At 63.1% G+C, this 57671-nt stretch carries 53 protein-coding genes (1 of these 53 running past the window's edge); 32 read left to right on the forward strand and 21 right to left on the reverse strand.

Translation table 11 applies throughout. The features are described 5' to 3' along the window. Window positions 1-428 precede the first annotated feature (428 nt). From NKH28_RS09035 to NKH28_RS09070, 8 genes are all read right to left on the reverse strand, one after another. Window positions 429-782, reverse strand: coding sequence for an ArsC family reductase (locus tag NKH28_RS09035; RefSeq protein ID WP_352821810.1), 354 nt, complete (start codon window positions 780-782; stop codon window positions 429-431). 297 nt (window positions 783-1079) lie between these two features. Then, window positions 1080-2507 (reverse strand): aldehyde dehydrogenase family protein, encoded by a 1428-nt coding sequence (locus NKH28_RS09040; RefSeq protein ID WP_352830770.1) that lies wholly within the window; start codon window positions 2505-2507, stop codon window positions 1080-1082. 34 nt (window positions 2508-2541) lie between these two features. Next, window positions 2542-3627, reverse strand: a complete 1086-nt coding sequence (locus NKH28_RS09045; RefSeq protein WP_352540135.1) for an ABC transporter ATP-binding protein — start codon at window positions 3625-3627, stop codon at window positions 2542-2544. Further along, a complete protein-coding gene (locus NKH28_RS09050; RefSeq protein WP_352978508.1) occupies window positions 3617-4225 on the reverse strand; it encodes a cupin domain-containing protein in 609 nt (202 codons plus the stop codon). The genes NKH28_RS09045 and NKH28_RS09050 overlap by 11 nt, the downstream gene beginning before the upstream one ends. An 81-nt stretch (window positions 4226-4306) precedes the next feature. After that, on the reverse strand, window positions 4307-5377 hold the full coding sequence (locus NKH28_RS09055; protein ID WP_352899302.1) for an ABC transporter substrate-binding protein: 1071 nt from the start codon (window positions 5375-5377) through the stop codon (window positions 4307-4309). Next, a complete protein-coding gene (locus tag NKH28_RS09060; protein WP_352978510.1) occupies window positions 5362-6240 on the reverse strand; it encodes an ABC transporter permease in 879 nt (292 codons plus the stop codon). The genes NKH28_RS09055 and NKH28_RS09060 overlap by 16 nt, the downstream gene beginning before the upstream one ends. Further along, window positions 6237-7124 carry an ABC transporter permease gene (locus NKH28_RS09065; RefSeq protein ID WP_352473383.1) on the reverse strand — a complete coding sequence of 296 codons (888 nt, stop codon included), beginning with the start codon at window positions 7122-7124 and terminating at the stop codon, window positions 6237-6239. Before NKH28_RS09065 ends, NKH28_RS09060 begins: the two co-directional genes overlap by 4 nt. Before the next feature lie 84 nt (window positions 7125-7208). Next, on the reverse strand, window positions 7209-8492 hold the full coding sequence (locus tag NKH28_RS09070) for an NAD(P)/FAD-dependent oxidoreductase (protein ID WP_502898878.1): 1284 nt from the start codon (window positions 8490-8492) through the stop codon (window positions 7209-7211). A gap of 225 nt (window positions 8493-8717) precedes the next feature. Here NKH28_RS09070 and NKH28_RS09075 point away from each other — a divergent pair, with 225 nt between their 5' ends. From NKH28_RS09075 to NKH28_RS09100, 6 genes are all read left to right on the forward strand, one after another. Then, entirely contained in the window at window positions 8718-9875 is a 1158-nt protein-coding gene (locus NKH28_RS09075; RefSeq protein WP_352821822.1) for a fumarylacetoacetate hydrolase family protein, read from the forward strand. Window positions 9876-9953: 78 nt separating this feature from the next. Next, window positions 9954-10748, forward strand: a complete 795-nt coding sequence (locus NKH28_RS09080; RefSeq protein ID WP_352821824.1) for an SDR family oxidoreductase — start codon at window positions 9954-9956, stop codon at window positions 10746-10748. A 250-nt stretch (window positions 10749-10998) separates the two neighbouring features. Continuing rightward, window positions 10999-11931, forward strand: a complete 933-nt coding sequence (locus NKH28_RS09085) for a substrate-binding domain-containing protein (protein WP_352473388.1) — start codon at window positions 10999-11001, stop codon at window positions 11929-11931. Between the two features lie 107 nt (window positions 11932-12038). After that, window positions 12039-13025 carry an ABC transporter permease gene (locus NKH28_RS09090; protein ID WP_352821826.1) on the forward strand — a complete coding sequence of 329 codons (987 nt, stop codon included), beginning with the start codon at window positions 12039-12041 and terminating at the stop codon, window positions 13023-13025. A gap of 3 nt (window positions 13026-13028) precedes the next feature. Beyond that, the gene (locus NKH28_RS09095) at window positions 13029-13823 is read left to right on the forward strand and encodes an ATP-binding cassette domain-containing protein (protein ID WP_023674040.1); all 795 of its coding nucleotides are present in this window, start codon (window positions 13029-13031) and stop codon (window positions 13821-13823) included. A gap of 60 nt (window positions 13824-13883) precedes the next feature. Further along, window positions 13884-14906 (forward strand): LacI family DNA-binding transcriptional regulator, encoded by a 1023-nt coding sequence (locus NKH28_RS09100; protein WP_352978511.1) that lies wholly within the window; start codon window positions 13884-13886, stop codon window positions 14904-14906. A gap of 548 nt (window positions 14907-15454) precedes the next feature. On the opposite strand, the gene NKH28_RS09105 is transcribed toward NKH28_RS09100, so the two are convergent. Continuing rightward, on the reverse strand, window positions 15455-16036 hold the full coding sequence (locus NKH28_RS09105) for a TetR/AcrR family transcriptional regulator (RefSeq protein ID WP_031211029.1): 582 nt from the start codon (window positions 16034-16036) through the stop codon (window positions 15455-15457). Window positions 16037-16289: 253 nt separating this feature from the next. On the opposite strand from NKH28_RS09105, the gene NKH28_RS09110 reads away from it, so the two are divergent. From NKH28_RS09110 to NKH28_RS09140, 7 genes are all read left to right on the forward strand, one after another. After that, entirely contained in the window at window positions 16290-16565 is a 276-nt protein-coding gene (locus NKH28_RS09110) for a hypothetical protein (protein ID WP_352489531.1), read from the forward strand. Continuing rightward, window positions 16559-19738: an efflux RND transporter permease subunit gene (locus NKH28_RS09115; RefSeq protein WP_352978513.1), complete on the forward strand. Its 3180-nt coding sequence runs from the start codon at window positions 16559-16561 to the stop codon at window positions 19736-19738. The genes NKH28_RS09110 and NKH28_RS09115 overlap by 7 nt, the downstream gene beginning before the upstream one ends. Before the next feature lie 16 nt (window positions 19739-19754). After that, a complete protein-coding gene (locus tag NKH28_RS09120) occupies window positions 19755-20909 on the forward strand; it encodes an efflux RND transporter periplasmic adaptor subunit (RefSeq protein ID WP_352502017.1) in 1155 nt (384 codons plus the stop codon). A 294-nt stretch (window positions 20910-21203) separates the two neighbouring features. Further along, entirely contained in the window at window positions 21204-21935 is a 732-nt protein-coding gene (locus NKH28_RS09125) for a GntR family transcriptional regulator (RefSeq protein WP_352978515.1), read from the forward strand. Between the two features lie 56 nt (window positions 21936-21991). Next, a complete protein-coding gene (locus NKH28_RS09130; protein ID WP_352978517.1) occupies window positions 21992-23098 on the forward strand; it encodes a mandelate racemase/muconate lactonizing enzyme family protein in 1107 nt (368 codons plus the stop codon). Between the two features lie 214 nt (window positions 23099-23312). Continuing rightward, complete coding sequence (locus tag NKH28_RS09135; RefSeq protein ID WP_352473396.1) at window positions 23313-24635, forward strand: NAD(P)H-dependent oxidoreductase; 1323 nt, start codon at window positions 23313-23315, stop codon at window positions 24633-24635. 20 nt (window positions 24636-24655) lie between these two features. Continuing rightward, entirely contained in the window at window positions 24656-26149 is a 1494-nt protein-coding gene (locus NKH28_RS09140; RefSeq protein ID WP_352978519.1) for a xylulokinase, read from the forward strand. Here the strand turns inward: NKH28_RS09140 and NKH28_RS09145 are convergent. Next, complete coding sequence (locus NKH28_RS09145) at window positions 26146-27108, reverse strand: sugar-binding transcriptional regulator (protein ID WP_352473400.1); 963 nt, start codon at window positions 27106-27108, stop codon at window positions 26146-26148. The two genes, NKH28_RS09140 and NKH28_RS09145, sit on opposite strands and share 4 nt — an antisense overlap. 308 nt (window positions 27109-27416) lie before the next feature. Between NKH28_RS09145 and NKH28_RS09150 the strand changes: the two genes are divergently transcribed. The 5 genes from NKH28_RS09150 (at window position 27417) to NKH28_RS09170 (ending at window position 32715) form a co-directional block, all read left to right on the forward strand. Next, a complete protein-coding gene (locus NKH28_RS09150) occupies window positions 27417-28400 on the forward strand; it encodes an ABC transporter permease (RefSeq protein ID WP_198023514.1) in 984 nt (327 codons plus the stop codon). Between the two features lie 150 nt (window positions 28401-28550). After that, entirely contained in the window at window positions 28551-29489 is a 939-nt protein-coding gene (locus tag NKH28_RS09155) for a sugar ABC transporter substrate-binding protein (RefSeq protein WP_352978521.1), read from the forward strand. A gap of 33 nt (window positions 29490-29522) precedes the next feature. After that, window positions 29523-31031 (forward strand): sugar ABC transporter ATP-binding protein, encoded by a 1509-nt coding sequence (locus NKH28_RS09160; RefSeq protein ID WP_352978523.1) that lies wholly within the window; start codon window positions 29523-29525, stop codon window positions 31029-31031. A gap of 125 nt (window positions 31032-31156) precedes the next feature. Next, on the forward strand, window positions 31157-31921 hold the full coding sequence (locus NKH28_RS09165) for an SDR family oxidoreductase (protein ID WP_352978525.1): 765 nt from the start codon (window positions 31157-31159) through the stop codon (window positions 31919-31921). Window positions 31922-31929: 8 nt separating this feature from the next. Then, on the forward strand, window positions 31930-32715 hold the full coding sequence (locus NKH28_RS09170) for a glucose 1-dehydrogenase (protein ID WP_352918011.1): 786 nt from the start codon (window positions 31930-31932) through the stop codon (window positions 32713-32715). 52 nt (window positions 32716-32767) lie between these two features. On the opposite strand, the gene NKH28_RS09175 is transcribed toward NKH28_RS09170, so the two are convergent. Beyond that, complete coding sequence (locus NKH28_RS09175) at window positions 32768-33850, reverse strand: D-alanine--D-alanine ligase family protein (RefSeq protein WP_502906613.1); 1083 nt, start codon at window positions 33848-33850, stop codon at window positions 32768-32770. A 470-nt stretch (window positions 33851-34320) separates the two neighbouring features. Between NKH28_RS09175 and NKH28_RS09180 the strand changes: the two genes are divergently transcribed. The 4 genes from NKH28_RS09180 to NKH28_RS09195 all read left to right on the forward strand — a co-directional run bounded on the left by NKH28_RS09180 (window position 34321) and on the right by NKH28_RS09195 (window position 40131). Next, on the forward strand, window positions 34321-35292 hold the full coding sequence (locus NKH28_RS09180) for an ABC transporter substrate-binding protein (protein WP_352473408.1): 972 nt from the start codon (window positions 34321-34323) through the stop codon (window positions 35290-35292). 74 nt (window positions 35293-35366) lie between these two features. After that, on the forward strand, window positions 35367-36446 hold the full coding sequence (locus NKH28_RS09185) for a quaternary amine ABC transporter ATP-binding protein (RefSeq protein WP_352978529.1): 1080 nt from the start codon (window positions 35367-35369) through the stop codon (window positions 36444-36446). Further along, entirely contained in the window at window positions 36443-38425 is a 1983-nt protein-coding gene (locus tag NKH28_RS09190) for an ABC transporter permease (RefSeq protein WP_352978531.1), read from the forward strand. The genes NKH28_RS09185 and NKH28_RS09190 overlap by 4 nt, the downstream gene beginning before the upstream one ends. Window positions 38426-38583: 158 nt before the next feature. Further along, complete coding sequence (locus NKH28_RS09195) at window positions 38584-40131, forward strand: autotransporter outer membrane beta-barrel domain-containing protein (RefSeq protein WP_352978532.1); 1548 nt, start codon at window positions 38584-38586, stop codon at window positions 40129-40131. A 123-nt stretch (window positions 40132-40254) separates the two neighbouring features. Here NKH28_RS09195 and NKH28_RS09200 read toward each other — a convergent pair whose 3' ends face one another. From NKH28_RS09200 to NKH28_RS09220, 5 genes are all read right to left on the reverse strand, one after another. Further along, window positions 40255-41436: a M20 aminoacylase family protein gene (locus tag NKH28_RS09200; RefSeq protein WP_352978534.1), complete on the reverse strand. Its 1182-nt coding sequence runs from the start codon at window positions 41434-41436 to the stop codon at window positions 40255-40257. Window positions 41437-41481: 45 nt separating this feature from the next. Next, a complete protein-coding gene (locus tag NKH28_RS09205) occupies window positions 41482-42255 on the reverse strand; it encodes an amino acid ABC transporter ATP-binding protein (protein WP_352978536.1) in 774 nt (257 codons plus the stop codon). Further along, a complete protein-coding gene (locus NKH28_RS09210; RefSeq protein ID WP_352978538.1) occupies window positions 42242-43162 on the reverse strand; it encodes an amino acid ABC transporter permease in 921 nt (306 codons plus the stop codon). The genes NKH28_RS09205 and NKH28_RS09210 overlap by 14 nt, the downstream gene beginning before the upstream one ends. 8 nt (window positions 43163-43170) lie before the next feature. Then, complete coding sequence (locus tag NKH28_RS09215; protein WP_502898545.1) at window positions 43171-44001, reverse strand: ABC transporter substrate-binding protein; 831 nt, start codon at window positions 43999-44001, stop codon at window positions 43171-43173. 72 nt (window positions 44002-44073) lie between these two features. Beyond that, a complete protein-coding gene (locus NKH28_RS09220) occupies window positions 44074-45048 on the reverse strand; it encodes a substrate-binding domain-containing protein (RefSeq protein WP_352978539.1) in 975 nt (324 codons plus the stop codon). A gap of 109 nt (window positions 45049-45157) precedes the next feature. On the opposite strand from NKH28_RS09220, the gene NKH28_RS09225 reads away from it, so the two are divergent. After that, the gene (locus NKH28_RS09225) at window positions 45158-46495 is read left to right on the forward strand and encodes an aminotransferase-like domain-containing protein (protein WP_352978541.1); all 1338 of its coding nucleotides are present in this window, start codon (window positions 45158-45160) and stop codon (window positions 46493-46495) included. 25 nt (window positions 46496-46520) lie between these two features. Here the strand turns inward: NKH28_RS09225 and NKH28_RS09230 are convergent, their stop codons facing one another. Further along, window positions 46521-47879 carry a trimethylamine monooxygenase gene (locus NKH28_RS09230; RefSeq protein ID WP_352978543.1) on the reverse strand — a complete coding sequence of 453 codons (1359 nt, stop codon included), beginning with the start codon at window positions 47877-47879 and terminating at the stop codon, window positions 46521-46523. A 259-nt stretch (window positions 47880-48138) separates the two neighbouring features. Here NKH28_RS09230 and NKH28_RS09235 point away from each other — a divergent pair, with 259 nt between their 5' ends. After that, window positions 48139-48861, forward strand: a complete 723-nt coding sequence (locus NKH28_RS09235; protein ID WP_352502037.1) for a helix-turn-helix domain-containing protein — start codon at window positions 48139-48141, stop codon at window positions 48859-48861. Window positions 48862-49096: 235 nt separating this feature from the next. On the opposite strand, the gene NKH28_RS09240 is transcribed toward NKH28_RS09235, so the two are convergent. The 4 genes from NKH28_RS09240 to NKH28_RS09255 are packed head-to-tail and all read right to left on the reverse strand — an operon-like array spanning window position 49097 to window position 52853. After that, the gene (locus tag NKH28_RS09240; protein ID WP_352502038.1) at window positions 49097-50137 is read right to left on the reverse strand and encodes a heme-dependent oxidative N-demethylase family protein; all 1041 of its coding nucleotides are present in this window, start codon (window positions 50135-50137) and stop codon (window positions 49097-49099) included. Window positions 50138-50146: 9 nt separating this feature from the next. Beyond that, window positions 50147-51112: a PDR/VanB family oxidoreductase gene (locus tag NKH28_RS09245; protein WP_352978545.1), complete on the reverse strand. Its 966-nt coding sequence runs from the start codon at window positions 51110-51112 to the stop codon at window positions 50147-50149. Beyond that, window positions 51109-51705, reverse strand: coding sequence for a dimethylamine monooxygenase subunit DmmA family protein (locus tag NKH28_RS09250; RefSeq protein WP_352542204.1), 597 nt, complete (start codon window positions 51703-51705; stop codon window positions 51109-51111). Before NKH28_RS09250 ends, NKH28_RS09245 begins: the two co-directional genes overlap by 4 nt. A 14-nt stretch (window positions 51706-51719) precedes the next feature. Beyond that, window positions 51720-52853, reverse strand: a complete 1134-nt coding sequence (locus NKH28_RS09255; protein WP_352978547.1) for an aminomethyl transferase family protein — start codon at window positions 52851-52853, stop codon at window positions 51720-51722. 287 nt (window positions 52854-53140) lie between these two features. On the opposite strand from NKH28_RS09255, the gene NKH28_RS09260 reads away from it, so the two are divergent. The 8 genes from NKH28_RS09260 to NKH28_RS09295 all read left to right on the forward strand — a co-directional run. Beyond that, window positions 53141-53428, forward strand: a complete 288-nt coding sequence (locus NKH28_RS09260) for a hypothetical protein (protein ID WP_023673993.1) — start codon at window positions 53141-53143, stop codon at window positions 53426-53428. Window positions 53429-53440: 12 nt separating this feature from the next. Further along, on the forward strand, window positions 53441-53818 hold the full coding sequence (locus NKH28_RS09265) for a hypothetical protein (RefSeq protein WP_023673992.1): 378 nt from the start codon (window positions 53441-53443) through the stop codon (window positions 53816-53818). A gap of 15 nt (window positions 53819-53833) precedes the next feature. Beyond that, window positions 53834-53995: a hypothetical protein gene (locus NKH28_RS09270; protein ID WP_023673991.1), complete on the forward strand. Its 162-nt coding sequence runs from the start codon at window positions 53834-53836 to the stop codon at window positions 53993-53995. Window positions 53996-54010: 15 nt separating this feature from the next. Beyond that, window positions 54011-55411, forward strand: a complete 1401-nt coding sequence (locus NKH28_RS09275) for an APC family permease (protein WP_352978549.1) — start codon at window positions 54011-54013, stop codon at window positions 55409-55411. Between the two features lie 46 nt (window positions 55412-55457). Next, window positions 55458-56138 (forward strand): hypothetical protein, encoded by a 681-nt coding sequence (locus tag NKH28_RS09280; RefSeq protein ID WP_352978551.1) that lies wholly within the window; start codon window positions 55458-55460, stop codon window positions 56136-56138. Continuing rightward, window positions 56135-56467 carry a hypothetical protein gene (locus NKH28_RS09285; RefSeq protein WP_352978553.1) on the forward strand — a complete coding sequence of 111 codons (333 nt, stop codon included), beginning with the start codon at window positions 56135-56137 and terminating at the stop codon, window positions 56465-56467. Before NKH28_RS09280 ends, NKH28_RS09285 begins: the two co-directional genes overlap by 4 nt. A gap of 84 nt (window positions 56468-56551) precedes the next feature. Further along, the gene (locus NKH28_RS09290) at window positions 56552-57445 is read left to right on the forward strand and encodes a class II glutamine amidotransferase (protein ID WP_352612295.1); all 894 of its coding nucleotides are present in this window, start codon (window positions 56552-56554) and stop codon (window positions 57443-57445) included. A 4-nt stretch (window positions 57446-57449) separates the two neighbouring features. Further along, window positions 57450-57671, forward strand: the start of a protein-coding gene (locus NKH28_RS09295; protein ID WP_352453795.1) for a GltB/FmdC/FwdC-like GXGXG domain-containing protein. 513 nt of this gene lie beyond the right edge of the window; the window shows 222 of its 735 coding nt (coding positions 1-222); it begins with the start codon at window positions 57450-57452; its stop codon lies off the right edge, out of view.

Raw genomic sequence — 57671 nt, forward strand, 5'->3', positions numbered from 1 at the left:
AACGCTTTCAACTCGCCTCTGCTCAGTCTAACGTCTCGATTGGTCATGGCACTTCCCCTTCCACGGGAATCGGTGATCGCAACGTCACCACCGTGCCATGGCCGCTCGCCCCTCAGAGCAAGCGCCGTTCTCTCTCCAAAACTTTTTGCAGAACCTTCAGCACACTATCGACCGGAGACATCGCGAACAGGTGTGCGAGGACATCGCGAACAGTTTGGCGCGCTTTGCGCCGGGAGGTTCCGGATGCCATTCGAGGACACGAGCGCGATGTCTCCGGTCCAAACAGGGGGGAGATCGGATGTCGCCGGCTTTCGCCAATCTCCAAGGTCGCAGTGGCGAGCGGAGCGCCTAAGCTGCCAATCTCCACCCTTGTGGGGGAGATGTCCGGCAGGACAGAGGGGCGCGCGACGGATCATGGCGGGTCGGTTCTATTTCCCACTCACCGCCTGCTGATAAACATCAGGCTTGAAGCCAACGAGAACCCTGTCGCCAAGTTCCAGCACCGGACGCTTGATCATCGTCGGTTTGGCCAGCATAAGCGCCTTGGCCTTGTTCTCGTCCAAGCCCAGTCTGTCCTCCTCCGACAGTTCACGGAACGTTGTGCTCGCCTTGTTGAGCAGGATTTCCCAGCCGACCTTGCCTGACCAGCCGTTCAGCCGATCCGCTTCAAGCCCGTCTGCCCTGTAGTCGTGAAAGCGATAGGCAACATCATGGCTCGCCAGCCAGGAACGCGCCTTCTTGACCGTATCGCAATTGGTAATGCCGTACATGGTGATCGTCAAAACGGATCCTCGGACCGGTCGATTCTAGCGGCACCGTAAAACCGCGCCTCTGACTTTTCCAGCGGCCTCGCCGGCAGTCGGCGATTTTCACGCTTGCCACGAGGAGATGGGCTTTCACGACGGCTGAGGCACGGTGGCGGATCAGTTGGCCGGCTATCTCAAGACGATCTGAGGCGACCCTGCTTCGCACTCACATTGCGGCCACGGAGCCGTCGTGGCCGTTCAACCGAACGCCGGTGCCGAGGCACCAACGCTCGCAACAAACTTGACGGTTGGCGTAATGCCAATGTTGAACGCTCAGGCGCCGTAGCCGATGATGCCCTTGATCTCGAGGAAGTCGTGGATGGCCCAGTCGGCGTATTCGCGGCCGTTGCCGGACTGCTTGTAGCCGCCGAAGGGCGCGAACGTGTCCCATTCCGGATAGTTGATCGAGACCTGCCCGGCGCGCAGCCGGCTGGCAATCTTGCGGGCGTGGTCGATATCCCCGGACTGCACATAGGCAGCCAGGCCATAGACGGTGTCGTTGGCGATCTTCACCGCATCGTCATCGTCATCGTAGGAGATGACCGACAGGACCGGCCCGAAAATCTCCTCCTTCTCGATGGTCATGCCAGGCCTGACGTGGCCGAAAACGGTCGGTCGCACATAATAGCCACGGTTGAGGTGTTCCGGCCGGCCGGGGCCGCCGGTGACCAGCGTCGCACCCTCGGCGATACCTGCCTCGATCAACCGCTGGATCTTGTCGAACTGGACGTTGCTGACCACCGGCCCGAGCTTGGTCTCCTCCGAGCGCGGGTCGCCGACCTTGTGCCGTTCGGCGGCCTTTCTGGCGATCGTCAGCGCCTCGTCGTGACGGCCGGCCGGCACCAGCATGCGGGTCGGCGCATCGCAGGACTGGCCGCTATTGCCGAAGCAGGCGTTGACACCCTTGCGCACAGCCGTCTCGAAGTCAGCGTCGGGCAGCACGATGTTGGCCGATTTGCCGCCGAGCTCCTGCGCCACGCGCTTGACGGTCTCGGCCGCCGTCTTGGCGACGATGATGCCGGCCCGGGTCGACCCGGTGAACGAGACCATGTCGACGTCGGGATGGCCAGCCATGACCTGGCCGACATCCGGACCGGTGCCATTCACCATATTGTAGACGCCCTTCGGCGTGCCGGCGGCGTCCATCACCTCGGAAAAGATGATACCGCTGATCGGCGCGATTTCGGAAGGCTTTAAAATGACGGTGCAGCCGGCGGCGATGGCCGGCGCCACCTTGCAGACTATCTGGTTGAGCGGCCAATTCCACGGTGTAATCAGCGCGCAGACGCCGATCGGCTCCTTGACCACCATGGTGGTGCCGCGCTTCTCGCTGAATTCGTAATCCTCCAGCGCCTTGATAGTGGCTTCCATATGCGCCCTGCCCGCCCAGGCCTGCGCCTCGCGCGCCCACCTGATCGGCGCGCCCATTTCCTGGCTGACCGCCTGGGCGATGTCCTCGTAGCGCTCATTGTAGACGTCGAGGATACGCTTCAGCAGCTTCAGGCGCTCGGCCTTGGTCGTTTGCGAAAAGGCCGGGAATGCCGCCTTGGCTGCAGCCACGGCCTTGTCGACATCGGCTTTCGAGCCGACCGAGATTTTGGTGTAGGCCTCTTCAGTGGACGGATCGATCACATCCAGCGTTGCGGGAACCACCGGGCCGACCCATTTGCCGCCGATGAAAAAATTGAGATGATTGCTCATGGGCCGTGCTCCGGTTTTGTGGAAATGAGTGAGACTAGCTAGGCAGCATAGGGCAGTTGGCACCACGGCGCAGGCTGATATGCGCCACGTCGCCGACGCTGAATTGAAAACCCTCTGTCCGGCGCGGCGCGTCGATCACCACCTGTGTCCCCTGCCCCAACTCTGCATGAAGGCGCAAGGTGCGGCCGTGAAAGACGATGCTGTTCACCCGCACCGGTACAGTGCCGGCCGTGGCCTCGGTCGTCGCCAAAAGATCCTCCGGACGCACGCCGATGGTGCGCACCGTGCCCTCGCCAGGCAGTTCGCCCGTCTCCGAAACCGCTTCCAGCGGCAGGGCGCCGGCGGCGAACCGCAAGCGCTCGCCATCGCGGCCGACAAAGCGCGACTGCAGAAGGTTCATGGTGCCGATGAAGCTGGCGACGAATTTGGTGGCGGGCCGGTCGTAAAGGGTCGCCGGCGGCGCAATCTGCTCTATGCGGCCCTTGTTCATGACGACGATGCGGTCTGAGATCGACAGCGCCTCGGTCTGGTCGTGCGTGACCATGACGAAAGTGGTGCCAAGCCGCGACTGCAGCCGCTTCAGTTCGACCTGCATCTGCTCGCGCAGATGCGCATCGAGCGCCGACAGCGGCTCGTCGAGCAGCAGCACACGCGGCTCGCAGACGATGGCGCGGGCAAGTGCGACGCGCTGGCGCTGGCCACCCGACAATTCGGACACGCGGGCGCCGGGCTTCTCGGCAAGGCCGACCATGTCGAGCGCTGCGCCGACGCGCTTTGCCTGTTCGGCACCGGAGAGCTTGCGCAGCGACAGGCCGAAGCCGACATTTTCGGCAACGTTCATGTGTGGGAACAGCGCGTAGTCCTGGAACACGGTATTGACAGGACGGGCGAAGGGCCTGAGCGCCGTGATGTCGCGGCCTTCGAGCAGGACCTTGCCGTTCGACGGGCTCTCGAAGCCGGCGATGACACGCAGGCTGGTGGTCTTGCCGCAGCCGGACGGTCCGAGCAAGGTCAGGAACTCGCCGCGGGCAATGTCAAGATCGACGGCGTCGAGCCCGACGATGCCGCCGGGGAAAATCTTGGAGACCTTGTCCAGCCGGACGAGCGGATCAGGCGCCATCGCGAACCTCGGACGGCTTGGTGGTGTTGACCCACAGGATCTGGCAGCGCTCGCTGCCCGGATTGCGGAAGGCATGCAGCAACGTGCTCCTGAAGGCGAAGCTGTCGCCGGCCTTCAGCCCGTATCTGGTCGAATCGACCACCAGCTCGACCTCGCCCGACAGGACGAAGCCGAATTCATGGCCGGCATGGGAGTAAGCTTCGGCGGTGCCGCCACCGGCGTCAACGGTCACCAGCATGCCGGTCAGCGTGGCGGCAGGCGGCGACAGCAGCGCCTTGGCGATGCCTTCCGACTTGACCGGGATCTGACGCCGGCTGTTGGCGCGCACACAATAAAGATCGTTGCCGACATCCTTGCCGTCAGCGATCAGCGCCGACGGCTCTATATCGAGGGCGGCGGCGAGCGGCCAGATCACTCGCACCCGCAATGACGACATGCCGCGCTCTATCTGGCTCAGTGCACCGATCGACACGCCGGCTTTGGCGGCAAGTTCGGCCAGCGAGAGATTGCGCTCCAGCCTGAGCGCCCGCACGCGCCGGCCGACCCTGACGTCGGCGTCGTCCTTCGGCTTCTCAGCCGCTTCGTCCAGCATGTCCATTCGTTCGTCCTTGTTACAGTATTTTTGGCCGGCGCCGCGTGGTCTTCCCTTCTCCCCCTTGTGGGAGAAGGAAGAGCGAACTCAGCCGCCTGCCTTGACCTTCTCGAACATCTTGGCGAGTTCGTCATTCTGCTTCATCGGCCCGGTGAAGATCGTGGTCTTCAGCATCACCTCGGGATCGGAAGGCAGCTGCAGTTTCTCCAACTCCTCCTTCGGCACAGCGGCGAAAGCCGAGCTGGTCGAGCTGCCATAGCCGTAGGCCTGGATCAGATACTTTCCGGAATCCGTTTCCAGCCGGCTGTTGATGAAGTCATAGGCTAGGTCGACGTTCTTGGCGTCCTTGAGCATGACGAAACCGCAGGCCCAGGTCAGCATGCCTTCCTTCGGCTTCATGAACTCAACAGGCACGCCCTGCTTCTTCAGCGAGGTGGCCGAGGCGTTCCAGGTCATGGCCGCGACCAGCTGGCCGCTCGCCAGTGCCTGTTCGACCGAGGTCATGTCGGTGGTGTAGTTCGAGAGCAGCGGGCGCTGCTCGCGCAGTTTTTCCGCCACCTTGTCCATCTGTTCCGGTGTCATGTCGAATGGATTGACGCCGGCCAGAAGGGCCGCCACCACCGGTGTGTCGTGGACGGCATCGATGGTCGCCATGCGCCCGGCATATTGTTTGTCCCAGAGCAGGTTCCAACTGGCTTCCGGGTTCTTCACCAGATCGGTGCGGTAGAGGATCGAGGTATTGCCCCAGTCCCACGGCACCATCCAGACCTTGCCGTCGCCGGCCTGCAGGTCGGGCAGGTTCTTGAAGACCGGGAAGATCGAATCCCAGTTCTTGATGCGCTTGGTGTCGATCGGCTGCAGCAGGCCTTCCTTGTTCCAGCGCGCCACCTTGTCATAGCAAGGGTGCGCGACATCGGGGCGGAAGCCGGCCTTGACCTTGGTGAAGGCGTCATCGTCGTCGCCGAACATCGAGGCTTCGACACCATCGGGGTGCGCGGCGAGGAAGCTCTTGTTGAAGTCGGGCAGCTCGTAGCCCGACCAGGTGAAATATTGCAGCTTGTCGCCGGCAAAGGCGACAGTCGACGCAAGCGCCAGCGCGAAAGCAGCCAGTCCGGTTTTCGCTGTCTTTGCCGTTATCGATTTCAAGTCGAATGCCATTGCAGTTCTCCTCTTTCGGTTTCTTCTGGTTTTGACAGGCTGGCGGGCGCTGGCCGCCGGGTGGCGGCAAGCCCGCGATGGCGCAGGATTTCGGCGAGTGCGGCGATGACGAACGACACGGCCAGGATCGCCGTGCCGAGCGCCATGACGGTCGGCAGCGATTTCGGGAAGCGCAGCTGGCTCCAGATATAAAGCGGCAGCGTCGGCTCGGTGCCGGCAAGGAAGAAGGCGACGATGAACTCGTCGAACGAGGTCAGGAAGGCCAGCATGAACGCCGAAATAATGGCGGGCAGGCTGAGCGGCAGCATCACCCGTCTGAAGGTCGTCCAGTCCGAGGCGCCGAGGTCGAGCGCTGCCTCACGGATGGTCTTCGGGATGGCGGCGAAGCGGCTGCGCATGACCACCACCGTCGTCGGCAGCGCCACCAATATATGGCCGAGCACAATGGCAATGCGCGACGGCCCGAAACCGGCGAGATTGACCAGGATGAGCAGCGAGATGCCGACGATGACGCCGGGGATCAGGATCGGCAGCCGCGCAATGGCACTGATCGTGGCGGCCAGCGGCGAGCGGCCGTAGAGGTCGATATAGGACACGGTGATGCCGCAGAGTGTTGCGCCGGTGGCGGCAATGGCGCCGATGACGAGGCTGGTGGCAAGCGCACCGGACAGCGCCGAATTGCCGTAAAGTGTGCCGTACCACTCAAGCGTGAAGCCTTGCAGCGGAAATGCCGCCTGGATCGAATTGTTGAAGGAAAACAGCGGGATCAGCAGTATCGGCAGATACAGGAACACCAGATAGGCAAGGACGTAGGCTCCGAGCCAGCCGCCGCCTTGCTTTGCGTCCAGGCGCGCCGTGTTCATGTGCGGCTGCCGTATCGCCGGTCGGCGAAGCGCACCACCAGCACCACCGCGAGAATGACCAGCATGACGGCGACGGCGAGTGCGGCGCCGAACGGCCAGTCATTGGCCTTGCCGAACTCGGCCTGGATCAGTGTGCCGATCATTGTACTGGCAGGGCCGCCGACCAGCGCCGGCGTCACATAATCGCCGACGGTCGGCACGAAGACGACGAGAGCAGCCGCCAGCACGCCCGGCATCGAATTAGGCAGCACGATGCGACGGAAGCTGGTGAACGGTTTTGCGCCGAGATCGGAAGCAGCTTCGAGCAGCGATTTCGGGATCGTGTCCAGCGCCACATAGATGGGCAGGATGGCGAACGGCGCATAAGCGTGGGCAAGCGTGACGACGACCGCTGCCGGCGTATTAAGGAAGGCCAATGTCGGCTCCGACCAGATGCCGCTTTCGATCAGCGCCGAGTTCAGCACGCCATTATAGGCAAGCACGATCTTCCAGGCGAAGACGCGCAGGAGATAGCTGGTCCAGAACGGCAGGGTCAGCAGGAACAACAGCAGCCCGCGCCGCCGCCCGGCATGGAAAGCCAGATAGTAGGCAACGGGATAGGCGGTGACGACGGTTGCCAGCGTCACCAGGCCGGCGATACCCAGCGAGCGCAGCGTCACCGTCCAGTACAGCGGATCGGTGGCCACAGTGACGAAATTCGCAAGGGTGAAACCAGCCCCCAGCAGCGAGCCGTCATTGCCGCGAAAGGCGAGAAAGAACACCAGGCCAAGGGCGAAAAGGATCAGCAAGAAGGTGACCAGCCCGCCGGGCAGCAGCATGGCGAAGCGGAAGGCCGGCGAAGACCGGGTTTCCGGCAACGACTGCGTTACGACGATGGTCGACATCGGCTGTCCATCGAAATTTGAAATCGATTAAGCTTTTTTCATATTTATGAAATTGTCAAGCTGTTTCATGCTTGGGCATGAACGTCAGCGTTCGAACGCGTCCAGCATCCGGTACCAGGCGATGGTCGCGGCGACGCCGACCTGCCGAAACGCATGAAACGGAATCGGCCGGATCGGCGAGACCGGGAACGGCAATTGCCTGGTGTCGCCGCTCGACAGGTAGGAGGCGATGCGCTCGCCAAGCGCGGTCATCAGGCCGATGCCGCGGCCCTGGCAACCGACGACCGCCAGCAGACCCTTCTCTGGCTCGTGGATATGCGGGAGATGGTCCGGCGTCATTGCCACCCGGCCGAACCACCGCTTTTCAATGGCAATGTCTGACAGCGCCGGATAAAGCCGCAGCAGCGCGCGCTCCAGATGCGCCCAGTCGGCCGGGCCGTTCGGCAAAGCCATGCGGCCGCGCCCGCCGAGCACCAGACGGCCGTCGGCACTCTTGCGATAATAGACGAGGATGCGGCGCGAATCCGACACTGCCTGCCCTTCCGGCAGGATAGCCGCCGCGAGATTGGACGATAGCGGCGCTGTCGCGATCTGGAAGGAATGCAGCGGGACGATCGTCTCGGCGAGGCCGGGGAGCAGGTCGCCGGTATAGGCGTTGGTCGCCAGAACGACCGCCTTGGCATTGAGTTCGGCGCCGCTTTCCGTAGAAACGTGCCAAATGCCGGCATCCTTGCTGATCTGCATCACGTTCTGGCGTTCGGCGATCTTCACGCCCGCCGCTGCAGCGACGCGCGCCAGTTCCGACGTGTAGGCGAGCGGATCGATGACACCGGCGCGGCGATCGAGCCAGCCGCCGAGATAGCCTTGCGCGCCGGTCATCGTTGCGATCTCGGTCCCGCTCAGCAGCCGGACATCAGCGCCGCGGGCGCGCCACTGCCGATCCCGGTTCGCCGCCGCTTTCAGCGCGGTCTCGGTATGCGCGGCCTGGATCCAGCCATTGCGGACGAACGGCACCGCCAGTCTTTCGTCGCGGATCAATTCGAAGACGGTGTCAGCGGTCGAGGCGGCAAAGTTGACGAGCGCTTCGCCGCGTTCGAGACCAAAATGCTCCAGCAGCCAATCCGGATCGTATTTCAGGCCGGGAATGACCTGACCGCCGTTCAGGCCGGATGCGCCATTGCCAATTTCGCCGGCCTCCAGCACCTGGACAGCAAGGCCGAACCGGGCAGCGTGCAAGGCTGTCGACAGCCCCATGATACCGCCGCCGACGATAACGACATCCACGCATTGGCCGGCGGGAAAAAGCGACTGGAACGCGGTGGCTGTCCGCGGCTTCTGCCAGATTGGATCGGAAAACCGTACGGGCAAGCGTCACCTGGAGATTTCAGTAGGTGAAAACCCTAGCGACGGTTTCATTATTTTGAAAGAGCGTTTTCCGTCGCCGTTGGCGCACGTCAGGCTCGATCAAGGTCCGGCGATGCGAAGACCGCTTGAAAGAATTGACAAAGCTCGCCCTGCAAGCGGGATAGACCTTTGGCGGGAATTTGTTGAAAGTGCCGCGGCCGAAGGACAAGACAACAGGAAATGTAAGCCATGACGAACGCCACACATTTGCCCGCCGAAGGCCTCTTCGTGGGCCGCGCCCGGGCGAGCGCTGCTTCCCATCCGCTGGTGGTTACGGTGCGTGACGGCACGGTCTTCGACATCACGTCAAATGTGGCGCCGACCGTGCGCGACGTTTGCGAATTGCCGGATCCGGCGGGGCACGTCCGCTCGGCCAAGGGGCGGCCGATCGGCCCGCTCGATGCCATTGCCGCCAGCAGTTTCGAGACAGCGCGCGATCCGGGGAAACCGTACCTGCTGTCCCCCGTCGACCTGCAGGCGATCAAAGCGTCTGGCGTCACCTTTGTCGTCAGCCTGCTCGAACGGGTGATCGAGGAGCAGGCGCGCGGTTCGGCGGAAAAGGCCGACGCCATTCGCGCCGACATCGCCGGGCTGATCGGCCACGATCTGTCGAAGCTCAAGCCCGGCTCGCCGGAAGCGATGGAGATCAAGGCCAAGCTGATTGCGCGCGGCGCCTGGTCGCAATATCTGGAAGTCGGCATCGGCCCCGATGCCGAGATCTTCACCAAGTGCCAGCCGATGGCCTCGGTCGGCTTCGGCGCCGATGTCGGCCTGCATCCGGTTTCGACATGGAACAATCCGGAGCCGGAGATCGCCATGATTGCCGCCAGCAGCGGCAGGATTGTCGGGGCGACGATCGGCAACGACGTCAATCTGCGCGACGTCGAGGGGCGCTCGGCGCTGCTGCTCGGCAAAGCCAAGGACAACAACGCTTCGGCAGCACTTGGCCCCTTTATCCGGCTGTTCGATGAGACGTTTTCCATTGGCGACGTGAAGCAGGCGATCGTACGCCTGAAGGTCGAAGGCGAGGATGGGTTCTCGCTGGAGGGTGCCAGTTCGATGGCCGAGATCAGCCGCTCGCCGGAAGAGTTGGTCGCCGCCGCCATGGGGCCGCATCACCAATACCCCGACGGGCTGGCGCTCTATCTCGGCACCATGTTCGTGCCGTCGAAGGATCGCGGCGAAACAGGCAAGGGCTTTACCCACAAGGTCGGCGACATCGTCACCATCTCGTCGGAGAAGTTCGGCGCCTTGGTCAACCGGGTGCGGTTGTCGCCCGACTGTCCGCACTGGACTTACGGTGCCAGCCACCTGATGCGCGACCTCGCCAGGGCCGACCTCATCTAGTCCCCCAGCCTAACATCCGATAGATTCTAGAATTCTCTGATTGGAAATTACCTGCTCGTCGGCATTCGGGAGAGTCCATTGATCGTCGCTCTTGAGGGCAAGACCCTTGTCGTTACCGGCGGAACGCAAGGGCTTGGCGAGACCATCGCCCGGCTGGCCTCAGCCGACGGCGGCGAAGGGATCGCCATTGTCGGCCGCAATGCCGAGCGTGGCAGACGCATCGCCGAAGAGCTTTCACGACCAAGCCGGCCCGTCGTCTTCATCCAGGCCGACCTTGGAGATCCGGCCGCGCCTGCAGCTGTCATGGCGGAAGCGATCAAAAGACTTGGCCGCATCGATTGTCTGGTGAACGCCGCGGCCCTCACCGACCGGGCCTCGCTGGAAACTGGCACAATCGACGACTGGGACAGGTTGTTTTCCGTCAATGCGCGCGCGCCGTTCTTCCTCATGCAGGCGGCCGTAGCCGACATGAAGACACGGCGGGCGGCGGGGGCCATCGTCAACATACTGTCGGTGAATGCGCATTGCGGTGCGCCGGACCTTGCCATCTATTCCGCAACCAAGGGCGCGCTTTCGACGCTGACCAGAAACATTGCCAACGCGCATCTTTCCGATCGCATCCGCGTCAACGGCATCAACATGGGCTGGGTAGCGACGCCGGCCGAACAAGAGATGCAGGCGCGCACGCTGGGCAAGGGCGAAAACTGGGCAAAGATTGCCGCCGCCGGCCTGCCGCTTGGTCGATTGCTGACCATGGACGAAGTCGCCCAGCTAACGCTGTTCCTGCTCAGCGACGCCTCCGGGCTGATGACCGGGACGCTTATCGACCTAGAGCAACACGTGCTCGGCGCGCCGCCGCGCGGGATTGCATGACGGTCGCAAGGCCGATCGTCGGCCGCCTGGAAAATACCAGCCAAACTGATGCAATCTGATGGGATTGCTGATGGCGCGGTGCCTTGCGCCAACGTCCATTGGCAATCGAGGCTTGCCATCGATCAAAAAAGGGAATGCTCTAATGCGCCCAGGTCGACGCTGGTAAATGCGATCACGGCTTTGGCCGCGCACGGTTTTTGGCCGCGATCGTCGTCGGAGGAGGAGTTCGGTTCAAATGGGAGGAAATCAAATGCTGACGAGGCTAAGACTGCTTGTACTTGGCTTGGTGGTGGCGCTGGCCATTCCGGCCGCGGCACAGGCCAAGACGTTCTACTGGATTTCGCATGGCGGCCCGGCCGATCCGGTCTGGACCTACTTCCTTGCCGGCGCCAAGCAATGGGCGGCGGACACCGGCAACACCGTCAATACGTCGTTCCACAATGGCGACGTGGCGTCGCAGCAGGAGGCTGTTCGCGCCGCGATTTCCGCCAAGGCCGACGGCATCACCACGACCAGCCCTGATCCGGGCAGCCTTGTCGAGATCGCCAAGGAAGCGCGGGCGGCGAACATCCCGATCATCAACTTCAACACGCCCGACCCGAAGGCGGACTTCAACGCCTATGTCGGCGGCGACAACGTCACCTTCGGCAAACATTGGGCGCAGTATCTGGTCGACAAGGGCCTTGTGAAGAAGGGCGACTTCGTCTGGATGCCGGTCGAGATTCCCGGCGCCACCTATGGCGTCCAGGAAGAGGAAGGCATCAAGAGCGTGTTCGAGCCGCTCGGCATCACCTACGAAATCACCGAAGCGACGCTCGACCAGGCCGAAGTGATCAACCGCATGGTCGATTACCTCACTGCCAACAGGGCCAAGGTCAAGGCGGTTATCGGCCTCGGCGACCTTGTCACCGGTTCGATCAAGCGGGTGTTCGACCAGGTCGGCGTCAAGCCGGGCGAAATCCCGGTCGTCGGCTGGGGTAACTCGCTCGACACCACCCAGGAAGTGCTGAACGGCTACGTCAATGCCGCGCAGTGGCAGGATCCGCAGGCGACCAGCTACGTCGCGCTCTCGCTCGCCAACATGGCGGCGAGCGGTATTCCGCCCGGCTTCGACGTGATCACCGGCGCGCTCTACGAGAAGGACACCGCGGCAGTCTACGACAAGATCCTGTCCGGCAAATAAATCCGCGATCGAGTTGGTCACGGCCGCTTCTGCGGCCGTGACCGTCTCAGCATTCCGCCGAAGCCGGTTGCGGTCGCGGCCAAATCCAATCCTATCGCGGGTCCAAGGTGGAAAATCGTTCTCTTATCCAACGCTCGATCGCGCGGCCCGAGTTCGGGCCGTTTGTGCTGCTCGTCGTCGAGATCGCCGTGTTCTGGGGCATCAACCACGACTTCCTGTCGCCGCAAAACATCTCGAACACGCTGGCCTTCACGGTCGAGCTCGGGCTGATCGCGCTGGCGATGACGCTGTTGATGACATCAGGCGAATTCGATCTCTCGGTCGGCTCGGTGTTCGGTTTCTCGCCGGTCCTGATGTGGACGTTGTTCAACAGCGGCGTCGCCTCGCTGGAAGCCGCCTTCGTCATTGCGCTGGTGATCGCTGCGTTCATTGGACTGGTCAATGGCTGGTTCGTGACGCAGCTCAAGATCCCGTCCTTCCTGGTGACGCTGGGCATGCTGCTGGTGGTGCGCGGCACCGCTTTGTTCGTCACCAACGGGTTTCCGCAGCGGACCTGGAGCGCCGAGGGCAGCTGGCTGGCGGAAGCGCTGGTCGGCGATTTCTTCATCGGGCCGTTCCGTATCTACATGTCGCTGTTCTGGTTCATCGCCGCCGCAATCGCGCTCGGTTACGTGCTGACGCAGAGCCGGACAGGCAACTGGATCCAGGCAGCCGGCGGCAACCCGAGTGCTGCAAGGGCGCGCGGCGTCAATGTCAGCGGTGTCAAGATCGGCCTGTTCATCCTGTCGTCGATCCTGGCCTCGCTTGCCGGCGTCATCTCCTCGCTGCGCACCTCGGCGGCCAACCCCAACAGTGGCACCGGCTACGAGCTCGAAGTCATCGCCATGGTGGTGATCGGCGGCACGGCGCTGACAGGCGGGCGCGGCACAATCATCGGCACGGTGCTCGGTATCCTGATCCTGCGCGTGATGCGCAACGGCATCGTGCTGATCGGTGTGCCGGGCCTTGCCTATAATATTTTCATCGGCGCCATCATCCTCGGCATGATGGCGCTCCATTCATGGCTGGAACGCCGGCATCAGGCAGGGACTTGAACCATGGCCGAACCGCTTGTCCGCATGGAAAATATCCGCAAGTCCTATGGCCGCGTGCAGGCGCTGGTTGATGCCAATTTCCATGTCAACGAAAGGGAGATCGTCGGCCTGCTCGGCGACAACGGCGCCGGCAAGTCGACGCTGATCAAAGTGCTGTCGGGCGCGGTCCCGCTGACCAGCGGCGACATCTTCATCCGCGGCAAGAAAGTGAATTTGCGCAGTACCAGCGACGCCATCGCGCATGGCATCGAGACGATCTACCAGGACTCGGCGCTGGTGACGCAGCTGTCGATCGCCCGCAACCTGTTTCTCGGGCGCGAGCCGATCAAGCCGCCGCGCTTCCTCAATCGGATGGACCAGGAGGCAATGAACGTGGTTGCCCGCGACCTGCTCAAGCAGGTCGGCATCTCGAAGAACATCCCGCCGACGACGCCGATCGGCTCGCTCTCCGGCGGCGAGCGGCAGGCGGTGGCGATTGCGCGCGCCATGCATTTCGACAGCGACCTCATCATCCTCGACGAGCCGACCAACAATCTCGGCGTCGCCGAAACGCAAGGCGTGCTGAGCTTCGTGCGCAGCGCCCGCGATTCCGGCCATTCCTGCATCTTCATCGCCCACAACATCCATCATGTCTTCCAGGTGGTCGACCGCATCGTCGTCATGCGCCGCGGCAAGGTGGTCGCCGACGATATCGACCCGAAGAAGACCAGCGTCGCCGAAGTCGAACGCGTCATCACCGGCATGTCGGACAAGGAGATCCATGACGCGCTGGTCGAGGGCACGCAACGGCCCGGCTGAGCAGCCGGGGGGTCCGCCTGATCGTCAAGGCACTGGATCGCATCGCCACATGGTTGCGACATGAAAGCCACCGTTTCGGATATTGCCAGGAGCTGCGGCCTGTCGACCGCGACGGTCGACCGCGTGCTCAACAACCGGCCGGGGGCCAGTGCCGCCAACCGGCAGCGCGTCATGGAGGCGGCCAAGCAGCTCGGCTATCTGCCGGTCGTCGACCAGGTCGCGTTGCCGTCGCGGCCGGCGCATCTCGAATTCTTCCTGCCGATCGGCAGCAATGCCTTCATGGCCGATCTGGCCAGACACATCGAGGATTATGCGGCGCGCCTGCCGCTGGTCGCCTCCTGCCGCATCCACAAGCTCGCCGGCATCTCGCCGAGCGCCTTGCAGGCGGCCGTCGAAAACCTCTCGCTCAAGGCGAACGGCGTCGGCGTCATCGCCATCGATCATCCGAGAACGCGCAACATCTTGCGCGAGATCGTCGAGGCCGGCATCCGCCTGGTCACACTGGTGTCCGATGTTCCCGGCGCGCCCCGCTCGGCCTATGTCGGCATCGACAACCGGGTGGCCGGCCGTACGGCGGCGCTGCTGATGGGACGGTTCCTCGGCGGCCGCCAGGGCCATCTGGCGATGGTCGTCGGCTCACGCTCCTACCGCGGCCATGAGGAACGCGAGATGGGCTTTCGCTCCGTGCTCGGCGAGGAGTTCCCCAATCTGACCGTCACCAGCGCCGTCGAGATCAACGACGAGCCGGAGGTCAGCTATACCGCGACCATGAAGGCGCTGCACAACGAGCCGGAGCTGCTCGGCATCTACTGTATCGGCGCCGGGCGCTCGGGCGTGGCAAAAGCATTGCTCGAAGTCAGGCCGCAGACGAAGCCGGTGTTCATCTGCCATGATCTGACGCGCGAGACGCGCGGCTATCTGGTCGACGATCTGCTCGACGTCGTCATCGACCAGAATGCGCGGCTGATCGCCGAACAGTCGGTCATTCGCCTTCTCGGCTCGATCGCCTCGTCGGCGCCCTATCTGACGCGGAAATTCATCGAGCCGCGCCTGATCTTCAAGGAAAATGTCCCGGTGCAGTGATGTCGTGCGACGGCGATGGCTCGGGCCAGTGGATCGTTAAAATTCGGTTGATACCGCAAATCTGCACATCACCTATGCAACTTTTGTGGTTGCCGAATCATTGGGCAATCGATAGTTTCGCAGGTGTCGGCCATCTACTCCTCCCAGATGCGATGCCGACGCTGAGTGCGGTACACCTCCTCCCGTGCCGTATTCGAAATCGAGCCCGCTGCCACCTCCTCCCGGCAGCGGGCTTTTTTTGTTCCGGCTCCGGGATAGCGGCCAATGCTTGCGGTCGGGACAGCACCGGACACGTTTGCTGATCCGCGGATCGATGAGCTTCGCTGCGACCGCCGCGGCTTGTCGGGCAGAATCCTGTCACACTTGTCACTCTCACCGGTTCGCCGGCGGCCCTATCCTGCCTCACGACCAGCAATCAACGCCGCGCCGGCCATGGTGCGGAGGATCGGCACAGAAGACGCGAGATGGCACATCGCGATGGGACGAGACATCACCCGGCGGCGCGGCCCGCAATCGAAACGCCACGTGTCGTTTCGCCGCTTGCGAGATTATCTTGCCCTGAAAGACGTGATCAGGCCTTCCGCCATGCGGACGAACTGCGCGCTCGGGCCCTCGGCGCCGACGCTTTGCAGGCTGACGCGGGCGCCCTCGAGCAACAGCGACAGCGTGTCCGCAAGAAGCTCGGCCTGGCCGATGCCGGCATCGCGACACAGCGAGACCAGCCGCTCGCGCTGCGCTTCCTTGAGTTCCTTGATCACTTGCCTTGCCGGATGATCGGCCTCGCTCAGCTCGATGGCGGCGTTGGCCATGTCGCAACCGCGACGATCCGACATCAGGCAATCGGCCGCCATCCGGACCCAGGCATGCAGCTGCGCCAGCTTGTCGCCCGGATTCTCGGCCTCGAACTTTTCCCACATCGCGTTCGCGCTGCAAGCGGTCGCCCGCAGACATTCGATGATCAGGTCGTCCTTGGACTCGAAATGCCGGTAGAGCGTCATCTTGTTGGTGCCGGCGGCCTCGGTGATGGCGTCGATGCCGACGCCGCGAATGCCATGCTTGTGAAACATGTCCCGTGCCGTCTCCAGGATCCTGTCCCGGGGGCGAACACGCTCCACAACACCGTCTGTCATCAAAACCTCCGTGATTGCGTTTCCCGAAATTCCCTCGGTGCACCTCTTGACTAGGGTGTTACCGGTCTGTAACGTTAGAGATGTTACTTACCTGTAACACCCGCATTGCATCATGTCAAACTCGCAAGTGCCGGCCACCAGCCCCGCCCCGATCGGCAAGGGGACGAACCGCACCTTACGGCCTCGGCCGGCGAGCAAGAAAACACCCGATCCGGGGCTTGCCGCGGATCGCCAAAAACCAGGAGCCGCTTCGATGTCGCAGCGCAATGATCTGACGATCGATGAAGTCGTGAGGGATCCGATGATCCGCATGCTGATGAAGGCCGACCGCGTCGACCCGCGGTCGTTCGAGGCGATGCTGCGTGCGCTGGCGGATGAGCAGGCCGAGCGCCGCAATGCGCCGCGCCGCCTTGTGGAAGATTTCGGCTTTCTCGAAGATTCCGGCTCAACGCGCAGCCGGCGGCTGTCCAGGGTGGCCAGGGCCTTTGGCCGGGCCAGAGCATCGGGCGAGGCGTGCATATCATGGTAAACTTCTTCATTCATCGTCCGATCTTTGCGTCGGCGATCGCCATCATCATGGTGCTCGCCGGAGGGATCTGTTATTTCCTCCTGCCCGTCTCGCAGTTTCCCGACATCACGCCGCCCCAGGTCGTGGTCAGCGCCCATTATCCGGGCGCCAGCGCGCAGGTCGTCGCCGACACGGTGACGACGCCGCTCGAACAGCAGATCAACGGCGTCCAGGGGATGACCTATATGTCGTCGTCGAGCTCCAATGACGGCTCCTCGACGATCACGATCACCTTCGACGTTGGCTACGACCTGAGCACGGCGGCCGTCGACGTCCAGAACCGCGTTTCGCAGGCGGCTTCCTCGTTGCCGGCCATCGTCAATCAGGGCGGCGTGACGATCAAGAAGCAGAACCCGAACTTCGTCCTGATCGTCGACCTCACCTCGCCGGACGGTTCCGTCAACCCGGTCGCGCTGAGCAATCTCGCCTATCTGCAGGTGGTCGATCCGCTGAAGCGCCTGCCCGGCGTCGGCGACGTGCAGATCTTCGGCGAGCGGCGCTATTCGATGCGCATCTGGCTCGACCCCGACAAGCTCGCCAATCTCGGCATTACTGCCGTCGACGTGCAGAACGCCGTCGCCGAGCAGAACGTCCAGGTGGCGGCCGGCAAGATCGGGCAATCACCGGCTCCGGCCGGCACCGCCTTCGAGATGCAGGTCAACGCCGTCGGCAGGCTGAGCGATCCCAAGGAGTTCGGCGACATCGTCGTGCGGGCCAATACCGCCAACGGCTCGCTGGTCAGGCTGCGCGACGTTGCGCGCATCGAACTCGGTGCGCTGCAATATTCGTCGTCGGCCTTCTTCGGCAAGGACCCGACGGTGGTGCTCGCGGTCTACCAGATGCCGGGCTCCAACGCGCTCGATCTGCAGCAGCGTGTCAAGGACAAGATGCAGGAGCTGTCGGCCCGTTTCCCGAAGGGCGTCAGCTACGCCATGCATTACGATACGACACGTTTCGTTTCGGCCTCAATGCACGACGTGCTGATCACGCTCGGCGAAGCGCTGGTCCTGGTCGTCGCCGTGGTGTTCATCTTCCTGCAAAGCTGGCGCACCACGATCATCCCGACGATCGCAATTCCGGTGTCGCTGGTGGCGACGCTGGCCGTCATGCATATGCTTGGCTTCTCACTGAACATGCTCAGCCTGCTCGGCATGGTGCTGGCGATCGGCCTCGTCGTCGACGACGCCATCGTCGTGGTCGAGAATGTCGAACGCCAACTTGAGGCCGGCCTCAAACCGCTGGCTGCCACGCGTGCGGCGATGGCAGAGGTTACCGGCCCGATCATCGCCACGACCGCCGTGCTGATGGCTGTGTTCGTGCCGGTTGCCTTCATTCCCGGCGTGTCCGGCCGGCTCTACAACCAGTTCGCCCTGACTGTGGCGATCTCCTTCGGCATTTCGGCCTTCGTCTCGCTGACGCTTACTCCGTCGCTCAGCGCCGCCTTCCTGCGCCACCGGCCGGAAACGCAGTTCGTGCTGTTCCGCTGGTTCAACATGGGCTTCGAACGGCTGGCGCATGCCTATGCGAATGGTGTGCGCATTCTCATCCGCCTGCGCTGGATCATGCTCGGCGTATTCGCAGCCGGACTTGTCGCGACCTATTTCGTCTGGCAGCGCCTGCCCTCGACCTTCCTTCCGGTCGAGGACCAGGGCTATTTCTTCGTCGTCATCCAGCTCCCCGACGGGGCCTCGCTGGAACGCACCGACGCGGTGGCGCAAAAGGCACGCGACATCCTGCAGAACACGCCCGGCGTCGACATCGTCGGCTCGATCAGCGGCTTGAACTTCCTGACCAGCGCCGCGCAGTCGAACTCGGCGGTCGAATTCGCCATCCTGAAGCCATGGGACGAACGCGGCCCCGACCAGAGCGCCTCGAAGCTCGTCGCCGATGTGCGCAACAAGCTGCTGCAAATTCCGGAGGCTTTTGCGCTGAGTTTCGACCCGCCGTCGATCCCGGGCATCGGCACCACCGGTGGCTTCGAGTTCCAGGTCGAGGACCTGACCGGCCGCGGCAGCGTGGCGCTCAACGATGCGACGCAAGCGGTGATTGCCGAGGCGCGCAAGCAGCCCGAGCTCAACCCGCAGCAATTGTTCTCGTCGTTCTCGACCTCGACGCCGCAGTTCAACTACGATCTCGATCGCGCCAAGGCGAAGCTGCTCGGGCTCAACCTGCCGGACGTGTTCAATACGCTGCAGATCTATCTCGGCTCGCTCTATGTGAACGATTTCAACCTGTTCGGCCGCACCTTCCGGGTGACGATCCAGGCCGACAAGGACTCTCGCGCCGGTCCGGCCGACATTTCGCGGCTCTATGTCCGCAATGCCTCGGGTGGGATGGTGCCGCTGAGCACGCTGGGCAAGCTTGTGCCGATCGTCGGCCCCGAGACCGTGCCGCATTACAACAACAATGCGTCGGCCCTGATCAATGGCGGCGCCGCGCCCGGCTTTTCGTCCGGCCAGGCGGTGGCGGCGATGGAACGTGCCGCTGCCACGGCGTTGCCGAGAGATTTCGGCTACGAATGGACCGGCATCACCTATCAGGAGCTCAAGGCGGGATCGATCGCATCCGTGGTCTTTGGTCTCGCGATCGTCTTCGTCTTCCTGATCCTCGCCGCGCAATATGAGAGCTGGGCGATGCCGTTCATGGTGCTGCTGGCGGTGCCGCTCGCACTGTTCGGTGCGTTCGTCGTGCTTTGGCTGCGTGGCATGCAGATCGATGTCTATTCGCAGATCGGCTTCGTCATGCTGATCGGACTGGCGGCCAAGAACGCGATTCTGATCGTCGAGTTTGCCCGGCGCCGGCGCGAAGAAGGCCTCAGCATCGTCGACGCCGCGATGGAAGCGGCGCGGCTTCGGCTGCGACCGATCCTGATGACCGCCTTCGCCTTCATCCTCGGCGTGCTGCCGCTGATGTTCGCTACAGGTGCAGGTGCCGCAAGCCGGCAGTCGATCGGCACCACCGTCTTTGGCGGCATGGTCGCGGCGACGATCCTGTCGCTGGTGTTCGTGCCGGTCTTCTATGCGGTGATCGAGCAGCTGCGCGAGCGCCGCAGCGAGAGCGAACCGGTTTCCGAAGCGACCAAACAACCAACTGCCGAACCCGCCTTCGAGCCATTGGCCGAAGCGGCCGAATAGGACTGGAGAATTGATCATGCGTAAATGGAAAATCGCGCTGGGAACGGCCGTCGCCCTTGGGGCGATTTCGGTGGCGAGCGTTCACCTGCTCGACATGGGCAGCCTCAGCCTCAACGCGGGCACAGCCGGGGCGGCGACACCCAAGCCGGAAGCCTTTGTCATGCCGGTGCCGGTGGTGAGCGTCGTCAAGAAGACGATCCCGATCTATCTCGACTACGCCGCCCGGGTGGAGCCGATCCGCAGCATCACGCTGCAGGCGCGCGTGCCGGGTTATCTGCAGGAGCAGGTCGCCACCGACGGCAGCGACGTTGCGAAGGGCGACCTTCTCTACAAGATCGCGCCGGAGGATTTCCAGGCTGCCCTCGAGCAGGCGAAGGCGCTTATCCAGCGCGACACGGCAACACTCGACTATGCGCGCTCCAATCTCGGGCGCGGCAGCGAACTCGCCAAGAGCGGCTATCTCGCCAAGGACGTGTTCGACCAGCGCACCAGCACCTTGCGTGAGGCTCAGGCCTCGCTTGCCGTGAACCAGGCCGCCTTGCGGACCGCCGAGCTCAATTTGAGCTATACCGAAATCCGTGCCCCGTTTGCGGGACGTATCGGTCGCAGCCAGGCTTCCGTTGGAACGCTGGTCAGCGTTGCCGGCACGGTGCTCAATTCGCTGGTGCAGCTCGATCCGATCTACGTCACCTTCAATCCGAGCGAAACGGACCTGACACAGATCGAGGAAGCCCGCGCCGCGGGACCGATCAGTGTCGACGTCCTGCTTCCCGGTGAAACGGAACCGCGCCAGAAGGGCAATCTTACCTTCATGGACAACACGATCGATCGCTCGACCGGCACGATCACGGCACGGGCGACGGTCGGCAACGGCAAGTTCACGCTGCTGCCCGGCCAATATGTCCGCGTCCGGCTGCACGTCAAAGAGCAGCCCGATGCGCTGATGGTACCGCAGACGGCACTCGGCTCAGGCCAGCTCGGCAAATACCTCTATGTCGTCGGCAAGGACAACACGGTCGACCAGCGTATCGTTTCGCTCGGACCGACCAGTGGCGATCAGGTCGCCATCTTGAGCGGTGTGGCCGAAGGCGACCGGGTGATTACCGGCAATCTGCAGAAGATCGGCCCGGGAATGCCGGTCTCGCCGCTGCCCGAGAAACCGGCCACCTGATAACCCCCATCAGGTCCGGTTCCGCGGCGCCCTCGGCTCCCACGCCAAGGGCGCCGTTTTGCTATGTTTCGTTCTACGCAATTCCTTGGGGAAAGCGCTACATACGCCGGCTTCGAGAAGCCGGTGTGATGTTCAGCGATGAAGAACGGGTCGGTCTTTGCGGCCGTGCGGCCTGACGGCCTTGCCGGCGCCGCAAGCCAGCCGGCCAAGCGGAAGTCAAGAAATCCACAACCCGCCTCTTGTTAGATTGTCGACAATCTGCTTGTCTTGATTTCGGTTCCCTGGAGCAGCCGAATGGCAAAGCTGGATTTCAGTCCGATCGTGGATACGACACGCAGGGCCGAGATCGTAGGGCTGCTCCGGCGGGCGATCCTGACCGGCCAGCTGGAACCTGGACAGAAGCTCAACGAACTCAGGATTTCCGAGCAGATGCGGGTGAGCCGCGCGCCGCTGCGCGAGGCGATGCGCGAGCTGGTGCAGGAAGGCATCCTGACCAGCATTCCCTACGCCGGAACCTTCGTCATCGACGTCACCGCCAAGGACATCGACGACGCCTATTCGCTCAACAAGGTGCTCGACGAGTTCGCCATCGCGCGGACCTGGCCGCTTCGCGACCAGCGCTTCTTCGACGAACTCGACCGGCGTCATGCGGCGGTGAAGCAGGCGACGCGCGAACTGGACACGACGCGGCAGATCGAAACAGCGCTGCAACTGCATGGCCTGATCCACGAATGGGCCGACAATTCGGTGCTACTTGAAACGTGGCAACGGCTGACCAGCCGGCTGCAGATGTATTTCGCGTTGCACCAGCGGGCGCGCAACGAGCCGGTGCCTGCCGAAGATGCTCACGAGACCTATGTACGGCTGCTCAAGGGCAGCGACATGCGCGCCGCACAGCGCCACGCCAAGGAGCATATCGATTTCGATTTCGAGGAATTGCTCGCCTATGCGCGCGGGCTGGAACAGCGCGGCTCAAAGGATGCTAGTCGTGCAAGCCCGACCCGCGGTCGGCCCGAAACCGCGTGATGAGCCCGATAAGTTTGGCGGGCCACCTTTAATACCGCAGATAACGGACAGAAGACGTGCAGATCAAAACCATCAAGGTCTACCATGTCGTGCAGCCCTTCGTTGACGGGCCTTATCGTATGTCCAAGGGGCGCGTCGCCGATGCGTTCGACGCGGTGATCGTCGCCGTCACCGCCGATAGCGGGCTCACCGGCTGGGGCGAGATGGCGCCGCTTGGCAATTTCTATTCGCCTGCCTTCGCTGCGGGTACTCGCGCCGGTGTCGTCGAGATCGCGCCGCATCTCATTGGCCATGACCCACGCGGGCTTGCCAGTATCAACAGGCTTATGGACACGGTGTTCAAGGGCCATCCCTACGTCAAGTCGGCGCTCGACATGGCGTGCTCGGATCTTGCGGCGCGCGCCGCCGACGTGCCGCTGGTCACCCTGCTCGGCGGACGCGAGAGCGTGACGGCCGAACTCTACAAAGTCGTCACCCACGGCACGGTCGACGCGATGGCCGCACTCGCCAAGCGCATCGTCAAGGACGGCTTTCATCGGCTGCAGGTCAAGGTCGGCGGCAACGTCCATGACGACATCGAACGCGTCACAGCCGTTGCCGCCGCGGTGCCGAAGGGCACCGTCATCTTCTGCGACGCCAATGCCGGCTGGACCCCTTACCAGGCGCGCCAGTTCGTGGATGCGACGCGCACCATCGACTACACGTTCGAGCAGCCCTGCACGACGATCGACGAATGCCTGTCGGTGCGCCGCTCGCTCGACAAGCCGATGGTGCTCGATGAATCCGTCGCCTCGCTTGATGATATGCTCGATATCCATCGCAAGGGCGCCGCCGACGGGCTGACGCTGAAGATATCACGCCTCGGCGGCGTCACCAAAACGCGCCAGATCCGCGACCTTGCCGTCGACCTCGGCTTCATGATCACGGTCGAGGACACTGGCGGCGCCGAGATCGACACATCGGCCATGGCGCATCTGTCGCTGTCGACGCCGGAGGAGCGCCGGCTGCACGCCATTGCCTTCCACGAATGGGTGACGGTGCGCACCGCATCCAACATGCCGCCGGTTTCGGGCAGCCGCATGGGCATTCCGGACGGGCCGGGCCTCGGCATCGATGTCGTTCCCGGCCTGCTTGGTGCGCCCTTCTTCGAAATCGGCAGCTGAGCTGCAATAAGGCTGCACCCAATCAAGCTGAATATGCCGCGTCCTTCTGACTGCGGAGGCACGGCCGTGTGGATTGACCGCTCATCCAATCGTCTTCGGCCGATTGCAGAGCGACAATGCCCAATTGCCGGTTGAAATATTTTTTATTTGCAAATAGAAATGTTCAAAACGCTGATTTGGACGCTGCGGCGCGTCAGGAACTGGAGGAAACGACATGTCCCATCCGCAATTTGCAGCGGAACTTCTGCAGCGCGCTGAACAGCAGGGGCCGATCACCATCGGGCTTGCCGGCGCCGGACAGATGGGCACCGACATCGTCGTCCAGGTCGCGCTGATGCCGGGCATGCGGATCGGCGCTATTTCCGAAGTCAGGCCGCAGGCAGCGATCGACGCGGCGCTGCTCGCTGGCCATGACCATTCGGACATCGTCCAGGCCGGCAATGCGGCCGCGATCGACCGCGCCATCGAGGCCGGCAAGATCGCGGTGACCGAAGATTTGCATGCACTGGCGGCGGCCGGCCGGATCGACGTCATCATCGACGCGACGGGCAATCCCAATATCGGCACGCTGTTCGCGCTGGAAGTGATGAAGAACGGCAAGCACATCGTCATGCTCAATGTCGAGGCCGACATCACCATTGGCCGTTTCCTCAAGGACGAAGCGCGTAAGGCTGGCGTCGTATATACCGGTGCGGCCGGCGACGAGCCCGCCTGCACGCTGGAGATCATCGGCTTTGCCAAGAGCCTCGGCTTCAACATCATCGCCGCCGGCAAGGGCAAGAACAATCCGCTGAAGATCGACGCCATGCCGGCCGACTACGAGAAGGAGGCGGCCGAGCGCAACATGAATGCGCGCATGCTGGTCGAATTCGTCGACGGCTCGAAGACGGCGATCGAGATGGTGGCGATCGCCAATGCGACCGGGCTGGTGCCCGACGTGCCGGGCATGCACGGCCCGACCGCGACGCTGGAGGAACTGGCCAGCGTGCTTTGCCCGCGCGAGGATGGCGGCGTGCTGCATCGCAAGGGCGTGGTCGATTACTCGATCGGCAAGGGTGTGGCGCCCGGCGTGTTCTGCATCATCGAGACCCGGCATCCGCGTGTGCTGGAGCGCATGATCGACCTCAAGGTCGGCAAGGGGCCCTATTTCACGATCTTCCGGCCCTATCATCTGACCAGCCTGGAAGTGCCGCTGTCGGCGGCGCGTGCGGTGGTCTACAAGCGTGCGGACATGGAGCCGCTCGACCATCCGGTCGCCGAGGCGGTGGCGGTCGCCAAGAGCGATCTTGGTGTGGGCCAATCTCTCGGCATGATCGGCGAGAATGACTATCGCGGCTTCGCCATGACCTGGGGGGATGCGCGCGCCCGCGGCGCCCTGCCGCTCGGCCTTGCCGAACGCGCCAAGGTGGTCAAGCCGCTCAAGACCGGCGACTTCCTGACCTATGAAAATTGTGTACCCGACGATTCGATGGTGATAACCCAGATCCGCCGCCGTCTCGACCAGTCGGACGGACGGTTCGTTACAAACGCAGCCTGACCCCGCCGGATCTCCGCCTGATGGACGATGTCGTAATCGGGATCGACGCCTCGACCACGGCCGTGAAGGCGATTGCATTCGCGCGCGACGGCGAGGAGCTGTTCCAGGCGCGCGAGCCGTACCCGCTTTCAAATCCGAAGCCCGGCCATTTCGAGCAGGACGCCGAACATTGGTGGACGGCGCTGCTTGGCGCATTGAAGCAGGTCACCGAGGCGGTCGGCGCTGCGCGGGTGGCGGCGATCTGCATCGCTCACCAGCGAGAGACCTTCACGCTGGTGGACAGCGCCGGCAAAGCACTCATGCCGGCGATCCTGTGGCTCGACGAACGCGCCCGGCCGCAGGTTATCAGGCTTTCGGCCGAACTCGGCCGCGAGGCGATCCGCGACTGGAGCGGCAAGCCGCCGGACCCGACGCCGGCGCTCTACGCTATTGCCTGGCTTGCCGAGCACCAGCCGCAAGTGCTTCGCCAGGCAGCGGCACTGGTCGACGTGCACGGTTTCTTCGTCCAGCGGCTGACCGGACGATTGGTCACCAGCACCGCAAGTGCGGATCCCCTCGGGCTGCTCGACGTCGAGAAGGGTACCTGGCATCCCCGCCTCGTTGCGGCCGCCGGACTGCAGATGAAGCAATTGCCCGAGCTGGTCGCACCAGGCGTGGTCTGCGGCAGTCTTTCCGCAAGCATAGCGCAGCTGACCGGCCTGAGGGCCGGCACGCCGGTCGTTGCCGGCGCTGGGGACGGCCAGGCGATGGGTCTCGGCATGGGCGTCTACGGCGAGGGCAAGAGCTATCTCTCGCTCGGCTCCGGCGTGGTCAGCGGCTGCTATTCCGGCAAGGTGAAAACCTCGGACGCCTTTCGCACGCTGGTCTCGCCGACCGGCTCCGGTTTCATGCTGGAGACCGTGCTGCGCTCGGGCATGCAGCTGGTCGACTGGATCGTGCAAACCACCGGTTCGCCTTCGGCGGCAGCGCTGGAGAAAGTGGCGCTGGATGTTGCCGCGGGCAGCGAGGGCCTGCTCATCATGCCCTATTGGGCCGGCGTCATGAGCCCGTATTGGGACGGTGCGGCGCGCGGCGCCATTGTCGGCCTGTCGCTGGATCACCGGCCGGAGCATCTCTTCCGCGCTGTCCTGGAAGGCATCGCCTTCGAGCAGGCCGTCGCCACCGAGGCCATGGAAGCCCAGGCCGGCGGACCGGCCGCGATGATTGCCGCCGGCGGCGGCACCAATTGCGCGCTGCTCATGCAGATCATGGCAAGCGTGCTCGAGCGGCCGCTCTCGGTTTCGCCGGTCAACGAAGCCGCCGCACTCGGCGCTGCCATGCTGGCGGCAGCGGCTGTCGGCTGGTTTGCCTCGCCGGAAGCCGCCGCGCAGGCAATGGCTGCCGCTCCCACCAGGCATGTCGATCCGGTCGACGGGCTTGTCGCCGCCTATCGCAGCCGCAAGGAAATCTACCGCGACCTTTATCAGGCGACGCGCGACATCCACACCCGCCTCAGCGCTCTCGGCGAAATCTAGCGGTTGAGCAGGCCCTTGGCCGCGTCTTCGTCGGTGATCAGAACCGATACCTTGGTGTTGGCGAGCGCAGCCCGCATTACCGCTACCTTTTCGCTGCCTCCCGACACCAGGATGATGCTCGGGATATCCGACAGATCCTGCAGCGGATAGGCGCAGACGCGGCGGTTGACCTCGTGGTCGACCGGGCGGCCCTCGGCGTCGATGAAATGACACAGAATATCGCCGACGGCACCGGCCGCCTGCAGTTCCTCGAGTTCGCTTGGCTTGATGAAGCCGTAATTGGCGATCGGGCTGTCGTTGGAAAACGAGCCGACGCTGAGCACGGCGATGTTTGCCCGGCGTGCGCGGAAGACGACGTCCTGAACGCTGCGCTGGCTCATGAAAGCGTCGCGCTGCTCCGGCCTGTCGGCATAGACCGGCACCGGCAGCAGGAAGCACTCCGCACCGATCTTTTCGGCGAAATCCCAGGCACTTTCTGTCGGGTTGAGCGGCTGGGCATGCGTGAGGCCGCCAAGCATCGAAACCACCGTCGTCCTGGCGATGGGCCGCCGCGGCAATTCATTGATGGCAAATTTCAGTGTCCGCCCCCAGCCCAATGCGATGACATCGCCGGCATTCACATGGTCGGCCAGGTAGGCGGCGGCGGCGTGGCCGATCATCAGCGGCGCGTTGCTTCGGTCGGCCGCCGACGGCACCACAACAGCCTGGCTGAGCCCGAACCGCTGCTTGAGGCTTTCCTCCAAAATCACGCATTCGACGACGCTGTCGCGGATGCGAAACTGGACGACACCCTCTTCGCGGGCGGCGGAGAGAATGCGATGCACCTTGATGCGGCCGACGCCGAGAATTTCGGAAATCCGCTCCTGTGTAAGACCCTCGACATAATAGTGCCAGGCGGCGCGGGCCTTGAGTTCGGCGTCGGGGAAGCGCGGGGCTCTTTCGTTCTCTACGATCGTCATCTGTTTGCCTTGCCGCAGCCGCCGGCTCTGCTCATGATATTCCAATCCGGCGACTTCGAAATGCCCAAGATTTCGGAGACCTTGCGTAAGGCAAACCGGCGGACAGCGCAAACCCGTCGTCGAATGAAGCGGCAGGCCTTGACAATTTTCCGACGAACAGTTTAGCTGAACAAAATTGCATGTTAAAGATAAATTGTTCACAGGGAGGGGCCTGGTGGACAAAGTGGCCCGGTGATGCAGCGCCGGATTGCTGTGGAGGAGACAAAGTGGCTGTGAGCAACGACGCAAGCAATTTGAAGGCAGGCGAGTTGAAGGCAGGCTCTGGCGCGCAGGCTACGGCGGGCGCAAGGTTTTCGGCTGTCTTTGCCGGAACCATGGGTCCGCTGATCGGGCTGGTTCTGCTGTGCCTGGCGCTCTCGCTGACCACCGACACCTTCCTGACAATCCGCAACATCCTCAACGTGCTCGACCAGGTCACCGTGCTCGGCATCATGGCGATCGGCATGACGCTGGTCATCCTGATCGGCGGCATCGACCTGTCCGTCGGCTCGGTGCTGGCGCTGGCTTCCATGGTGATGGGCTTCGTCGCCCATCCGGACTATCTCAATCTCGGCCTGCCCGCCGGCATCGCCGCGGCCCTCGTCGTCGCCGGTCTTTGCGGCCTGGTTTCGGGCCTGCTGGTGACGGTCACCAAGCTGCCGCCCTTCATCGCCACGTTGGCGATGATGTCGGTGGCGCGCGGCCTCGCCAACATGATCACCGACGGCTCGCAGATCGTCGGCTTTCCCGACTGGTTCACCAGCCTGTCGATAATCCGCCATTTCGGCTTCCTCTCGGTCACCGTCGGGCTGATGATCGTGCTTGCGGTCATTTTCGCGATCTTCCTGAATTATCGCGCTACCGGGCGTAGCCTGTACGCAATCGGCGGCAGCGCCGAAGTCGCCCGGCTGTCCGGCATACCAGTCAAGTCGCTGACAAACTGGGTCTATGCGATCTGCGCCGTGCTGGCCGGTCTCGCCGGCATCGTGCTTGCCGCCCGGCTCGATTCTGTCCAGCCGAGCTCCGGCCTTGGCTACGAACTCGACACCATCGCGGCGGTGGTGATCGGCGGCGCCAGCCTGTCGGGCGGCGTCGGTTCGATCGGCGGCACAGCCATCGGCGTCCTCATCATCGGCGTGCTGCGCAACGGGCTGAACCTGCTCGGTGTCTCGCCCTTCATCCAGCAAGTGGTTATCGGCGTGGTGATCGCGCTGGCGGTGGCCACCGACACGTGGCGGCGCCGAGCACAATGAAGAATGGGGCACAATGAAGAATTGGGCTCAATGAGATTCGCCCCGATATTCGGGCGAAAACGGATCGGTGATCCGAAACTGGGAGTTGTTCGGCCAAGGGGCGCCGCGATGCGCGGGCAGGACAGATTGAACATCAACGGAGGAATAAACATGCTGACCAAACGTTCATTGCTGCTTGCCGCCGCGGCCGTCATCCCGCTGCTTGGCCTGTCCGAAATGGCCTCGGCCAAGGAGGCCAAAAAGCTCGGGCTCGCCGTCGCCAATCTGCAGGCCGACTTCTTCAACCAGATCAAGCAGTCCGTCGAAGTCTACGGCAAGGAAAAGGGAATCGAGGTCGTTACCGTCGACGCCAAGGGCGATTCGGCGACCCAGGTCAGCCAGGTGCAGGACCTGATCACGCAGAACATCGATGCGCTGATCTATATTCCAGCCGGCGCCACCGCCGCCACCGTGCCGACCAAGACCGCCAAGGCTGCCGGTATCCCAGTCGTCAATGTCGACCGCAACGCCGATGGCGCGCCCGGCGATACCTTCATCGCAACCAACAGCGTGGCATCGGCCAAGGCGGTTTGCGACTACATCGCCAAGCAGGCCGGCGGCAAGGGCGAGCTGATCATCATCCACGGCCAGAAGGGCACGACGCCCGAAGTCGACCGCTCGAAGGGCTGCGGCGAAGCGCTGAAAGGCTATCCCGACATCAAGGTTGTCGGCGAATTGTGGAGCGAAGGCTGGCATCAGGACGAAGGCTTCAAGCTGACGCAGGATCTGTTGCAGTCGCATCCAGATGTGTCGATCGTCATCGGCCAGGCCGATGCGCTGGCGCTCGGTGCGGCGCAGGCGGTCAAGGTCGCCAATCCCGGCCATAAGGTCTGGGTTGCCGGCTTCGACGGCGATGTGGCGGCGCTCAAGGCACTGAAGGACGGCGTCTTCGACGTGACCGCGACGCAGCAAACCCAGGGCATGGGCCGGCTCGCCGTCGACGCAGCAATCAAGCTGGTGGCCGGCGAGACCATTCCCGCCGAACAGCTGCAGGATGCGACGCTGACCACCAAGGACAATGTCGAGCAGTTCATCGCCAAGCATCCCTGATTGAGACCAGTCCGGCAATCGACGAGCGCAACGATGTCCACCGATCCTCGCCACACGCACAGCTCCAATAACGGGCTCGTCGTCAGCGGCCTCTGCAAAAGCTACGGGCCGGTGCAGGTCCTGGCCGATGCGAGCTTCGAGGTGCGGCCGGGCGAGGTCGTGGCGCTGCTTGGCGAAAACGGCGCCGGCAAGTCCACCGTCTCGAACATCATCGCCGGGTCGACCAAACCCGATGCCGGCACCATCACCTGGCGGGGGAACGCTTATTCCCCCGCCAATCCTGCCGCGGCGATCGACGCCGGCATCGGCATGATCCACCAGGAGCTGAAGCTCTTGCCCGATCTGTCGGTCGCCGAAAACGTCTATGTCGGGCGCCTGCCGATGCGTGGCGGCCGCATCGACCGCGCGGCAATGAATGCACGGGCATCGGCCCAGTTGAAGCGCCTCGGCCTCGATGTCTCGCCCGAGCGCAAGGTGCGCACGCTGCGTATCGCCGCCCAGCAGCAGGTCGAGATCGCCAAGGCGCTGACGCTCAATGCCGAGCTGCTGATCTTCGACGAACCGACGGCCGCCCTTGGCGGCGAGGAAACGGAGCTCCTGTTCCAGCAGATCCGCAAGCTCAAGGCGGAAGGCATGTCCTTCATCTATATCAGCCACCGGCTGGACGAGATCGCCCAGATCGCTGATCGCGTGGTGGTGATGCGCGACGGGCGCATCGTCGCCCGGCACGAGCGCGCCGACATTCCGGTGCGCACCGTCGTCGAGCAAATGGTCGGCCGCAGTGTCGAGCGGATGTTCCCTACGATATCGGCGCCGGGCAACGACACGCTGCTCGAGGTCGAGAACCTGTCCTCGCCGGAACGCAGCTTTCAAAATGTCAGCTTTTCAGTGCGGGCCGGCGAAATCCTCGGCATTGCCGGGCTGATCGGCGCCGGACGCACGGAGCTGGTGCGGGCGATCGCCGGTGCCGATCCGATCTCATCGGGATCGGTGCGCGTCGCCGGCAAGCCGGTGCATCTCAATGGCCCGGCGGCGGCGATCAAGGCCGGCGTCGTCCTGGTACCGGAAGACCGCAAGGCGCAGGGCGTGGTGCTCGACCAGACGATCGGCGAGAACCTGGCGATCGGCAATTTCGACCATGTGGCGCCGAATGGCTGGGTGTTTCCGAAGGCGGTGCAGAAATTCGCCGAGGCCGGCATTCGCCGGCTTGGCGTCAAGGGCCGGCCGAACCAGGCGGTCAGCAAGCTTTCAGGCGGCAACCAGCAGAAGGTGATCATCGCCAAATGGGTGTCGCGCCCGCCCAAGGTGTTCATCCTGGACGAGCCGACGCGCGGCATCGACGTCGGTGCACGCGCCGCGATCTATGATGTCATCGCCGACCTTGCCCGCTCCGGCATGGCGGTGGTGGTGGTGAGCTCCGACCTCGAGGAAGTGCTCGGCCTGTCACATCGCGTGCTGGTGCTGAGCCGCGGCCGGCAACGCGGCATTCTCGACCGCAGCGAAGCAAGCAATATCGCGGTGATGGAACTAGCCACGAGCTAGGACGCCCATCGAAACAAAGCGCAGCAGGTGGTATCCTCCCGGGCACCAGACCGCGCGGGGCGCCAGCAACAGAGTTGGCGCCCCTTTATTTCCGGAGGACGGCGGTTGGAGCAGAGGGACCGACGATGAAATTATTCGACCTTCATGGTGACGTGGCACTTGTGACAGGCGCCGGCAGCGGCATCGGGCAGGCAATCGCCATTGGGCTGGCCGAGGCCGGCGCCGACATAGCCTGCTTCGGCCATGCCTCGAAAGGCGGGCTGGAGGAGACCGCGCACCGGATCACGGCACTCGGCCGCAAGGCGCTGGTGCTGACCGGCACGGTGACTTCAGAGGCCGATCTCGCGGCCGCGATCGAGTGTACGGAGATGGAACTCGGCGCGTTGACCATCGCCGTCAACAATGCCGGCGTCGCCGGAGCTGAGCCGGCAGAGACGCTGTCGCTGGAGAAATGGCAGAAGCTCTATGACGTCAACGTCAGCGGCGTGTTCCTGTCCTGCCAGGCCGAGGCCCGCGCCATGCTGACGCGACGCAAGGGCTCGATCATCAACATCGCGTCGATGTCGGGCTCGATCGTCAATCGCGGTCTGACCCAGGCGCATTACAATTCGTCGAAGGCCGCGGTGATCCACATGTCGAAGAGCCTCGCCATGGAATGGGCCGATCGCGGCCTGCGCGTCAATGTCGTCAGCCCCGGCTACACGCTGACGCCGATGAACAAGCGGCCGGAGGTCGCCGACCAGGTCAGGATCTTTGAGCGCGACACGCCGATGGGCCGCATGGCGGCGCCGGAAGAGATGGTCGGCCCGACCGTGTTCCTGGCCAGCCGCGCCTCGAGTTTCGTCACCGGCATCGACCTGATCGTCGATGGCGGCTTCGTCTGCTGGTAGGAGAAAAGATGCAGAAGCGATTCCAGGGAAAAACGGCGGTCATCACCGGCGCCAGCGGCGGCATCGGCGCGGCAATGGCCAGGCGCTTCGCGGCGGAAGGTGCCGCGGTCGTCGTCAGCGCCATCGACGCGCGCGTCGAAGAGGTCGCCGCCGATCTCAAGGCTGCGGGCGCCAGGGTCGCATCGCTGCGCATGGATGTGACGAAGAAAGACGAAGTCGTCGCCCTCTATGACCTGGCCGAGCAGGAGTTCGGCCGCGTCGATATCTCCGTGCAGAATGCCGGTGTCATCACCATCGCCAGGATCGAGGCGATGACCGAGGCCGAATGGGACAAGGTGATGGCTGTCAACACCAAGGGCGTGTTCCTGTGCTGCCAGGAGGCGATCGCGCGCATCCGCAAGCATGGCGATGGCGGCCGGCTGATCAACACCGCATCCGGCCAGGCGCGGCAGGGCTTTATCTACACGCCGCATTATGCGGCCTCGAAATTCGGCGTCGTCGGCGTCACCCAGAGCCTGGCCAAGGAGGTGGCGAAGGAGAAGATCACCGTCAACGCGATCTGCCCCGGGATCATCGACACCGATATGTGGGCCTATAACGACGCCGCATGGGGAAAGTTGATGGGCGAGTACAAGCCCGGCGAGTTGATGGCCGAATGGGTGAAGAACATCCCGATGGGCCGCGCCGGCAGCGGCGAGGACGTCTCCGGCCTGGTCAGCTTTCTCGCCAGCGACGATGCGGCCTACATCACCGGCCAGACCATCAATGTCGATGGCGGCCTGATCATGTCGTGAGCGGCGCGGGCCGACGTACCATCGACCGGATATGAATGCCGCTTCGCTGCGTTCAGGCTGCTCGGCCCGCCCGAGCCAATCCATGTTCCACGAGCCGGTCGATGATTTCGGAATAGCTGACGCCGCTTGCCGCCATTGCCTTGGAATACATGCTGATGTCGGTGAAGCCGGGGATGGTGTTGATTTCATTGACCAGGAACTGCATGTCCGGCGTCAGAAAGAAGTCGATGCGGGCCATCCCGTCACAGCCGACGGCTCTGAAAGCCCTTGCGGCCACGTCCCGCATGCCTGCCTCGACCTCCGGCGGCAGATCGGCCGGCACTCTTAGCGCCGCGCCGTTCTCGTCGATGTATTTGGCATCGTAGCTATAGAAATCGTGGCTTTCGGCCGGCACGATCTCGCCTGGCCGCGAGACGAACAGGTTGCCTGCCGGGTCCTCCAACACGCTATATTCGATCTCGCGCCCACGAATGAATTCCTCAGCCAACAGCTTGCAATCGTGCCGGAAGGCTTCAGCAAGCGCTCCATCGAATTCCTGGCTGGCATGGACTTTTCCGACGCCGACAGACGATCCCTGACGCGCCGGTTTGATGAAGAACGGCAGGCCGAGCTCGCCTTCCAGTGTGGCGAGGGCGGGCGCCGCACCTTCATGGATCGTCACTGAGCGCGCGATTGGCAGCCCCGCCGCTTCCAGGAGCCGTTTGGCGATGTCCTTGTCCAGCGCGGTTGCCGAACCCAGGATGCCGCAGCCGGCGAGCGGCACCCGAGCCACCTCGGCCACCCCCTGTACCGAGCCGTCTTCGCCATGAGGGCCGTGCAGTACGGGAAACAGGATGTCGATCTTCGGCAGGTCATAGGGCGTGCCGTCGGCCGGGATCGCCATCATCCGTCCGTGCCCGCCCGGAACCAGGCAAACTTCCAAACCGCCCGCAGGCTTTGCGAGCGTACCATCCTGGAAGCTGCTCAGCAGCCACTGTCCTTCGCGCGTGACGAAGATTGGGACGGCATCGTATTTGGCGGGCAGCAGCGCACGCATGACATTGGTTGCTGAAAGCACCGAAACGTCATGCTCGGCGGAACGTCCGCCAAAGAGCACGGCGATGCGCAGTCTGTTCAAGGAAGAGGTCTGCTGCATTGTATCGGTACCCTGTCCTCGCGGCTCGCATACGGGATGACCGGCAACCTTGGCTTTTTTCAAACCGATCTACGGGTCCATGTAAAAAGACGGGCCGTGAAATTGGCACCGGCGTTATTCGTTGCGCGACATGACCGTTGGTATATATAATTTCATCTCATGAAAGTGGCTCTGGGCGAGTTGCGGAGCCAACAGCCGAGATCATGGGACTTTGATGGTTTGCCCCTCAAGACCGGCGATCGATCCGTGGATGACTGCTTTGGCAGCAATCCTTCGGCAGTCATGACGCGGCCGGTCCCGCCACATCTTCACCAATTTGGGCACCACCCCCGTTTTGCGCCGGCATCCGCTTCGGCAGCATTGTGGCGCCTACGGCCTTGCGCAACGACCAGCTTTTCCAACACAATCAAAAAAAGACGCAAGAAGGGAACTAACGATAATTTCCACCAGAGCTTGACAGGAGAACAAGCATGTCACTTCGGAGCATGATTTCGAATTTCTCAATGGGAGCCTTAACACTTGCCGCAGCCGCACTGACATCTTCGGCCTATGCGGCGGCGCCGGAATCCAACGACCCGATCAAGATCGCGCTGTTCGATTGGACCAGCGTCAATCTGAACGCCAAGATCCTCGGCGGCATCCTCGAAAAGCTCGGCTATACCGTCGAGTATCCGACCGCCGACTATCTCTCCAGCCTGACCACCGGCCTGACCAATGGCGACATCGATGTCGGCCTGGAATTCTGGGACACGACGGCCGGCGAGGCGATGAAGGCCTCGGACGCGACGGGCCAGACCGAACGCCTCGGCAAGCTCGGACCAAAGGCCAAGGAAGAATGGTGGTTTCCCGAATATATGAAAGAGAAATGCCCCGGCCTGCCGAACTGGGAAGCGCTGAAAGACCCGAAATGCGCCGAGGCCTTCTCGACGGCCGAAACCGCGCCGAAGGGGCGTTATCTCGGCGGACCCGTGACATGGGAAGGTTTTGACGACGAACGCGTCGAGGCGCTGAAACTGCCCTTCACCGTCATCCATGCCGGCACCGACGCGGCGATGTTCGCCGAACTGGACTCGGCCTATCAGCGCAAGGCGCCGATCATGCTGTGGATCTATTCGCCGCATTGGGCGCCAGCCAAATACAAGGGCGAATGGGTCGAATTCCCCGACTATACGACCGAGTGCTACACCGACCCGAAATGGGGTGTGAACCCCGACGCGAAATATGACTGCGGCAAGCCGCATGGCGAGATCTGGAAATATTCCTGGGCCGGCATGAAGGACAAATGGCCGGTCGCCTACAAGGTCGCGAAAAACTACACGGTCGATACCGACGAGCTCAACAAGATGAGCGGCGAGATCGATCTCGAAGGCAAGACGCCGGAAGACGTCGCCGCCGCCTGGATCGCCGCCCACGAAGCCGACTGGAAAGCCTGGGCCGAGTGACCGTCTGACTGGAAACGCGACGACCCGGCCAGTCAGGGCCGGGTCTCGATCCCCTATTCCAGAAGGACGATTGCATGAGCGATACGATTGAACAGGCGGTGAAAGCAACGGGCAAGGATGCCCGCCCGATAAAGCTTGGCTGTCGCAATGTCTGGAAGCTGTTCGGGGCGGACGCGGCCAATTTCATCCGCCGGCGCGACGGCAAGGCCAGCCTGGCGGACATCGCCGCGGCCGGACTGGTTGGCGCGGTGCGCGCCGTCGATCTCGAAATCCGCCAGGGCGAGATCTTCATCATCATGGGACTTTCGGGGTCAGGCAAGTCGACGCTGGTGCGCTGCATGTCACGGCTGATCGAGCCGACCCACGGCAAGGTCGAGTTTGAAGGCAAGGACCTGCTCAAGATTTCCGATGCCGCGCTGATCGAGCTGCGACGCCATCGCATGGGCATGGTGTTCCAGAATTTTGCCTTGCTGCCGCATCTCAACGTACTGGAGAACATCGCCTTTCCCTTGGGCATCCAGGGGCAGGACCGGCCGACGCGCGAGAAGCGGGCCCGTGAAGTCATCGAGCTGGTTGGCTTGCGCGGCCGCGAGCATTTCTATCCGCGCGAGCTTTCCGGCGGACAGCAGCAGCGTGTCGGCATCGCCCGCAGCCTCGCCACAAAGCCGGAAATCTGGTTCCTCGACGAGCCGTTCTCGGCTCTCGATCCGCTGATCCGCCGTGAGATGCAGGACGAGCTGATGCGGCTGCAGACCATGCTGCACAAGACCATCGTCTTCATCACCCATGATTTCGACGAGGCCATCCGGCTGGCCGACCGGATCGCCATCATGAAGGACGGCGAGGTCATCCAGATCGGCACGCCGGAAGAGCTGGTGGTCAACCCTGCGACCGACTATGTCGCCGAATTCACCCGCGATGTCGATCGCGCCAAGGTGATCTCGGCGCGCCGCCTGATGCGCGCCTGCGACGGCGCCGAGTACGGCGGCACGGTCGCGCCGGATGCCAAGATATCAAGTTTTTGTGCAGATATCGTCTCTGCCGGCAAGCCCTTCGCGGTGGTCAACGGCACCGGCAAGCCGATCGGCGAAGTCACGCCGCAGGCGGTGGTCGATCTTCTCGCCGGCATCGAGCGTCGTGGGGCCGGCGGATGACCGTCACGGCAAGCGCCAGCGCAGCGAGGCCCCGGCCGGTTCAAACCTGGCTGGCGATCTGGGCCTGTGCGCTCGCCGCCGTGCTTATTGTCTTCCTGCTGCAGGAAAGCCTGCCCTGGGCGGTCAATTACCCGGCCGGCGCGATCGTTCCTGTCGCAGACTGGGTCGGTGCGCTGATGAATTGGGTGAAGTCGAACTTCTCCTGGCTGACCCGCTCGATCACCGCGGTGCTTGGCGTGCCGCTCGATTTCGCGCTCGGTCTTCTGGCCAAGAATTTCAAGATCGGCCATGGCGCGGATATGATCGTCTTGCCGCGCCTGTCCTGGGTCGGCGTCTGCGCTGCCGCCTACCTTGCCGGACGCGCCGCCGGCGGCTGGAAGCTGGGTGCGCTGGCCGGCGGCTGTTTTCTCTACATCGCGCTGTTCGGGCAGTGGACCAGCGCCATGCTGACGCTGGGCTTGATCTCGATCGCCGTGCCGTTTTGCATTGTCACCGGGCTGTTCGCCGGCATCTGGGCATGGCGCAAGCCTTGGACGGAGAGGTTGTTGATCTCCCCTGCCCTCGATCTGATGCAGACGATCCCGACCTTCGCCTATCTGATCCCGATGCTGCTTCTGTTCGGCAACAGCCCGGTCTCGGCGATGATCGCGACGGCAATTTTCGCGACGCCGCCAATGGTGCGGGCGACGATGCTCGGCCTGTCGCGGGTGCCGTCAGAGATCGACGATTTCAGCGAGATGGCCGGCTGCACGGCACGGCAGAAGCTGTGGCGGGTGCTGTTGCCGTCGGCGCGGCCGACATTGATGGTCGGCGTCAACCAGGTCATCATGCTGGCGCTCAACATGGTGATCATCGCCTCGATGATCGGTGCCGGTGGGCTCGGCTATGACGTGCTTTTGGCGTTGCGCGCACTCAAGGTCGGCGAGGCGATGGAAGCTGGCCTCGCCATTGTCGCACTGGCAATTGCACTCGACCGGCTGAGCCAGGCGATCGCGCACAATCACGCCAAGGGCAATGTCCGCCACCAGGCCAGCACCAGTTTCTGGCGGCGCTATCCCAATCTGGCGCTGGCCGTTGCCATCCTCGCCGTCGCCACGCTGCTCGGCCTGTTCGTGCCGGCGTTCGCCGCGGTGCCGAAAGCGATCACCTTCACCACCGCGCCTTTGTGGAAGGCGGCGGTGAACTGGATCACCATCAACTTCTTCGACACGATCGAAGCGTTCCGCGTGGCGCTTATCCTCAACGTGCTGAACCCGGTGCGCGCCTTCTGCGAGGGCTTTCCGTGGCTGGGCGCGGTGTGTCTCCTCGGCCTTGCCGGCTACCAGCTCGGCGGCTTGCGCCTCGCCGCCCTGGTCGCGGCTTTGACAGCGTTCTGCGCCGTCACCGGACTTTGGGAAAAGACCATGGCGACGGTCTATTTGTGCGGCATCTCCGCCTTTATCGCCTGCCTGATCGGCATCCCGATCGGGCTGATGGCATCGCGCAGCGACCGCTTCGAAAAGACCGTCACGCCGGTCATCGACACGCTGCAGGTGCTGCCGTCGTTCTGCTTCATCATTCCGGTGGTGATGCTGTTCAGGGTCGGCGACGTCACCGCGATGATCGCCACCGTCGCGTTCGCCGTGGTGCCGGCGATCCGCTACACCAATCACGGGATCCGGCAGGTGCCGCCGGCGCTGATCGAGGCGGCGAAGGTTTCGGGCTGCACCAGGCGCCAGACCTTCTTTCGCGTGCAGCTGCCGCTGGCGTTGCCCGAGATCATGCTCGGCGTCAACCAGACCATCCTGATGGCGCTGGCGATGATCATCATCTGCGCCATGGTCGGCACGCGCGATCTCGGCCAGGAGGTGTTCATCGCCCTGTCCAAGGCCGATTCCGGTCGCGGCATCGTCGCCGGCCTAGCCATCGCCTTCATCGGCATCGTCGCAGACCGGCTGTTCAACGCCTGGACGGCGAAGGCTCGGGCAAGGCTGGGATAGTCCGGAATAGGACGGCCTCAGGAAGCTGCCGCCAAGCGCGCCGTTAACGAGGCACCGATCCCTACGTCTAAAGACATAGCCATTCGGGATTATTGCTCGTTTTTGCCTCACATCGTACGGCTGTTATGGGACGGGCAGGCTCAACAGGAGAGCGGATAATGTCTACACGCGTTCCCTTTACTACCAGTGATCTAGCAGATCATCAGTGGGGTATCGATGACGCCCTCACAGGCGATCCGAATACGAATATCTTGACCGGCGACGCTGGCGGCAGCCTGCTCGATTTCTCAAGAGGCGGCAACGACACCTTTACGGAAACCGCACCGTCGACTTACACCTTCTACGGCGACGCGGCTCGGAGCTTGTTCAATTTTGCTCGGGGCGGTGACGACACCTTCACGGTGTCGAGCTCCTCCACCACCACTGCTTACGGTGACGCGGGCGACGATATGTCGGACCACAGCAAGGGCGGCAACGACACTTTCACGGGCGCCGCGCAAACCAGCAACATTTTCTTCGGCGACGCCGGCGGCAACATGATCGGCCATGCTCAGGGCGGCGACGACCGTTTCACGGCCTTTCCCAACTCCTTCAACACTTTCTACGGTGACGCCGGCGTCGATATGTCCGACCACAGCAAGGGTGGCAATGACACCTTCGAGGGCACCAGCGTGGCCGTCAACATTTTCTTTGGCGACGCCGGGAACAACATGTCTGGCCATGCTCAAGGTGGCGACGACCGTTTCACGGCCAGGAGCGACTCCAGCAACGCTTTCTACGGGGACACCAGCGGCGATATGTCGGACTACAGCAAGGGCGGCAACGACACTTTCAATGGCGCTAGTGACGCCAACACTATTTTCTACGGTGATGCCGGTCGCAGCATGTCTGGCCATGCTCAGGGTGGCGACGACCATTACACAGACTTTGGTGGCACGATTCAGACCAAAACCTTCTTTGGCGACGCGAGCCTACATATGTCCGACTTTGCTAAGGGCGGCGACGACACCTTCACGAGCGTGGGTGGGTTCGTGATAAGTTTCTATGGTGACGCGGCCGGCATCATGTCCGACTCTGCTAGCGGGGGCGATGACGTGGCCGTGCTGCAAGGCACCCATAATTTCGCCTATGGCGACGCTGGCGCGATGGCCGGCAATGCTGTGGGCGGCAATGATATCCTAACCGGCGGCAATAAGAGCTCTGGTCCTGATGTTCAAAGCGAGTTGTATGGCGACACATTCGCTATGTCCGGGTCCGCCGCGGGCGGCAACGATATTCTTACCGGTGGCCTCAACAGCGGAAGCGGCCAGGTCCGTAATTTCCTGTGCGGCGACGCTCTGCAGATGTCCGGTTCGGCCAGGGGCGGAAACGATACCCTGTACGCCGGGACCGCGGCACCCGGCTGCACCGTCATCAACGACATGTGGGGTGACGGGCAACTGAGCGAACTGACTCAGGGCGGCAGAGATCAATTCATATTCAAGGACGATGGTTCAATGACGGTCGGAACCCAAAACACCATCTACGATTTCAGCCAGACCCAAGACGACACCATTGTATTTAGTGGCGTGGAGGGCGTGCAATCGTTCGATGATCTCACAATTGCGCAAAGTGGAACCGACACCATCATTACCGCAGGAGTCGATCAAGTTACTCTCGCAAACTTTACAAGCCCGCTGACGACGGGTGACTTTTTGTTTGTCTGAAAGCGAAGCTCTTATCGCATTCGAAGAGGGGGAATGCGTGAGAATTCGTTGAGCATCGTCGCGCGGCCGGTCGCCCCAATAATGCTCGACCGGCCGATTGACAATCCAAGCCGCAGTCATGGATCAGGCGGCCAGGAATCTCTCGGTCAAACGAGCCCAGAGCGCTGCGCCGACGGTCAGATTGCCGTCGTTGAAATCATATTTCGAGCTGTGCAGGATGGCTGAATCCTCGCCGTTTCCGAGGCGCAGGAAACAACCGGGTTTGTGTTCGAGGAAATAAGAAAAGTCTTCGCTGCCGGGGATCAACGGGCAGACGGACACCTTGTCCTGACCGACGAGTTCGACAGCGATGTCTGTCGCAAAGGACGTCTCGCGCTCGGAATTGACCACCACCGGGTAGCCGCGCTCGTAATCGATCTCGACCGTTGCGCCATGCGCCTGCGCCACAAGTGCTGCGATATTGCGAATACGCTGCTCGAGCGTGTCGCGGATCTCGGCGGAGAAGGAGCGGACGCTCAACGTGATTTCGGCGTGTTCCGGAATGACGTTGGAGGCCGTGCCTCCGTGAATCGTGCCGACGGTGACGACAGCGGTCTCGATCGGGTTGACGTTGCGCGACACAACCGTCTGCAGGGTCATGACGATGTTGGCGGCAGCGACGATCGGGTCGACCGTCAGGTGCGGACGCGAGGCGTGGCCGCCACGCCCGGCGATCCTGATGGTGACGGTATCGCTCGCCGCCATCAGCGGCCCGGCGCGCATCAGGAACGAACCCGTCGGCGCGCCCGGGTGGTTGTGCAGCCCGAATATCGCATCGCAGGGAAAGCGCTCGAACAGGCCGTCGGCGATCATCGCCTGCGCCCCGCTTCCCTTGCCGGCTTCCTCGGCCGGCTGGAAGATGAGGTTCACCGTGCCGTTGAAATGCCGTGTGCGCGCCAGGTATTCGGCGGCGCCGAGCAGCATCGTGGTGTGGCCGTCATGACCGCAGGCGTGCATCTTGCCGCTGGCCTGGCTGGCATAAGGGAGCTTGGTAGCTTCGGTGATCGGCAGGGCGTCCATGTCGGCACGGATGGCGATGCTGCGGCCGCTGCCCTGGCCCAGGCGACCGACGACGCCGAGCCCGCCGACATTGCGCGTCACCTCATAGCCCCAGCTTTCGAGCCGTTCGGCAACGTATGCAGCCGTTTCGTGCTCCTGGAATGAAAGCTCGGGATGCGCGTGCAGGTGCTGGCGGGCCGCTGCAAGCTCGGCGGCCTTGTTGGCGAAGTCGGAAATATCGGCGAACTGGTTGGAGGTCTTTGGCATGGAAGGTCCTTTGCCGGCCGAGCAGGTGCCGCGCCGGCTTTGCTTTTAGATGAAACGGCTCAAGAAAGCCCGCGTGCGCGGGTGCCTGGGTTTGGCGAGAACCTCGTCCGGAGGCCCGGCCTCGATCACATTACCGTCGTCCATGAACACCACCCGATCCGCCGCTTCGCGGGCGAAGCCGATCTCATGCGTGACCACGATCATGGTCAAGCCCTGCCTGGCGAGATCGCGCATGGTGGCGAGCACCTCGCCGACCAGCTCCGGATCGAGCGCCGAGGTCGGCTCGTCGAAGAGCATCAATTTCGGGCGGATGGCGAGCGCACGGGCGATGGCGACGCGCTGCTGCTGGCCGCCTGAAAGCTGGCGCGGATAGGCGTCGATCTTGTCGGCAAGACCGACACGGGTCAGCAGTTCGCAGGCGTAGCCGATCGCCTCCTTGCGGTTCTCCCGGTGAACGCCGACCGGAGCCTCGATGACGTTCTGCAGGGTCGTCATGTGCGGATAGAGATTGAACTGCTGGAACACCATGCCGATCTTGCGCCGCTGCGCGGCGATCGCGCGGTCGGAAAGCTTGTCGAGGCGGCCGTCGTGCAACCGGTAACCGATCTGCTCGCCGTCCACCTCGATCGACCCCTGGTCGATCGCCTCGAGATGATTGATGCATCGCAGGAAGGTCGACTTTCCGGAGCCGGACGGTCCGAGAATGACCACCACCTCGCCAGGCGCGACGTCCAGATCAATGCCCTTCAGCACCTCGAGCGGGCCGAAGGCCTTGTGAACGTCGCGCGCCCGCACCAGGGGCGTGTCATGCGCGCTCATTGGCAGCCTCCAGGGTGGCGGTCGCCGTCTTCTCGCGGGCGCCGCGGTCGCCGCGGCTGTAGCGGCGTTCGATCGCGCCTTGCGCGACATTGAGGACCGAGGTGATCAGCAGGTACCACAGCACTGCAACCATCAGCAGCGGAATGATTTCGAAGGTGCGGTTGTAGATCGACTGCACCGAGTAGAGCAGGTCGGCCATGGCGATGACGCTGACAAGCGACGTTGCCTTGATCATGCTGATCAGCTGATTGCCGGTCGGCGGCACGATCGACCGCATCGCCTGCGGGATGATGATGCGCCGCAAGGCCCGCGCGCGGGTCATGCCGAAGGCTTCAGCTGCTTCGGCCTGTCCCTTGTCCACCGACAGCAGCCCGCCACGGATGATCTCGGCCATGTAGGCGGCCTCGTTCAGCGCCAGACCAAGAACGGCGGCGGTCAACGGCGTGATCAGGTCGTTGGTGTTCCAACTGGCGAAGCCGATGGAAATGCGCGGAAACAGCGTCGAAAGGTTGTACCACAGGATCAATTGCACCAGCAGCGGCGTTCCCCGGAAGAACCAGATGAACAGGCCGGAGAGAAGGGATGCCAGCCTGTCGCTCGACATGCGCGCGATGGCGAGCAGCAGGCCGAGCACGATGCCCAGGATCATTGCCACGACCGTCAGGCCGAGCGTCACCGAAAGCCCCTGCATGACCGTCGGATCGAAGAAATACTGGGCGACCACCGGCCAGCCGAAATTCGGGTTGACTGCAACGATATAGGCGAAGCCAGCTGCCACGGTGACGGTGAACGCCCAGAGCGCCAGCCGGACGAGCGGAAACGGCCGGTGGGCTCGTTTGACGTCGCGCAGCGCGTCGTCGGGACGTCGCGGCAGCCCGGCCGCGTAGGCAGCGGTGGCATCGGTCATGGCAGCCTCTACTGGCCCTGGTTGATGCCTGGCGCATCGATCATGTTCTTCTCGAGGCCCCACTTCTTCATGACCGCGGCGTAGGTGCCGTTCTTCATCAGGATCTTGAACGCGTCGAGCAGCACGCCGCCCAGCGGCGAGCCCTTCTTGACGACGGCGCCTTGATAGATGTCCTTGAAGCCGTTGGCCTGGCCGACCCCGGCGAGTTCCAGCTGGCCCTTCGCCTGCTCGACGAAATAGGTCAGCGGCGCCTGCGAGGAGAAGAATGCGTCGGAGCGTTTCGACCGGACGGCCAGTATCGAGCTCGGCTGGTCGGTGAAGGATTGCACCTCGACGGCCGGCTTGTCGCCTTCGGTGCATTTCTGCGCCTGCTGCTTGATGACCTTCTCGGCCGAGCCACCCGACATGACGGCGATGCGCTTGCCGCACGCGGTGTCGAGCGAGGTGATGCCTTGCGGGTTGCCCTTCTCGACGGCGAAGACGACGTATTCGCGCACCCAATCGATGAAGTCGTTGGATTTCTGGCGGTCGGGATAGTCGCCGACAGGACCCATCGCGAACTGATAACGGCCGGCATTGATGCCGCTCAGCAAAGCCGGCAGGCCGGCGACCGAGGCATGATCGATCTCGACGCCGAGCAGCTGGCCGATGGCGTCGGAAATGTCCCTGGTCGCCCCCGACAGTTCGGTGCCGGTGACGATCTCATAGGGCGGGAACGAGCCGTTGTTGACGGCTGTGATCTTTCCCGCCGTGCGGATCTCTTCCGGCAGCCGGGCCCGCAAATCCTCGTTCACCGATTGCTTCTGGATATCCTGGGCAAAGCTGGCCTGCGCCAGCATGGTGACGAGCGAGGCGAATATGAAGCTGATTGTCCTCATGGCATTCTCCTTCGTGTTCTTCGTTGTGCGTTGTCAGGCTGCGGTGGCCCGCGATCTGGCCTCGAAAGGAAACAAGGCGTCGGCGGAAATCGGTTCCGCCAGAATGCCCTGGGCATGGAGCTCGGTGACGAAATCCTCGATCATGCGCCGGTTGGCCGGCAGGCCGCTGGCGTTCCAGGAGGCAGGCAGGTCGCGCCCCGCATGAACCAGCTCCTCGAGGATCCAGGGCGAGGTATCGGCATATTTTCGGCGCTTTGCCGTCCAGACGCGCTGGCTTTCGTCGATCAGCCTGGCGAGTTCCTGCGGCAGCCAGGGGTGCTCCCTGGCCACTGCGGCCTTGACGGCGACCAGATGCATGCCCGGGACATAACCGACGTCGGCGAAATAGGCGCGTTCGGCCGCGCGAAAATCGCGCAGCACTTGCCGGAAGCCGGAAGCCGGGCCGAAAAAGCCGTCCGGCATGAAGGGCGTGAAAACGGCGTCGAGCTCACCTTGCGACAGCAGCTCGATCATTGGGCGCTCGCCTGGTGCTGCTTCGATGCGCCCCGGCCTGCCGAATCCGTCGAGGCGGTCGGCGATCGGGTGCTCCGATGTCAGCCTGCCGGCGAACCAATAGGCATCCTCGACGCCGACGCCTGCCCGGCGAAGTGCCGCGCGCGTCCATGTGTTGCCGGAATCGCGCCAGCCGGTCACGCCGATGCGTTTGCCGGCAAGGTCGGAAAGCCGTTCCAGCGGGCTGGCCTCGACCGTTATGATGCAGCGATGGCGAAAGCCGCGCATGATGAAGCACGGTATTCCAACCACCGTATCCCTGCCCGAAGCCATGGCCGACACATAACGGCTGAATGAGACCTCCGCCGCATCGTAGTTCGGATCGGTGCCGAGATCCGGAATGAGCGTGGCGACGCGGTCAACCTTCACCGACAAGCGGCTCGAAGCGACGTCACCCAGCACCAAAGGGGTGAGATAGTCCCAATCGCGGGTGGCTATAGTGATGGAGACGGGCATCGGCATGAACTTCAAAGCTATGTTTGACCGGCGATTGGTAAATGTTTATTTTTGGCCGATCAAATGTTATTTTGTTATTGAACATTAGCTTTAATGGTCGCGGGTGCCGATGGATTTCGATGCAGGATGGTTCGCTGATCGCCTTGGCGACCGCACGATGCGCGGCATCGCACGCGAGACCAGTGCGCTGATCAGAAGCGGCGCGCTGCCTGTCGGCGCAAAGCTTCCGCCGGTCCGCGATCTGGCCTATGTGCTTGGCGTCAGCCCGGCGACGGTCTCGCAGGCGTGGAGCGAGTTGCGGCGCTACAAGATCATCGGCGGCCGCGGACGCAACGGCACCTGGATCATGGGCAGCCGCTTTGCCGCCCGGCCCGAGCGCCACATGAGCGGTGGCAATTACGGACAGGATGTTCTGAACCTGGCGATCGCGGAGCCCGATGTGATGCTCTTGCCGCCGCTCGACATCGCGCTGGCGCATGGTGCGCGCGCCGAAAAGCTCAACAGCTACGAGCGGGTGCGCATCCTGCCCGAGCTGGAGGCGGCAGTGCGCCCGTCATGGCCGTACGATCCCGGCGCGTTCCTGGCCACCAATGGCGGTTACAACGCCATCTACACCTTGCTGCATGCGCTGGTCCCGCCGGGGGCGCCGGTGGCCATCGAGAACCCGACGGCGCTTCGCCTGCTCGACATCCTCGAGGACCTCGATGTGCCGATCATCCCGGTAGACTGCGACAGCGACGGTCCCTTGCCGGATGCACTTGCCAACGCTCTGCGGCAGCGGCCCGTCGCGTTCCTGTTCCAGCCGCGCGTCCATTCGGTCACCGGCGCCTGCATGTCGTCGGCGCGGCTGGAAGTCATCGGCGACCTGCTCGCCGGCACCGACGTGCTGATTGTCGAAGATGACGGCGTCGGCGATATTGCCTCGGCGCCGCGCATTTCGCTTGGCCGGCGTTTTCCCGATCGCGTCGTCCATATCCTGTCCTATTCCAAGACCCACGGCCCGGATCTGCGGCTCGCCGTGCTGTCCGGATCGGCGACGATCGTCGAGCAGATCCAGTCCTACCGCAGCTTCAGCTCGGGATGGACCAGCCGCATCCTGCAGGCAGCCACCGCCTGGCTGCTGCAAGACCCGGCCACGGCCGCCCTGGTGGAGCAGGCGAAGGAGGTATACCGCGGCCGTCGCGAACGGCTCGCCGGCGAACTGGCCAAACGCAATGTCGATATCGACGCCGGACACGGTCTCAGCGTCCTCATTCCGGTTGCTTCGGAACCTTACGCAATGGTCACGCTGGCCGCCCACGGCATCGCGGTCCATGCCGGAGCGAAGTTTTCGACCGGAAAAACGAACGCTGTCCGCGTCGCGACCAGCATTCTGGACGAGGAGCACCTCGAGCACGTCGCAAATTCCCTGGCGCTGGCGGCCGACCCGGCGCGGGAAGTTGTCTGAGGCAAGTCAATCGCCGTTCGGACTGCTACTCCGCCGCCACGCCCTTCATCTCGAGATAGCTTTCCATCGAATCGTCCATCGCCTGCAGCCAGGGCGTATGGTGCAGCGGCGCCATCGTGCCGGTCATCAGCGAGCGATAGGAATGGTCGCGGAAGCCCATAATGTCTTGCGCCTTGTGATGCTCCCACTCCATGAAGGTCTGATTGACAGCCTCGACATCGAAGCCGGGATAGTCGGTCTGCTCCATCAGCTCCCTGGTGTAGTCGCCCTGGAACCAGATCATCTGCTCGGCGTCTTCAAGTGTTTCTTCACGTGCCCGCCATTTCCGGCCGTGCTCGGCCATGGCTTCGGCCGAGGGCAGCTTGATGCGGCCCATGATGACCTCGCGGGCGAACCAGGCCTGCGCGTCGAACATGTTGAAGGTGTAGAACTGGTCCTGCATGCCGATATAGGACAGCTTCGGGTTTTTCTCCCAGACGATGCCCTCGTAGAGCCCGTCCGGCCACATGCGGTTGGCGGTCTTCAGCTTCAAATCCTCGGTGAGGAACGGGAAGGAATGGAGGTAGCCGGTGCACAGGATGATGGCGTTGACGTCTTTGGTGCTGCCGTCCTTGAAATGCGCCGTCTTGCCGACGACCTTCTGCAGCAGCGGCACTTCCTTCCAGTTCTCCGGCCATTTGAAGCCCATCGGCTTCGAGCGGTAGCTGGAGGTGATCGATCTGGCGCCGTATTTGTAGCATTGCGAGCCGATGTCCTCGGCTGAATAGGAGCGGCCGATTATCAAAATGTCCTTGCCCTTGAATTCCATGGCGTCGCGGAAATCGTGGCTGTGCAGGATACGGCCGTTGAAGGTCGAAAAGCCCTCGAAATAGGGAACGTTGGGCACGGAGAAATGACCCGAGGCGACGACGACATGGTCGAACTCTTCCGAGTAGGTGACGTCGCTGGTGCGGTCATGCGCGGTGACGGTGAATTTTTTTGTCGTTTCGGAAAAGGTCACCATGCGCACCGGGCTGTTAAAGCGCACCCATTGGCGCACGCCGGATTTTTCGACGCGGCCCTTGATGTAGTCCCACAGCACGGCGCGTGGCGGATAGGAGCCGATCGGCCGGCCGAAATGCTCCTCGAAGGTGTAGTCGGCGAATTCGAGGCATTCCTTCGGGCCGTTCGACCAGAGGTAACGGTACATCGAGCCGTGCACTGGGTCGCCATGCTCGTCGAGGCCGGTGCGCCAGGTGTAGTTCCACAGGCCGCCCCAGTCGGACTGCTTTTCGAAGCAGACGATTTCGGGAATGTCGGCGCCCTTGTCGGCGGCCGACTTGAAGGCCCTGAGCTGGGCCATGCCGGACGGCCCGGCTCCGATGACGGCAACACGATCTTTCATTGCGGGCCTCCCGATCTCATTTCCCTAACGAAACAAATTTCACTGACAGGACAGTAATTGCCCCTTCGATGCTGTCAACAGGGCTTGTCGCGAAACCGCGTTTCGCCCAGCTGGATTTCCAAGCGACGCAGTAGCTCGGGCGAAATCCAGACATTGCGCAATTCGACACGGGTGGCTTGCCGTGGCAGTTGCGCTTCTGTATCGGCACCGAATATGTTCACCGTGAGTGAAATGAATCGGCAAGGTCCGGGGTGGCAACATGGCGAAAAAAGCATCCAGTCTAAAGCCCGCTGCGGCCGTCGTCGCCGCCAAGGCCAAGCCGTCGGTCGCTGCAGTCGATCCGCGCAAGATACGCGCGCCGCTCACCCAGAACCCGCACGCCATTCGCGACACCCGCGAAAAAGTCCTGGAGGTCGCCATCGGCCGCGAGGTGCGGGCCTTCCGCAAGAAGCTCGGCATCACCGTCGCCGATCTGGCTGCCGCCACCGACATTTCGCTTGGCATGCTGTCGAAGATCGAGAACGGCATTACCTCGCCATCGCTGACCACGTTGCAGGCGCTGTCGCGGGCACTCGGCGTTCCCGTCACCGCCTTCTTCCGCCGCTTCGAGGAAGAGCGCAGTGCCGTCTTCGTCAAGGCCGGCGAAGGCCTCGACGTCGAACGCCGCGGCACGCGCGCCGGCCACCAGTACAATCTGCTCGGCCATATCGGCTCCAACACCAGCGGCGTCGTCGTCGAACCCTATCTGATCACGCTGACCGAGGATTCCGACGTGTTCCCGACCTTCCAGCATGAAGGCATGGAATTCCTCTATATGCTCGAGGGCGAGGTGGTTTACCGGCACGGCAGCAATCTCTACCCGATGAGGCCTGGCGACAGCCTGTTCTTCGACGCCGATGCGCCGCACGGACCGGAAGTGCTGAGCGTCCTGCCGATGCGGTATTTGTCGATCATCTGTTATCCGCAGAGCAGCGCGGGGTGAGCCGGAGATGAGGGCGCGCAAGCAATCCTGGATCGCTGCACTCCACGGCCACGGTAACGGCATGGATCCTAGGGTCTCTGCTACGTTGAACTGCAGGGCAAGCTCGTCCTCGATTGGTCGCAAGGGGGCTAAAGGCCGGCGCTCTACGGCGCCCCCCTCTGCCCTGCCGGGCATCTCCCCCTCTTGGGGGGAGATTGGCAGCTTGACGGGCAGCGCGAACCTCGCAAACAGAACCTCAATCCGGCCCGAACCCCGGCGATGTCGCACTGCCGTCATCCAGCTTCGACAGCCATTCGACCAGCGTCGCGCGGTAGCGCGTCAGGCCTTTGTAGTTGGCGAGTTCGTCGGGAAGGTCGCGGATGACGCGGTGCAGGCGCCTTGCCCATTTCGGCTGCGTCACCAGCTCGTCCATCTTGATCAGGTAGCAGCGGATCGGGAAGACGATCGCATTCGAGCGCGGCAGCCGCCAGAAGCTCTGCAGCTCGACGCGCAGATGGACCTTGTCGCCGACGTTTTTGGGCGTCACCGTGGTCCGGTCCGGACCCCATTTGTGATAATTTTCCGGGCTGGTATCGAGGCGAGGATTGATTGTCATCGTCCAGTTCAGCCGGCGCGCCGGCTTGCCCTGCTGGATGTTGGTGAGGAATTTTAGCGCCCGGACGAAGATGCCCTTCTCATGCGCCAGCGGCACCGGCGCGTGCCATTCGAAGAAGTTCATGCCGATGTCGAAATCGAGCGACCAGTCGGCCTGGGTGGTGACCATGCCGGCATCCATCCACAGATTGCCGTCGCGCTGGTCGAGAATGCAGAAATCGCCCTGGCTCTGGCGGGTGATGTATTCCATCGGCCCATAGGGCAGCGTCGAGACGTCGCCGAATGTGAAGCTGTCGTCGATGCCGAGCGGCCGGTTGATCCAGCGCCAGCGGTCGCCATGGCGCGTCAGCGTGAAATGCTCGGGATAGCCCAGCGCCTGCTGCTCCATCAAAAGCTCGAGCAGATCCCAGCCGGCCAGCGTCATGTGCGGCAGCGACTGGCAGCGCAGCGGATCCTCGGCCAGCACCAAAGCGCGGTCCTGCATCTCGGCGACATAGTGCTCGTCGACGTCGATCAAATTCTCCAGCACGCTGCCCTTCGGCCCGACGACATGCGGCTCGATGTTGACGGCATACATGTAGCTGTCTTCATGGAACGGGAACGGGAACCGCCTGATGTGCTCGGGGCTGTTCCTGAACGTGAAGTCGTCGCGGAAGGTTTCCTTACGAAAGGTGATGCCCAAGCTCGCCTCCTATCTTTCCAGCACCAGCGACCTGCCCTCGAAGCGCGAGACGCAGGGCATGATCTTGCAGCCCGAATGGTGGTCTTCCTCGCTCAGCCAGTGGTCGTTGTGGATGAATTTGCCGTCATGCGAAATGACGTTGGTCTCGCACTGGCCGCAGACGCCGCCGCGGCAGAGATAGGGCGGATCGACGCCGGCCGCCTCGATCGCCTCGAGCAGGCTCTGCTGCTCGTCGACACGGATTGTCTTGCCGCTGAGCGCCAGCGTCACGTCGAAGGGCGCGCCGGGCTGGGGTGCGGCGAAATGCTCGAAATGCACGGTCTCCGGAGGCCAGCCGAGGGCCGCGGCACGCTCGCGCACCCAGCCGATCATGCCGGACGGGCCGCAGACATAGAGATGCGTGCCGAGCGGCTGCGACGACAGCAGCCGGTCGAGATCGACGCGCTCGTCGCGGTCGTCGTGATAGAGCCTGACCCGGCGGTCGTAGCGCTCCCTGAGCAGGTTGGCATAGGTGCCTAGCGAGGCGGTGCGGCAGGTGTAATGCAATTCGAAATTGCCGCCTTCCGCCGCCAGTTGCGCGGTCTGCGCCATGAACGGGGTGATGCCGATGCCGCCGGCCAGCATCAGGTGCTTCCTGGCGCGCAGATCGAGCGAGAACAGGTTGACGGGGTAGCTGACCACCATCTCCGTGCCCGGCCTGACATGCCTGTGCATGAACAGCGAGCCGCCGCGGCCGGCGTCGTCGCGGCGCACCGAGATGGTGTATTCGCTGGTGTCGAGCGGCGAGCCCATCAGCGAATAGGGATTGAGCCTGGTGCGTTCGCCATCGCGCATCTCGACGACGACATGGGCGCCACCGGAAAAGGTCGGCAAAAGCTCGCCGTCGCGCCGGCGGAAATGAAAGCGCGTCACCAGTTCGTTGATCGGAACGACATCGCTGACGACGACATCGAGCTTGGTGGTGCCGGTGCTCATCGAAAGACCTCCTCGATCGGAGGAATTTCGCTGCGGTCCTCGGCGTTGATGCAGACGCCCTGGAAGGCGGCGAGCCGCCGCGAATAATGATCGCGCACCAGAAGCAAGAGGCCGCAATGCGAACAGGTTGCCGGCTGCGTCGTCACGTTCTCGGTGATGCCCTTGCAGTGGACGCACTGCATGCGGCGCGCCAGCGAGCCGCGATGCTCGGTCTGAACCGAGGTGTGGTCGATGCCGGCTTCCAGCGCCGCCTGCATGGCCTGGCCGATCAGCCCCTCGGTGCCGGCAAGATAGAGCCTGAGTCCCATATGCGCGTTGGCCAGCGTCTGCTTCAGCCGCGGCAGGGCGCTGGCAAAGGAATGGCCGAGGTAGAACTGTGCCGGCTTCAGGGCTTCGAGCGCATCGGCATATTTACCATCGCGTCCGGGAATGAAGATGATGTGGGCGCCACCGAAGAAATCCGCCGGTGCCTTGGCGGCCAGATCGGCAATCGCCAGCGCTCCCTCTGCATCCGCTATGAAAAGATGATGCTTGCCGGGCTGCGGAGACAGCGTCCCATAGACCGGGCGACTGATGATGCTTTTCGCTGCCATACCCGCAGTATGCCTCAGCCTTTCGCCGTGCGCTTGGTCTTCTTCGGATCATCGAAAGGAAGCGGCTCGGCGGTTGCGCTGATGGCGCCGCTCTTGTTGCGGATCTCGAGCCTGGTGCCCTGCACCGCGCAGTCGACGTCGAGCCGGGCAATGCCCATCGATTTTTTGACCAACGGCGAATACATGGCGCAGGTCACCACGCCGACCTTTTTGTCGTCGCGATAGACCGGCGCGCCCTCGTCGGCCGGCTCCTTGCCTTCGAGCAGCACGCCGAAGATCTTGAAGCGCTCCTTGCCCTTGAGGCGATAATGCTCCTCGGCGCCGCGAAAGCCCGTCTTGCCGGGGCTGACGGTGAAGTCGAGACCAAGCTCCCACAGTGTGTCGCCGGGGCGTTCGTTCTCGAACGGGTATTTCTGCGAATTGTCGTAGGGGTAAAACAGCAGGTAGCTCTCGACGCGCAGCATGTCGAGCGTGGTGAAGCGGCACGGGATGATGCCGGCACTCTTGCCGTCGTCGAGGATCCTGTCCCAGATCGTTCCGGCGTCCTGGCCACGGCAGAAGATCTCGTAGCCGCGCTCGCCGGTGTAGCCGGTGCGCGAGATCATCACCGGAAAGCCGAACAACTGGGTCTGCATGTGGTGGAAATAATTGAGGTCGCGAATGCCGGGCACATGCTTTGCCAGATAATCGACGGCGGTCGGACCCTGCAGCGAAAGGTCGTGCAGATTGTCGTCGAAGCGCAGCGACACGTCGCGACCGACGGAAGCGCGCTGCAACTCTTCATGGCCGGTGCCCGAGCCATGCACGACCATCCAGGAATTCGGGCCGGTGCGGTAGAGGATGCAGTCGTCGGTGAACTTGCCGGCCTCGTTGAGCATGCAGGCATAGGCCGACTTGCCGGGATAGATCTTTTCGACGTCGCGCGTCGTCGCCAGATCGATCAGGTGCGAGGCGTGCGGCCCGGTGATGTGGACCTTCTTCAAGCCGGACACGTCCATCAGGCCGGCCTTGGTGCGGATGGCGATATACTCTTCGTCGGCGTCCTTGTCGTAGGTCCAGGCGGTGCCCATGCCGCTCCAGTCCTCGAGCTTCGAGCCGAGCGCGCGATGGCGGTCCGCAAGCGTCGAAAATCTCCAGGATGCCGTCATCCGCTGGTCCTCCGTTAGAAAGAAACTTTTTTGCTTTCCCCTGCTCCCTGCACACAGGCGGGAGCGTTGGCTTGAATATTGATCGCAAACGCCGGGAGCCTGCAATACCCGTAAGCAAATAATTTCATTGTCAGGCAAATCCGGCGCGCCCAAACAAACGGTTAACGTCGCGTAAAATCGTCTTGACAATTCCAGAATTCGGCCGGATTTTATGAAAAAAATTTCACTCTCTTGAAAGAGGGCAATGACCGGCCGATCCGGACCGGCGTTGAAAAAGGGGAAAGCCGATGTCCGACCTGCAACAGCGCGTGGAAGCGCTGTACCGTTCCGACGTGCGTGGATCCATGCTCCTGATCGTCTGCCTGTGGGCGACGATCCTCTTTGTCCTGTTCATGACGTGGCCATACGTCCCCGACGCCGGCATCAAGCTCGTCGTCGCGGTCGCCGCCGCCGCCGTGCTGATCTTCAACACGGCCGCCATTCTGGCGATGGTCAACCACTACAAGGAAGACAAGGATTTCATCTACGGCCTCGACATCAAGAATGCCGACGCCTACCGCAACCGCAAGTCCTGAGGGGGGAGACGCATGGCCCGCTATACACCGCCCGAACAGAGCAAGGCCGGACAGGTTTTCGATATCGCCGTCGTTGTGGTCGCGATTTTCGTCGCGCTGTGGCTGCCACTGAAACTAGGGCTGGCAGGGGCGGCAAAATCCATCGACGCGCTCGACGCCAAGACGTGGGAAGCGCTCGGCCAGAACCCGACCATGGCCTCGATCTGGGAAAAGCTCGGCTACACGCCGGAAACCGCGCACGACATCATCCAGAACCGGTTCCACTACATCATCGACTGGCCGACGCTGATCATCATGGCGGCAGTGCTGATCGGCTATTTCATCTTTCTGTTCCGCGCATCGGACCGCGAATACCGCGACGTCATCGACGAAAAGTTCGGCGACAAATAGATAGGAAGCATCGTCATGTGGGTGGCACTCTCTTACGCATGCTGGGGCATCTCGATCGTGCTCGCGCTGTGGATGCTCTACGACTGGTTCAAGATCGACACGACCTATTCCGAAGAGATGCTGACCTCGTCCAGGGAAGGCGAACTTGAAGCCGTGTCCGAAAAACACCGGATCTGAGTGGGGGATTGAACGATGACGATCACGGCTGAACCAGCGGTGCAAGTGCAAGGCGACAGGGTTTCACTGCTCAGGGTGCTCGGCCCCGCCCATGTCTGGGCGCTCGGCGTCGGCATCGTTCTGGTCGGCGAATTCACCGGCTGGAACTTCTCCGCCGACAAGGGCGGCGGGCTCGCCGCACTGGTGGTCTGCTGGATCGTCGGCCTGCTCTACACCTCCGTCGCCATGATCGATTCCGAGGTCACCTCAACGGTCGCCGCCGCCGGCGGCCAATATGCGCAGGCCAAGCACATCGTCGGGCCGCTGATGGCCTTCAACGTCGCGCTGTTCCTGGTCTTTGCCTATACCATGCTCGAAGTCTCCGACGCGATACTGCTCGGCCAAACAATCGTCGCCAAGGCAGGCGTCGAAGGGATGAGCTACAACTCCTTCATCGCCGCCACCATCGTCGTGCTGGCATGGCTCAACTATCGCGGCGTTCTGATGACGCTCAACGTCAATTTCGTCATCACCGCCGTTGCCTACGTCTCCATCGTCATCCTGTTCTTTTCGGTCAGCCCGTGGACGCAAGGCGCAGTGCTGAAGCTGAACGAGTTGGTCACCCCCGGCAATGCGCTGCCCTATGGCTGGATCGGCGTCATCGCCGCCTTCCAGTTCGGCATCTGGTATTATCTCGGCATCGAGGGCACCACGCAGGCCGCCGAGGAAGTGCGCTCGCCGGCGCGCTCGCTGCCCTATGGCACGATGGCCGGCATGATCACGCTTCTGATCGCCGCCGCCATGACCTGGTATGTCTGCGCCTCGCTGATGCCCTGGGAATATCTCGGCGTCACCCCGTACCCGCTCTGGGACGCGGGAAAGCTGACCGGCAGTCCGCTGCTCGAGAACCTGTTGTTCATCGCGACGCTGCTTGCGGCACTTGCTTCCGCCAATGGCTGCATCAACGACGCCGCGCGCGCCTGGTTTTCGCTCGGCCGCGACCGCTATCTGCCGACCTGGTTCTCGGCGGTGCATCCGAAATACCGCACGCCCTACCGCTCGATCTTGTTCCTGCTGCCGATCGCGCTTGCCTTCGCCTTCATCGCCGACCTCAACCAGGCGATCACCTTCTCGATCCTGTCGGGCGTGCTGCAATACACCTTCATGAGCATCAACATCATCATGTTCAGGAAAAAGTGGCCGCTCGGCTCGATCCGCCGCGGCTACACCCATCCGTTCCACCCGCTGCCGGCTATCGTCTTGTTCTGCCTTTGCGTGGTCACCTTCTTTGCGATCTTCCTCGGCTTCGGCTCGCAGCTGATCGCCATGGTCGCCTTCTACTTCCTGATCTCGCTGTGGTTCCACTTCTACCGCTACAAATTCGTGCGCCGTGGTGCCCAGTTCACCATGCCGTGGCCGAAGCCGCAGGGCTACTGACGGCGCGCCCGGTCTGGGCGGGCATTTGCGTGACGAGGTGCGTTAGGTGATCTCAGCATTGCTCGCCGGGGCGGTTGCCCTGGCTCTCGTCCTCCATATAGCCTGGCTTGCGCGGGCCAGGCGCGCCAAGGCTTCGACCGGGCTTGCCGCCGACGAAGCCGGCGTCCGCGCCGTCATCCCCGACGCGGCCAACGTCTCGGACGGCACTGCCGGCGTCGTTACCTTCGCCGGCTCGTGGAACGGCCGGCGGGTGCAGGTGCGGACCATCGTCGACACGCTGGCGATCAGGAAGCTGCCGGCGCGCTGGCTGAGCGTTTCGATCACCGAAAAGGTCGCGATACCAGGCACTTTCGATATGATGATGCGGCCGGGATCGCCGACGACTTTTTCCAATTTCGATCATCTCGTCCATCCGCTGCCGAAGGCGGCGGGGTTTCCGGCCGAGGCGGTGCTGCGGAGCGACCGCAAGGGCGTGCGCTTCCCCGAAGCCATCATCGCCGATCACCTCGATGTCTTTGCCGAGGAGCGGGCCAAGGAACTGCTGATCACGCCGAACGGCGTGCGCATCGTCTGGCTGCTGGCCGAGGCCGAGCGGGCGCGCTACGGCGTATTCCGGCAAGCCGAATTCGGCACGGTCAGGCTCGATCCGGTGCTGATCGAGAGGCTGCTGTCGTCAGCTTCGGCGCTGCGCGATGCCATCAATCAAAGCGAACGGCAAGCGGCATGACCAGCCAGATCACCACCTCCCCCGCACCACCGAGCCCCTATCTGGTTCTGGGCGCTGCGATCGTTTTGCCGGCGAGCGGGCATGTCGTGCTCGGCGTGCCGGTGCGCGGCCTGCAATTCCTGTTCTTCATGGTGATCCTTGCCTGGATCACCGCCAAGATCGCGCCGCCCGACGCCAGCTTCGTCGGACGCCATGCCGGCGGCTTCCTGATCTATGCCCTGTCGATCCTGGATGCCTACAAGATCGCCCGCATCCGCTATGCCAAATGGGTTCACAATGGCGGCCAGCGCAGCGATAGTGCGGCCGGCGGCGCCTCAGCCGATATATAACGACAGGAAAATTTTTTTCATACCAATTGAATTCCCGGGACTCATTCGATACATCTCGGAGGGAACAAACTCGCGGAGGCTGACATGTGCGGAATCGTCGGACTGTTTTTGAAGGACAAGTCGCTCGAGCCCCAGCTTGGCGCGATGCTGTCGGAGATGCTGATCTCGCTCAGCGATCGCGGTCCCGACAGCGCCGGCATCGCCATCTATGGCGCGTCCTCCAATGAAGCCAAGATCACCATCCAGTCGGCCAAGCCGGAGCGCGATTTCCGCGGCCTCGACGCCGAACTTGCCAAGGCAATCGGCGCGCCGGTGAGCATTGCTGCGAAGTCGACGCATGCCGTGGTCCGGACGATGCCTGCCAAGATCGACGAAGCGCGCGAGGCGATCCAGACGCTGCGCCCCGACATCCGCATCATGGGCGCCGGCGACGTCGTCGAAATCTACAAGGAAGTCGGGCTGCCGGAAGCGGTCGTCGACCGTTTCGGCGTCCGCGAGATGACCGGCACCCACGGCATCGGCCATACCCGCATGGCGACCGAATCGGCGGTGACGACGATGGGCGCGCATCCGTTCTCGACCGGCGCCGACCAGTGCCTGGTGCATAATGGCTCGCTGTCCAACCACAACAATGTCCGCCGCGAGCTGATCCGCGAAGGCATGACATTCGAGACCGAGAACGACACCGAGGTCGCTGCCGCCTATCTCTCCTCGCAGATGGCGCATGGCAAGAACCTCGGCGAGGCGCTGGAAGGCACGCTGAGTGATCTCGACGGGTTTTTCACCTTCGTCGTCGGCACCAAGAACGGCTTCGGCGTGGTGCGCGACCCGATCGCCTGCAAGCCCGCCGTAATGGCCGAAACCGACCAGTATGTCGCCTTCGGCTCGGAATATCGTGCGCTCACCAAACTGCCCGGCATAGACAATGCGAAGGTCTGGGAACCCGAGCCCGCAACCGTCTATTTCTGGGAGCATTGAACCAATGCCGGCAATTAACCTCTCCAAGGCGGCTCGCGAGCCGGGCCATGCGTCACGGGTCTTCGACCTGGCCGAAATGTCGCTGCGCGAGCTCAACCAGGCGCTGCACGATCTGGCGCCCGGTTCGAACGAGACCGCCTGGGAGGTGCTCCACCCGCGAGGCAGCCATTCGGTCGCCGTCGGCGTCGACCAGCCGGTCGCCATCGATGTGCGCGGCAGCGTCGGC

The organism is Mesorhizobium sp. M1227 (assembly GCF_040318315.1).
GTDB lineage: Bacteria > Pseudomonadota > Alphaproteobacteria > Rhizobiales > Rhizobiaceae > Mesorhizobium.

Bases quoted from the DNA above. Each gene is read 5' to 3' on its own strand.
- NKH28_RS09120 (WP_352502017.1), top strand. From the start codon at position 19,755: ATGCGTAAATGGAAAATCGCGCTGGGAACGGCCGTCGCCCTTGGGGCG.
- NKH28_RS09290 (WP_352612295.1), top strand. From the start codon at position 56,552: ATGTGCGGAATCGTCGGACTGTTTTTGAAGGACAAGTCGCTCGAGCCC.
- NKH28_RS09155 (WP_352978521.1), top strand. From the start codon at position 28,551: ATGCTGACCAAACGTTCATTGCTGCTTGCCGCCGCGGCCGTCATCCCG.
- NKH28_RS09200 (WP_352978534.1), bottom strand. From the start codon at position 41,436: ATGCCAAAGACCTCCAACCAGTTCGCCGATATTTCCGACTTCGCCAAC.
- NKH28_RS09175 (WP_502906613.1), bottom strand. From the start codon at position 33,850: ATGCAGCAGACCTCTTCCTTGAACAGACTGCGCATCGCCGTGCTCTTT.
- NKH28_RS09095 (WP_023674040.1), top strand. From the start codon at position 13,029: ATGGCCGAACCGCTTGTCCGCATGGAAAATATCCGCAAGTCCTATGGC.
- NKH28_RS09255 (WP_352978547.1), bottom strand. From the start codon at position 52,853: ATGACGGCATCCTGGAGATTTTCGACGCTTGCGGACCGCCATCGCGCG.
- NKH28_RS09225 (WP_352978541.1), top strand. From the start codon at position 45,158: ATGGATTTCGATGCAGGATGGTTCGCTGATCGCCTTGGCGACCGCACG.
- NKH28_RS09100 (WP_352978511.1), top strand. From the start codon at position 13,884: ATGAAAGCCACCGTTTCGGATATTGCCAGGAGCTGCGGCCTGTCGACC.
- NKH28_RS09190 (WP_352978531.1), top strand. From the start codon at position 36,443: ATGACCGTCACGGCAAGCGCCAGCGCAGCGAGGCCCCGGCCGGTTCAA.
- NKH28_RS09105 (WP_031211029.1), bottom strand. From the start codon at position 16,036: ATGACAGACGGTGTTGTGGAGCGTGTTCGCCCCCGGGACAGGATCCTG.
- NKH28_RS09265 (WP_023673992.1), top strand. From the start codon at position 53,441: ATGGCCCGCTATACACCGCCCGAACAGAGCAAGGCCGGACAGGTTTTC.
- NKH28_RS09110 (WP_352489531.1), top strand. From the start codon at position 16,290: ATGTCGCAGCGCAATGATCTGACGATCGATGAAGTCGTGAGGGATCCG.
- NKH28_RS09085 (WP_352473388.1), top strand. From the start codon at position 10,999: ATGCTGACGAGGCTAAGACTGCTTGTACTTGGCTTGGTGGTGGCGCTG.
- NKH28_RS09055 (WP_352899302.1), bottom strand. From the start codon at position 5,377: ATGGCATTCGACTTGAAATCGATAACGGCAAAGACAGCGAAAACCGGA.
- NKH28_RS09210 (WP_352978538.1), bottom strand. From the start codon at position 43,162: ATGACCGATGCCACCGCTGCCTACGCGGCCGGGCTGCCGCGACGTCCC.
- NKH28_RS09165 (WP_352978525.1), top strand. From the start codon at position 31,157: ATGAAATTATTCGACCTTCATGGTGACGTGGCACTTGTGACAGGCGCC.
- NKH28_RS09115 (WP_352978513.1), top strand. From the start codon at position 16,559: ATGGTAAACTTCTTCATTCATCGTCCGATCTTTGCGTCGGCGATCGCC.
- NKH28_RS09065 (WP_352473383.1), bottom strand. From the start codon at position 7,124: ATGTCGACCATCGTCGTAACGCAGTCGTTGCCGGAAACCCGGTCTTCG.
- NKH28_RS09145 (WP_352473400.1), bottom strand. From the start codon at position 27,108: ATGACGATCGTAGAGAACGAAAGAGCCCCGCGCTTCCCCGACGCCGAA.
- NKH28_RS09220 (WP_352978539.1), bottom strand. From the start codon at position 45,048: ATGCCCGTCTCCATCACTATAGCCACCCGCGATTGGGACTATCTCACC.
- NKH28_RS09160 (WP_352978523.1), top strand. From the start codon at position 29,523: ATGTCCACCGATCCTCGCCACACGCACAGCTCCAATAACGGGCTCGTC.
- NKH28_RS09250 (WP_352542204.1), bottom strand. From the start codon at position 51,705: ATGGCAGCGAAAAGCATCATCAGTCGCCCGGTCTATGGGACGCTGTCT.
- NKH28_RS09075 (WP_352821822.1), top strand. From the start codon at position 8,718: ATGACGAACGCCACACATTTGCCCGCCGAAGGCCTCTTCGTGGGCCGC.
- NKH28_RS09045 (WP_352540135.1), bottom strand. From the start codon at position 3,627: ATGGCGCCTGATCCGCTCGTCCGGCTGGACAAGGTCTCCAAGATTTTC.
- NKH28_RS09275 (WP_352978549.1), top strand. From the start codon at position 54,011: ATGACGATCACGGCTGAACCAGCGGTGCAAGTGCAAGGCGACAGGGTT.
- NKH28_RS09230 (WP_352978543.1), bottom strand. From the start codon at position 47,879: ATGAAAGATCGTGTTGCCGTCATCGGAGCCGGGCCGTCCGGCATGGCC.
- NKH28_RS09270 (WP_023673991.1), top strand. From the start codon at position 53,834: ATGTGGGTGGCACTCTCTTACGCATGCTGGGGCATCTCGATCGTGCTC.
- NKH28_RS09260 (WP_023673993.1), top strand. From the start codon at position 53,141: ATGTCCGACCTGCAACAGCGCGTGGAAGCGCTGTACCGTTCCGACGTG.
- NKH28_RS09040 (WP_352830770.1), bottom strand. From the start codon at position 2,507: ATGAGCAATCATCTCAATTTTTTCATCGGCGGCAAATGGGTCGGCCCG.
- NKH28_RS09180 (WP_352473408.1), top strand. From the start codon at position 34,321: ATGTCACTTCGGAGCATGATTTCGAATTTCTCAATGGGAGCCTTAACA.
- NKH28_RS09205 (WP_352978536.1), bottom strand. From the start codon at position 42,255: ATGAGCGCGCATGACACGCCCCTGGTGCGGGCGCGCGACGTTCACAAG.
- NKH28_RS09125 (WP_352978515.1), top strand. From the start codon at position 21,204: ATGGCAAAGCTGGATTTCAGTCCGATCGTGGATACGACACGCAGGGCC.
- NKH28_RS09135 (WP_352473396.1), top strand. From the start codon at position 23,313: ATGTCCCATCCGCAATTTGCAGCGGAACTTCTGCAGCGCGCTGAACAG.
- NKH28_RS09050 (WP_352978508.1), bottom strand. From the start codon at position 4,225: ATGGACATGCTGGACGAAGCGGCTGAGAAGCCGAAGGACGACGCCGAC.
- NKH28_RS09245 (WP_352978545.1), bottom strand. From the start codon at position 51,112: ATGAGCACCGGCACCACCAAGCTCGATGTCGTCGTCAGCGATGTCGTT.
- NKH28_RS09060 (WP_352978510.1), bottom strand. From the start codon at position 6,240: ATGAACACGGCGCGCCTGGACGCAAAGCAAGGCGGCGGCTGGCTCGGA.
- NKH28_RS09185 (WP_352978529.1), top strand. From the start codon at position 35,367: ATGAGCGATACGATTGAACAGGCGGTGAAAGCAACGGGCAAGGATGCC.
- NKH28_RS09140 (WP_352978519.1), top strand. From the start codon at position 24,656: ATGGACGATGTCGTAATCGGGATCGACGCCTCGACCACGGCCGTGAAG.
- NKH28_RS09285 (WP_352978553.1), top strand. From the start codon at position 56,135: ATGACCAGCCAGATCACCACCTCCCCCGCACCACCGAGCCCCTATCTG.
- NKH28_RS09215 (WP_502898545.1), bottom strand. From the start codon at position 44,001: ATGCTGGCGCAGGCCAGCTTTGCCCAGGATATCCAGAAGCAATCGGTG.
- NKH28_RS09235 (WP_352502037.1), top strand. From the start codon at position 48,139: ATGGCGAAAAAAGCATCCAGTCTAAAGCCCGCTGCGGCCGTCGTCGCC.
- NKH28_RS09195 (WP_352978532.1), top strand. From the start codon at position 38,584: ATGTCTACACGCGTTCCCTTTACTACCAGTGATCTAGCAGATCATCAG.
- NKH28_RS09170 (WP_352918011.1), top strand. From the start codon at position 31,930: ATGCAGAAGCGATTCCAGGGAAAAACGGCGGTCATCACCGGCGCCAGC.